Genomic DNA, 57,671 nt, shown 5'->3' on the forward strand with positions numbered 1-57,671 from the left:
TCGCCGCCGCGAAGTCGGTGAGCAGCATCGGGTCCGTACGGTCGATGCGCAGCCCGGCGCCCGCCGTCCCCGCCTGGAGTTGCAGGGGCAGCCCGGAGGCGACGGCGATCCACAGCAGATGCCGCAGGACCACCGGATCGGTCAGCGTGCCGCCGGCCCGGCGCCCTCCCAGCCAGCGCCCCACCGCCCCGCGCACCTCGCCGGGCCCCGGCGGATGCGGCGCGAGGGCGAGTCCGTGCCGTACGCCTGCCACGGAGGTGAAGGCCACGGCAGACCCCGCCGCGCTGTGTACGGCCTCAGCCAGGTTGGCGAGAAAGCTGTCGACGGTGCCGGAGGTGTCGGCGACCTGCTCGGCGAGGAGTTCCAGGCGCACGATCTCGCGGGCCTGGGCCGCGCCGGCGGCGGCGATCTCGACGGGTCCCGTGAGGTCACCCGGCAGTCCGGTGTCCACCAGATAGGTGGAAATCCCGCTGCCCCTGAGCAGCCGCCTGCCGGTTTCCAGTACGCCCAGTTCTCTGCGGCGCGCGAGATAGCGCGCGGGCGGGCAGTGCGGTTCGAGGCCGAGGAGTGGCGGGCACCAGCGGCGTACGGCGAAGCCCGTCTGGGTGTCGAAGAACGTGGTGCCGGGCGCGGGCGGCGCGGGGGTCCTGCCGAGGTAGGTCTCGAAGGTGCCGAGGCCCAGCTCCGTACGGAGCACTCCATGGCAGTACTGGTCCACCAGGGAAGGCGTTTCGATCATCCGGGGCTCCTGTGGTGGACGTACTTCCACAGGCTCTAACGGGTGACCCCCGCGTCAGGTGTTGCTCAAGTGCCGCTAGGCGTTGGACGGGCCGCCGACCTGGATGCCGGCCATCCGGCTCCATTCGTACGGTCCGGTGCGCACCTTGGCCGCGAAGTCCCCGTCGAAGGACTCGTGGAGTGTGATCCCGGCCTTCTCGGCGGCGCTCTGCGCGACGGCGTGGGTGGGGGCCACCAGGTCGCCCCAGCCGCCGTCCTCACCGACGAGCACGATGCGGGTGCCCCTCTGGCCGAGGTACGCGAGCTGTCCCTCGGCGCCGCCGTGCTGCTTGGCGAAGGCGGTGATCTCCTTGGCGAGCTTCGCCACCTTGCGCTCTGCCTGCTTCGTGTCTGCCATGGGAGCGATGCTACCCACCGGTAGGTGAGCGGTCTAGCGCAGGAAGGGGTCCACCGCGACCGCGACGAACAGCAGCGAGACGTAGGTGATGGACCAGTGGAACAGCCGCATCTCCTTGAGCTTGGCGCCGGTCACGCCGGACTTCGCGCGGGACTGGAGCCCGTGCGCCTCCTTGAGCCACCAGCCACCGGCCACGACAGCGACCGTCGTGTAGAACCAGCCGGTGTAACCCAGCGGAGTCAGCAGCAGCGAGACGGCGACCATGACCCAGCTGTACGCGACGATCTGGCGGGCCACGACCGTGTTGGTCGCGATGACGGGAAGCATCGGAACGCCCACGCGCGCGTAGTCCTCCTTCACCTTCATCGACAGCGGCCAGTAGTGCGGCGGCGTCCAGAAGAAGATGACCATGAAGAGGATGACGGCGGCCCAGGACATGGAGTTCGTGACGGCCGACCAGCCGATGAGGACCGGCAGGCAGCCGGCGATGCCGCCCCAGACGATGTTCTGCGCGGTGCGCCGCTTGAGGATCATCGTGTAGACGACGACGTAGAAGAGGAGCGCTCCGAGCGACAGCGCGGCGGACAGCCAGTTGACGAGCAGTCCGAACCAGAGCGTCGAGATCACGGCCAGGCTGATGCCGAAGACGAGGCATTCACGCGGGCTGACCATGCCGGTGACCAGTGGACGCTGCGACGTACGGTCCATGAGCGCGTCGATGTCGCGGTCGATGTACATGTTCAGCGCGTTGGCGCCGCCCGCCGACAGGTAGCCGCCGAGGCAGGTCACCAGGACCAGCCACAGATCGGGCACACCCTGCTCCGCCAGGAACATCACCGGGACGGTGGTGATCAGCAGCAGTTCGATGATCCGAGGCTTGGTCAGTGCCACGAACGCTTTGACCCGGGCTCCGAACGGCCGATGGCCCCCCGGGCTGGGAGTCAAGGCGACCCCTGCGGGTCGGGACTCGACGGCCGTCACGCACACCCCTGACAGAGAAATCCAGCAAGCTCCGGACGTGAAGGCCCGGTAAAGACTTGCGCGTACCACGCCACTCTAGACGTTGCCCAGACGTCGATCTCCGCCGGGGTGGGGTCGTGTTGAGCACCGCCGGGAGCGGGTCCGTACATACGAAGGTGAACGCCAGGAGGCGAACTCCCTCACCCGCCCGCACGCTGGACTGTGTCCGCTTTTATCCAAGGCCGTCCAAGCCCTGGACTCGAAAAGATGCGTGTTCCGGCGGGGGTAGGCTCGACTACGCCCGGTGCGCTACCAGTCGCCGGGATTCGACATGTGGAGAGGAGCCCTGACTCAGGGTGAGCACCAAGCCGACCACCACAGATCTCGAGTGGACCGAATTGGACCAGCGGGCTGTCGATACCGTCCGCGTCCTGGCCATGGATTCCGTACAGAAGGTCGGCAACGGCCACCCTGGTACGGCCATGAGCCTCGCCCCGGCCGCGTATGTGCTGTTCCAGAAGCTGATGCGGCACGACCCCAGTGACGCCAACTGGACCGGCCGCGACCGTTTCGTCCTCTCTCCCGGTCACTCCAGCCTGACGCTCTACATCCAGCTCTACATGGCCGGCTACGGCCTGGAGCTCGATGACTTGAAGGCGTTCCGCACCTGGGGCAGCCTGACGCCCGGCCACCCCGAGCACGGGCACACGACCGGTGTGGAGACCACGACCGGCCCGCTGGGCCAGGGCATCGCCAACGCCGTGGGCATGGCGATGGCCGCGCGCTACGAGCGCGGTCTGTTCGACCCGGAGGCCGCCGAGGGCGCCTCCCCGTTCGACCACACCATCTGGGCGATCGTCTCCGACGGCGACCTGGAGGAGGGCATCTCGGCCGAGGCGTCCTCGCTCGCGGGCCACCAGAAGCTCGGCAGCATCGTCGCCCTGTACGACGACAACCACATCTCGATCGAGGGCGACACCGAGACCGCCTTCTCCGAGGACGTGCTCAAGCGCTACGAGGCGTACGGCTGGCACGTGCAGCGCGTCGAGCAGAACGCCAACGGCGACTTCGACGTCAAGGCGCTGTACGGCGCCCTGAAGGCGGCGCAGGACGAGACCGAGCGCCCGTCGATCATCGCGGCGCGCACGATCATCGCCTGGCCCGCCCCGAACGCCCAGGGCACCGAGGCCTCGCACGGCTCGGCGCTGGGCGAGGAGGAGATCGCGGCCACCAAGCGTGTGCTGGGCTTCGACCCCGAGCAGCACTTCCAGGTCGACGACGACGTCTTCGCGCACGTGCGCGCGGCCGCCGACCGTGGCCGCGAGGCGCACGCCGCCTGGGACAAGCAGTTCCAGGAGTGGCGCAACGCCAACAGTGAGCGCGCCGCCACGTTCGACCGCATCGCCGCGGGCAAGCTGCCCGAGGGCTGGGAGAAGTCGCTTCCCGTCTTCGAGGCCGGCAAGGCCGTCGCGACCCGTGCCGCTTCCGGCAAGGTCCTCCAGGCGCTCGGCGCGGTCATCCCCGAGCTGTGGGGCGGCTCCGCCGACCTCGCCGGCTCGAACAACACGACGATCGACAAGACGTCGTCGTTCCTGCCCGCCGACAACCCGCTGCCCGAGGCGAACCCGTACGGCCGTACGGTCCACTTCGGCATCCGCGAGCACGCCATGGGCTCGACGATGAACGGCATCGCGCTGCACGGCAACACCCGCATCTACGGCGGCACCTTCCTGGTGTTCTCCGACTACATGCGCCCCGCCGTCCGCCTCGCCGCGCTGATGAAGCTGCCCGTGACGTACGTCTGGACGCACGACTCCATCGGTCTGGGCGAGGACGGCCCGACGCACCAGCCGGTCGAGCACATGGCCGCCCTGCGCGCCATCCCCGGCCTGAACATGGTCCGTCCGGCCGACGCCAACGAGACGGCGATCGCCTGGCGCGAGATCCTGCGGCGCAACGACGCTCCGCACGGTCTGGCGCTGACCCGCCAGGGTGTGCCGACGTACGAGGCCAACGAGGACGCCGCGCGCGGCGGTTACGTGCTCGCCGAGGCCGAGGGCGGTCAGCCGCAGGTCGTGCTGATCGGCACCGGCTCCGAGGTCCAGCTCGCCGTCGAGGCGCGCGAGCAGCTCCAGGCGGCCGGTATTCCGACCCGTGTGGTGTCGATGCCTTCGATCGAGTGGTTCGAGGAGCAGGACCAGGGGTACCGCGACAGCGTGCTGCCGCCGTCCGTCAAGGCCCGTGTCGCGGTCGAGGCGGGCATTGCCCTGACCTGGTACCGGTACGTCGGTGAGGCCGGCCGCATCGTCTCGCTGGAGCACTTCGGCGCTTCCGCGGACGCCAAGGTCCTCTTCCGGGAGTTCGGCTTCACCGCGGACGCGGTGACGGCCGCCGCCCGGGAATCCCTGGCTGCCGCAGCGCGCTGACGCCGGTATATACGACAAGTAGGAGATGCAATCTCATGACAGACGCACTCAAGCGCCTCTCCGACGAAGGCGTCGCGATCTGGCTTGACGACCTTTCGCGCCAGCGGATCACGTCCGGCAACCTCGCCGAGCTGATCGACCAGCAGCACGTCGTGGGCGTCACGACCAACCCTTCGATCTTCCAGAAGGCGATCTCCGAGGGCCACGGTTACGACCAGCAGCTCGGCGACCTGGCCGCCCGTGAGGTCACCGTCGAAGAAGCCATCCGCATGATCACGACGGCTGACGTGAGGGACGCCGCCGACATCCTGCGGCCGGTCTTCGACGCGACCGGCGGCCAGGACGGCCGGGTGTCGATCGAGGTCGACCCCCGCCTGGCACACAACACCAGGGCGACGACGGCCGAGGCCCGCCAGCTCGCGTGGCTGGTGGACCGTCCGAACACGCTGATCAAGATCCCGGCCACGCGGGCGGGCATCCCGGCGATCACCGAGACCATCGGTCTCGGCATCAGCGTCAACGTGACGCTGATCTTCTCGCTGGAGCGCTACCGCGAGGTCATGGACGCCTACCTGGCCGGTCTCGAGAAGGCGAAGGCCGCGGGCCTGGACCTGTCCAAGATCCACTCGGTGGCGTCGTTCTTCGTGTCCCGCGTGGACTCCGAGATCGACAAGCGTCTCGACGGCATCGGCACGGACGAGGCCAAGGCCCTCAAGGGCAAGGCCGCGCTGGCCAACGCCCGCCTCGCGTACCAGGCGTACGAGGAGATCTTCTCCTCCGACCGCTGGGCCGCGCTGGACAAGGCCAACGCCAACAAGCAGCGTCCGCTGTGGGCCTCGACCGGCGTCAAGGACCCGTCGTACAAGGACACCCTGTACGTCGACGACCTCGTCGCCCCCGGCACGGTGAACACCATGCCCGAGGCCACGCTGGAAGCGACCGCCGACCACGGGCAGATCACGGGCAACACGATCGCCGGTACGTACGAGCAGGCGCGCGCCGAGCTCGACGCCGTCGAGAAGCTCGGGATCAGTTACGACGACGTGGTGCAGCTGCTCGAGGACGAGGGCGTCGACAAGTTCGAAGCGTCCTGGAACGACCTGCTCAAGTCGACCGAGGCGGAGCTCAAGCGCCTCGCCCCTTCGGAGGGCTAAACATTGTCCAGCAGCAATCCGCTGCGTGACGCTCAGGACCGACGGCTCCCGCGTATCGCGGGGCCGTCGGGCCTGGTCATCTTTGGCGTCACGGGCGATTTGTCACGTAAAAAGTTGATGCCTGCCGTCTACGACCTGGCCAATCGCGGCCTGCTGCCGCCGGGCTTCTCGCTCATCGGCTTCGCCCGCCGCGACTGGGAGCACGAGGACTTCGCGCAGGTCGTCCATGACGCCGTCAAGGAACACGCCCGTACGCCCTTCCGCGAGGAAGTCTGGCAGCAGCTCATCCAGGGCATGCGGTTCGTCCAGGGCGACTTCGACGACGACAACGCGTTCGAGACGCTGAAGTCGACGATCGCGGAGCTCGACAAGGCGCAGGGCACCGGCGGCAACTTCGCCTTCTATCTGTCCGTACCGCCGAAGTTCTTCCCCGCGGTCGTCCAGCAGCTCAAGAAGCACGGGCTGGCCGACCAGCGGGAAGGGTCCTGGCGACGGGCCGTCATCGAGAAGCCCTTCGGGCACGACCTGGCCTCCGCGCAGGAGCTGAACCGGATCGTCCACGAGGTCTTCCCGGCCAACGAGGTCTTCCGGATCGACCACTATCTGGGGAAGGAGACGGTCCAGAACATCATGGCGCTGCGCTTCGCCAACCAGATGTTCGAGCCGCTCTGGAACCGGTCGTACGTCGACCACGTGCAGATCACCATGGCCGAGGACATCGGCATCGGCGGCCGCGCCGGCTACTACGACGGCATCGGCGCCGCCCGTGACGTCATCCAGAACCACCTGCTCCAGCTCCTCGCGCTGACCGCCATGGAGGAGCCCGCCTCCTTCGAGGCGGACGCGCTGGTCGCCGAGAAGACCAAGGTGCTGGGCGCCGTCAAGCTGCCGAAGGACCTGGGCCGGGAGACCGTGCGCGGGCAGTACGCGGCGGGCTGGCAGGGCGGCCAGAAGGCCGTCGGCTACCTCCAGGAAGACGGCATCGACCCCAAGTCGAAGACCGACACCTACGCCGCGGTGAAGCTGGAGATCGACAACCGCCGCTGGGCGGGCGTCCCCTTCTATCTCCGTACGGGCAAGCGCCTCGGCCGTCGCGTCACGGAGATCGCGGTCGTCTTCCAGCGCGCCCCGCACTCCCCCTTCGACCACACGGCCACGGAAGAGCTGGGGCAGAACGCCCTGGTCATCCGCGTCCAGCCGGACGAGGGCGTCACGGTCCGTTTCGGCTCCAAGGTGCCGGGCACGGCGATGGAAGTGCGGGACGTGTCGATGGACTTCGCGTACGGCGAGTCCTTCACCGAGTCCAGCCCCGAGGCGTACGAGCGCCTGATCCTGGACGTCCTGCTCGGCGACGCCAACCTCTTCCCGCGTCTCGAGGAGGTCGAACAGTCCTGGCGGATCCTCGACCCGATCGAGGAGTACTGGGACAAGCACGGCAAGCCCGCGCAGTACCAGGCCGGTACCTGGGGCCCGGGCGAGGCGGACGAAATGCTCGCACGAGACGGACGGAGCTGGCGTCGGCCATGAAAATCGACCTGACGGACACCACGTCCAGCAAGATCAACAAGGCTCTGGTCCAGGGCCGACGCGCCATCGGCACGCCGGCCGTGGGCATGGTCCTGACGCTGGTCATCGTCACCGACGAGGAGAACGCGTACGACGCGCTCAAGGCGGCCAACGAGGCCTCGCACGAGCACCCCTCGCGCACCCTCGTCGTCATCAAGCGGGTCTCGCGCTCGCCGCGCGACCGTGCCACGGCGCGCCTCGACGCCGAAGTGCGGGTGGGCACGGCCGCGGGCACCGGTGAGACGGTCATCCTGCGGCTGTACGGCGAGGCCATCAACCACGCCCAGTCGGTGGTGCTGCCGCTGCTGCTGCCCGACGCGCCCGTCGTGGTGTGGTGGGCGGCCAACGCGCCGCTCGATCCGGCGAACGACCCGCTCGGCGCACTCGCGCAGCGCCGGGTCACGGACACGTACGCCGCCGAGCACCCGGTCCAGGAGCTGTCGGCGCGCGCCGAGGCGTACACCCCCGGCGACACGGACCTCTCCTGGACGCGCATCACGCCGTGGCGCTCGATGCTCGCGGCCGCGCTGGACCAGGTTGAGTGCGAGGTCACCTCGGTCGAGGTCGAGGGCGAGGAGTTCAACCCGAGCGTCGAGCTGCTCGGCATGTGGCTCGCCGACCGGCTGGGCGTACCGGTGAAGCGTTCGGTGTCGTCCGGCCCCGGCCTGACGGGCGTGCGGATGGACACCAACTGCGGGCCGATCAAGCTCGGCCGGGCGGACGGTTCGCTGGCGTCGTTGTCCATCGAGGGGCAGCCGGACCGCGCGGTGGCGCTCAAGCGGCGGGAGACCGCCGAGCTGATCGCCGAGGAACTGCGCAGGCTGGACCCGGACGACACGTACGCCTCCGCACTGAAGTACGGGGTCGACCGGCTCGGTGAGCAGGGCTCCAAGGAGTCGGCGGAGCCGGCGGCGGACAAGTCCGCGGCCACGAGCGGAACCGCGTCCGCTCCGGCGAAGAAGCAGGCATCTGCTGCGGCTGCCAAGAAGGCGGCGTCGAAGTGAGAGCACCGCAGCTTGTCGTCCACCACGACAAGGAGCTGATGGCGCAGGCCGCGGCGGCCCGGCTGATCACGAAGCTCGTGGACGCGCAGGCCACGCGCGGCTCGGCGTCGGTCGTACTGACGGGCGGCCGCAACGGCAACGGTCTGCTGGCCGCGCTGGCCTCGTCGCCGGCGCGGGACGCGGTCGACTGGTCGCGGCTGGACCTGTGGTGGGGCGACGAGCGTTTCCTCCCCGAGGGCGACCCGGAGCGCAACGTCACCCAGGCGCGCGCGGCGCTGCTGGACGCGGTGCCGCTGGACCCGGCCCGGGTCCACGCGATGCCGGCCTCGGACGGAAAGTACGGCGACGACGCTGACGCGGCAGCGGCCGGGTACGCCGAGGAACTGGTCTCTGCGTCGGGGTCCGAGGACCACGGCCCGGTGCCGACGTTCGACGTACTGATGCTGGGCGTGGGCCCTGACACCCATGTCGCTTCGCTGTTCCCGGAGCTGCCGGCCGTCCGCGAGACGGAGCGCACGGTGGTGGGCGTGCACGGCGCCCCCAAGCCCCCGCCCACCCGCGTCACCCTCACGCTGCCCGCGATCCGCGCGGCACGAGAGGTGTGGCTCCTGGCGGCGGGCGAGGACAAGGCGAAGGCCGCGGCCATAGCCCTGTCCGGCGCCGGGGAGATCCAGGCCCCGGCGGCGGGCGCGTACGGCCGCCGTCGCACGCTGTGGCTGCTGGACGACGCGGCGGCTTCCCAGCTCCCGCGCGCGCTGTACCCGCCGGCTTCGGCCTGAGCGGGAGCCGCTTGTCCCATGACGGGGGCCCGGTCCGCCACACGGCGGCCGGGCCCTCGTCATGAGGAGCGGTTACTTCACCGAACCCGCCATGACGCCCTGGACGAAGTGGCGCTGGAAGGCGAAGAAGACGGCCACCGGCACGACCAGTGAGAGGAACGCGCCGGGCGCCAGCACATCGATGTTGCTGCCGAACTGCCGTATCTGGGACTGGAGCGCCACCGTGAGCGGCTGCGAGGCGCTGTCCGCGAAGAGCAGCGCCACCAGCATGTCGTTCCAGACCCACAGGAACTGGAAGATGGCCAGGCTGGCGAGCGCGGGCCGCCCCACGGGCAGGACGAGCTGGACGAAGATCCGCCACTCGCTGCCGCCGTCCATCCGCGCCGCTTCCAGCATCTCGCGCGGTATCTCGGCGAAGTAGTTGCGCAGCAGGAAGATGGCGAACGGAAGCCCGTACGCGACATGGAAGAGCACCACGCCCGGGATGGTGCCGAAGAGCCCGAGCTGCCCGAACAGCTTGGCCACCGGCAGCAGTCCGACCTGGACCGGCACCACGAGCAGCGCCACGACCACCAGGAACAGCGCGTCCCGTCCCGGGAACTCCAGCCAGGCGAAGGCGTACGCCGCCAGTGCGGAGAGTACGACGACCAGGGTGGTGGCGGGCACGGAGATCAGGACGGTGTTCCAGAACGCCTGAGTGATGCCCGTATCGGCGAGCAGCGTGGTGTAGTTGTCGACCGAGAGCTGTCCGGGTCCGGTCAGCGCGGTCCACCAGCCGCTGCCGGCGTTGTCCCGCTCGGAGCGCAGCGAGGACAGGAAGAGCCCCGCCAGCGGTGTGATCCAGATCAGTCCCACAACGATCAGCACCGCCTGGACGACTCCGCTGCTGAGCCTGCGGGTCAGCCGCGCCGGCCAGGCCCGGCGCTTGTCAGTGATGACGGTCATGACTGACTCCTGCGGAAGCGGCGGACATTGAAGAGCATGGCGGGCACGACGAGCACCAGCAGCAGCACGCCGAGCGCGCTGCCGAGCCCCTGGTCCTGACCGCCGCCGAAGGACACCAGCCACATCTGGGTGGCCAGTACGGTGGCTTCCTCCTGCACCGGGCCCGGCGCGATGATGTAGACGAGGTCGAAGACCTTCATCACGTTGATCACGAGGGTCACGAAGACCACGGTCAGCACGGGGGCGAGCAGCGGCACCGTGATCCGGCGGAAGATCTGCCACTCGTTCGCGCCGTCCATCCGGGCGGCTTCCAGGGTCTCCCGGGGCAGGGCGGAGAGCCCGGCGCCGATGAGCACCATCGCGAAGCCGGTCCAGATCCACAGGTAGGCGCCGATGATGGCCGGCGTGACGAGCGCGGGGCCCAGCCAGGAGATGCCCTCGTACGGCGGGGCGAAGTTCTGGGCGGGCAGCCGCAGTTCGTACGAACCGGAAGCCAGGCCGGCGAAGCGGAACGAGCCGTCGGCCGCCGTGGTGGCCCGCGCGGCCACCTTGCCACCCTGGACCGCCTCGACCGTCATCTGCGGCAGTCCGCGCTCCTTCGCGTCGACCTTGCCCTGTTCGCCGCCCCCGCCGGGGGTGAAGTCGAGGTAGACGACGCCGCGCATCTCGTCCGGCGCCGCTTCCGCCGTGGCCGCCCGTTGGGCGGGTGCGGCCCCGGCGGGCAGCTCGTCCGGCCGTACGCCGACGAGTCCGAGCGTGACGGTACGTCCGGTACGCGCTTCCTCGGTCGTACGGAACGAGCCGTCCCCGGCCTTCGCCAGTCCCTGCCCGTCGCGTGCGCGGGCGGTGGGATAGGAGGAGGCGTCCTGGAAGGTGTCGTGGACGCCGACCGCCACCGCGTTGAGCACACCCCGGTCGGGGTCCTCCTCGTACGCGAGCCGGAAGATGATGCCCGCGGCGAGGAAGGAGACCGCCATCGGCAGGAAGAGCAGCAGCTTGAAGGCGGTCGCCCAGCGGACCTTCTCGGTGAGTACGGCGAGGATCAGCCCGAGGCCGGTCAGCAGGGTGGGCGCGACGACCACCCAAAGGGTGCTGTTGCGGATGGCCTTGAGCGTGGCCGGGTCGCGGAACATCTCGGTGTAGTTGTCGCCGCCGACGAAGCGGGTGCCGGTGGCGTCGAAGAAGCTGCGTCCTACGGAGAACAGCATCGGGTAGACGACCAGTACGCCGAGCAGCAGCAGGGCGGGCAGGGCGAACACCACGGCCACGAACCACCGGCGCCGGGTGGCTCTGCGCCGGGGATCGGCGGACGGCTGACCGGCGGGGGACGGGCGGGCCTTGGCCGGTGAGGGACTGGTGAGGGCGGTCATCGCGGTCGCCCTCAGTTCTTCTTGAAGGCCTTGGCCGCCGCGGCTTCGAGCGCGGCCGCGGTGCCCTTCGGGTCGGAGGGGTCGCGCAGGAAGTCCTGGAGGATCTTCCACTCGCCCATGCCCTTGGTCCCGCCGAAGGCGGCCGGGGCCTGGTCGGACATGTCGAAGCGGACGGTGTCACCGGCGTCGACGAGCGACTTGGCGATGCTGCGCGCGGTGTCGTCGCCGTAGGCGGACGGGTCGACCTTCTTGTTGGGCGAGAGGAAGCCGCCCTCGGCCGCCCAGACTTCGGCGGCCTCGGGGCCGGCGAGGTAGTCCATGAGCGCCATGGCGGCCTTGCGGTTGCGGCCGTCCTTCAAAACCACCGCGGCGTCTCCGCCGCTGACCACCGGCGCCTTGCCGCTGTCCACGGCCGGGAAGGGGAAGAAGGTCGCGTCCTCGCCAATCTTCTTGCCATACTCCTCCTTGGCTATGGAGCCGACGAAGTCGCCCTCGAAGACCATCGCGGCCTCGGGGTCGGCGCCGAAGACCTGCCCGACGGAGCTGGGGAAGTCGGTGCTGAGGGCGCCCGAGCGGCCGCCCGCGACGAGGTCCTTGCCGGAGAACAGCTCGCCCAGGGTGGTGAGCGCCTTGACGACACTCGCGTCGGTCCACGGCAGCTTGTGGGCGGCGAGCCGGTCGTACTTCTCGGGGCCCGCCTGGGAGAGGTAGATGTTCTCGAACCAGTCGGTGAGCGTCCAGCCGTCCTCTCCGGCGACCGCGAAGGCGGGCAGTCCGGAGTCGGCGACGGTGGCGGAGCTCTTCAACATCTCGGCGTACGTCTTCGGCGGCTTGACGCCGGCCTGGTCGAGGGCGTCGGGGCTGTACCAGACCGTCGACTTGTGGGCGGCCTTGAAGTAGAGACCGTAGAACTGGCCGTCGACGGTGCCGTAGTTCTTCCAGACCGGGGCGAAGTTGTCGGTGACCGTCTGCTCGGTCTTCTTGCCGAGCGGCTGGAGCCAGCCCTTCTGGGCGAACTGCTTCAGCACGCCCACCTGCGGCACCATCACCACGTCGGGGGCGTTGCCGCCCTCGATCTTGCTGCCGATGACGGTGGAGACGTTGTCGCCGGTGGAGATGAACTCGACCTTGGCGCCGGTCTTTTCGGAGAAGGCGTCGAGGACCTTGCGGAAGTTCTTCTGTTCCGTGCCGGACCAGACACCGGCGACGGCCACCTTGCTGCCGTCGAGGTTCTGACCGCCGCTGCCGGCGGGGGCCACGTCACCGCCGCCGCACGCGGTCGCGCCGAGCGCGAGGGCGAGCGCCGAGGAGCAGGCCGCCACGGTCCGTCGTTCCAGTCTCATCATGGCTGTTCCTTCCGAAGGGGTGGAGAGGGAGGGGTCACAGGGTGGCGCTGTCGCTGATCCACCAGGCGGCGGTGGACCCGGGCAGTACGCCGTTGACGCAGGGGCCGCTGGCCAGCAGCGGGGTGCCGGCGACCGGGGCGGGTACGGGACCGGTGCCGAAGTTGACCGCGCACACCAGCCCGTCGCCCCGGACGAAGGCGAGCACGTGGGGCGGGCTCTCCAGCCAGCGCAGGCCGCCTTCGCCGAACTGCGGCAGCCCGCGCCGCAGTTGCAGCCCGTCGCGGTAGAGGTGCCAGAACGACCGGGTGTCGGCCAGCGCCCGGTCCGTGGCGTGCTCGGCGAACCACTCGGGCTGCGGCAGCCACGGCCTGGCTCCCTCCGCGCCCGAGGTGAAGCCGAACGGTGAGGCGTGCCCGGACCACGGGAGCGGGACCCGGCAGCCGTCACGGATGCGCTTGCGGCTGCCCGTACGGCGGAATATGGGGTCGGTGAGGACGTCGTCGGGCAGGTCCACGACCTCGGGCAGGCCCAGCTCTTCGCCCTGGTAGATGTACGCCGATCCCGGCAGCGCCATCATCAGGAGCGCGGCGGCCCTGGCGCGCGCCGAGCCGAGGCCGCTGCCCCCGGTGCCGGACTCGCCGTAGCGGGTGACCGTACGGACCTGGTCGTGGTTGTTGAGGACCCACGTGACAGTGGAGCCGGTGCCCGCGATGTCCTGCATCGCGCCGGAGATGATCTTCTGGAAGGCGTCGGCGTCCCAGGGGGCGCCGAGCAGGTCGAAGAAGAACGCCTGGTGCAGCTCGTCGGGGCGTACGTACAGCGCGTGTTCGCGCGGGGTGGGCACGGACACCTCGCCCACCAGCAGCCGGTCCCGGCCGTCGCGGGCGGCGTACTCCTCGCAGACCGCGCGCCAGTGGCGCCACACGTCGTGCACCTCGGGCTGGTTCCAGGCGAGCGGGTTGACGGAGTCGCGGGTCCGCTCGTCCGCCTCAGGGTCCGGGGAGTCGGGGAGTTCGGGGTGCTTGAAGAGGCCTGCGGCGACATCGATGCGGAAGCCGTCGACGCCCCGGTCGAGCCAGAAGCGCAGGACGTGGTCGAAGTGGGCGGCGACCTCGGCGTTGCGCCAGTTCAGGTCGGGCTGCTCGGGGGTGAACATGTGGAGGTACCACTGGCCGGGCGTGCCGTCCTCCTCCGTGAGCCGGGTCCAGGCGGGGCCGCCGAACATCGCGCGCCAGTTGTTGGGCGGCTCGTCACCGTCCGGGCCCCTGCCGTCGGCGAAGTGGAAGCGGGCGCGGGCCGCGCTGCCGGGGGCGGCGGCCAGTGCCTCGCGGAACCAGACGTGCTCGCTGGAGCAGTGGTTGGGGACGATGTCGAGGAGCACCTTGATGCCGAGCCGCCGGGCGGCGGTGACCATCAGGTCGAACTCGGCGAGATCACCGAAGACCGGGTCGACGTCGCAGTAGTCGGCGACGTCGTAGCCGTGGTCGTGCTGCGGCGAGGGGTAGAACGGGCTCAGCCAGATGCCGTCGACGCCGAGCTTCTTGAGGTACGGAAGCCCCGCCCGTACGCCGGCCAGGTCGCCGATGCCGTCGCCGGTGCTGTCCAGGAAGCTGCGGACGTACACCTGGTAGATCACCGCGTCCCGCCACCAGTGGTGCGCGACGCGAAGGGGGAGGCCGTTGTCGGCCGGGGCAGTGAGCATCACCCGTTGACCTGTTCCTACTTGTGCGTGCGGGAGCACCCAGAGCAGGCCCCCCGTTATGCATGCATGTTAAGTAGGAGTGACGAGAGAGTGTCAACGATGAGACAGAAAGCTGCCCGGGCTTGCGTATGAATGTCCCAGAAATCGAGGCCGCTCAGTTACCTAACATGTAACTACGAGAGCGGAGAGCGAGACCCTCAGCCCCTGCGGGCCACCGCCCCGAGCTCCCGGGCCAGCCGGTCCACCGCCTGCTCCGGGCTCTGGCGCAGCGCCAGCGCGTCGTACGCCACCGCCTGCACCGCCAGGCTCACCTGGTCGTAGCGAGGACTCTTGGGCCTGGGCTCCGCCGCCAGCACGCTTCGGCGCAGGGTCGGCAGATACGGGTACGCGCGCACCAGCTCCGGATCGGCGTACAGGGCGGCGCGCACCGGCGGCAGCGAGCCTTCGGTGAGCACCTTGCGCTGCACGGGTTCACTGGTCAGGTACGCCATCAGATCGGTGGCCGACTCCTTGTGCCGCGAGTGGGCGTTGACCGCGAGGTTCGATCCGCCCAGCACACTCGCGCCCGGACCGTCGGGCCCCGGCAGCGGCGTCACGCCGAACTTCCCGGCGACCTCGGAGTCCTTGCCGCCGGCGGCGGAATGGACGTACGGCCAGTTGCGCAGGAAGAGCAGCCGGCCGTCCTGGAAGGCCTGCCGCGACTCCTCCTCCTTGAAGCGCAGCGCCTCCTGCGGAATCCAGCCGTCCCGCACTCCCCCTGCGAGGAAACCGAGCCCGGCGCGGGCGGCGGCCGAGTCGACGGTGACCCGCTCGCCCTCGTCGCGCAGGAACGATCCGCCCGCCGAGTGCACCGCCTCGGTGACATTGACGGCGAGTCCTTCGTACGGCAGGAACTGCCCGGCGTACCCGCCGATCCCGTACTTCGGGGCGATCGCCCGCGCCTGCCGCTCAAGGTCCGCCCAGGTGCGCGGCGGCTGCTCGCCCTCGCGCCGCAGGAGATCCTTGCGGTAGTAGAGCAGCCCCGCATTCGTGACATAAGGGACGGCATGCAGCCGCCCGTCGAAAGTCGCCGTGTCCACCACCGGCGGCAGGAAGGTGTCGAGCGGGAAGCGGTCGCGCTCGACCGGGGCGATCCAGCCCGCGGCCGCGAACTCGGACGTCCAGGCGACGTCGATGTTGAGTACGTCGAACCGGTCACTGCCGGCGCGCAGTTCGGTGATCATCTGCGCCCGGGTCTCGTCGGCCGAGTCCGGCAGCTCGACGAGGGTGACCTTTTCAGCGGGATGCGTACGGTTCCAGCCGTCCAGCAGCGGACCGAGATAACCGGTCAGATCACCGGCCGTGGCCAGCGTCATGGGCCCGCGCCCGTCCCCGCCGGGCGGCCCTTCGGCGCGCGCGCCGCCACCCGCGTAACCGGCCATGACCACGGCGACCGCCAGGAGCCCCCTACCGGCGGCACGTATCCACCGCATAGGTTCGCTCCTGTTCGCCCCGGCGTCATTCGTCCTCGAGTGGCGTCAGGGGCCATGTATACCCGTTAGGCATGGGCGATACTAGAGCCCGCCGCACAACACCAGGGCGATACGGGCCACACTCCGACGGCGGTCGGGCCGGCCGCGACGAGCAGGTACGCAAGACGTACGGAACGGGGAGGAGGAGAGCACGCGTGCGCCTGCCCCTTCTCGCCCTCCTCGCCCGGGGACCCGCCCACGGATACGAGCTCAAGCAGGGGCTTGAGCAACTGCTGGGTGCCGCGTACCCTCAGCCGAACGTCGGCCAGATCTATGTCACTCTCGGCCGGCTCGAAAAGTCAGGCCTCATCGAGGGCGAGGAAATCGCCCAGTCGAACCGGCCCAACAAGAAGATCTACCGGCTGACCGACGCCGGGCGGGAAGCGCTGCATGTCTGGTTCGAGGAGCCTGCCGACGAGCCGCGCGTACGGGACGAGTTCTTCATGAAGCTCGCCCTCGCACCGGCGGCCGGCATGGCCGACCAGATCACGCTCATCAACAAACAGCGGCGTCAGTACCTCAACACCCTCCGGGACCTGTCGAAACTCGCCGCGTCCGAAGACCGGGACAACCGGATCTCCCAGCTGCTGATCGAGGGCGCGATGCTGCATCTGCAGGCCGACCTCGAATGGCTGGAACGCTGTCAGGAGGAGCTGGAATGAGCAGTGCGGCACCTCCTCCCCCTCTTCTGCGCGCGGAAGGGCTCGTCAAGACCCACCAGGGCGAAGGCGCCCCCGTCCATGCCGTACGAGGCGTCGATCTCACGATCAACCCGGGCGAGTTCATCGCGGTCACGGGCCCCTCGGGCGCGGGCAAATCGACCCTTCTGCATCTGCTCGGCGGTCTTCAGCGGCCGGACAGCGGCAGCATCTGGCTGGACGGCGAGCGAGTCGACTCGCACAGCGAGGCGCGCTGGGCCGTACTGCGCCGCCGCCGGATCGGCGTCGTCTTCCAGTTCTTCAACCTCGTGTCGAACCTGACCGTCGCCGACAACATCGAGCTGCCGGCGCTGCTCGCCGGGAGCAACGCCCGTCAGGCCCGTACCGAGCGCGAGAAGCTCCTCGCCGAGCTGGGCCTCCAGGGCAAGGAACGCAGCATGCCGGGCGAGCTGTCCGGCGGCGAACAGCAGCGCGTCGCCCTCGCGCGCGCCCTGGTCAATCACCCCGGTCTGCTGCTGGCCGACGAGCCGACCGGCAGCCTGGACAGCAAGGGAACCCGCGAGGTGATGCGGCTGCTGTCCGGCTTCCACCGGCGCGGCCAGACCATCCTGCTGGTCACCCACGACCACCGGCTGGCCAGCGCGGCGGACCGGGTCGTCAGCTTCTTCGACGGCCGCGTGGCCGACGACGCGACACTCGACAGCGCCGGGTCCGGCGGCCGGGGCGTGTCCAGCGTCCTCGAACTGAAGGACTGACAGCGGTGCGGGCCACTCTGCGCTGGGCACATGCCGATCTGCGCACGCACCGTGGTGAGGCGCTCTTCATCGTTCTCGCGACCGCCGGGATCATCGTCTCGCTGCTCCTGGCCGGCGCGCTCCTCAGTTACGCCGCCAACCCCTGGCAGCGTGTGTTCCACGAGTCGCGCGGCGCGCATGTGTGGATCCACACCAGCCCTTCCGCCGACGCGGCCGGACTGGCGGGGCTCGACGGTGTCGACGCGCTCTCGGGCCCCTACCCCACAGCCCGTACGACCGTACGGTCCCAGGGCGCCGAGGCGGCGGTGGAACTGCGCGGCGCCACCTCCGACCGCTCGGAGACGGGCCGCCCCCTGATCACCTCGGGACGCTGGCTCGACGCGGGCGCGGGCGGCGGCATCGTCCTGGAGGGCAGCCTGGCCCGCGCCCTGTGGGCGGCCCCCGGCGACACCCTTTCGGTACCGGACGCCGACGGATCATCGGTACGCCGGCTCACCGTCCTCGGGGTCGCGGACAGCGCCGAGTCGCCGTACCGGCCGGGCGACCGGCCCGGCACCGGCTGGGTGCTGCCCGGCGAACCCGCCCTCACCGACGCGCCCGACGAGCGCACCGGGCAGGTCGTGGGGGTGCGGCTCGAGCACCCCGACGACACGGACTTCGCCGTACAGCGGGCGGTCACCGCGCTCGGAGCCGACGAGGTCACCGAGGTCTCCAACTGGCATCAGGCGCGCGCGGAGGCACAGAGCGACAGCCGGCTGCTCGGCCTGCTCCTGGGCGTCTTCGGCCTGGGCGCCCTGCTGGCGGCGGCGCTGGCGGTGAGCGGCGCGATCAGCGGCCGGATCCGGGGCCACCTCCGGGACATCGCGGTCCTGAAGGCGATCGGCTTCACTCCGGGCCAAGTGGTACGTATCTTCCTGACCCAGCACCTGGCCTTCGCGCTGACCGGTGTGGTCCTCGGGACGGCGCTCGTGGAGACGCTGGGTGCCCGGACGCCTGGCCGTATCGGCGAAGCGGTCGGAGTGTGGCAGGACCTCCCCGCCCACACGGCCGAACTCCTGTCCCTCCCCCTCGCCACCGTCCTGTTCATCGGTGCGGCGACCGGCCTCGCCGCGTGGCGGGCGGGCCGCGTCCCGCCCGTACCCGCGCTGCGGGCGGCGGACCCGGTGCGCGGCCGGATGCCGGCGTTGGCGCGGGGCGCGCTCGGGCTGAAGGTCCCGCCCGCTCTGGTACTCGGCTGGCACAACGCGTTCGGGCGCCGGACCCGCTCCCTGTCCTCGATCGCCCGCTTGGCGCTGCCGGTCCTGCTGATCACGGTCGCGCTGAGTGCGTGGTCGACGCTGGACAGCTTCCAGAGCCGGGCGGGCGCGAACGGTTCGGCGGGTGAGCTGACCGCTCGCGCGGCGGACGGCCTGAAGGACCGCGAGGTACGGACCGTACTGGACGCGAACCCGCAGGTCGCCGCGGTCCACCCGGGCGTGGAGGTCGCGGCGCTGGTCCCCGGCCAGACGGGCACGATAGCCCTGCGCGGCCTCGGCACCCGGGCGGACCCGTACCCCTTCGCACCTGCCGATGGCCGGGCGCCGCAGGGCCCGGACGAGGCGGTGGCGGGCCAGGGCCTGCTCGATCTCATGAACATCGAGATCGGCGACTGGGTACGGATGACGGTCGGCGGCCGTCCGCAGATCCTGCACATCGTCGGCCGCGTCGTCGAACCGGAGAACGCCGGCCGGGTCGTCACCACGGACCTCGACACGCTCCGCGAGCGCGACCCGTCTCTGGAACCGGCCTTCTACCAGCTGCGGTTGCGCGCGGGCGCGGATGCCGACGCGGTGAGCGGCGAACTGGCGCGCGCCGTGGATGTCCGGCTGGCGGCCGGCAACACAACGGGTCCGGCCGACGGACTGACCGCCGCGCGTGGGGTCGGCATAGGCCTGATCGCGGTGCTGGCCCTGATCGGCCTGACGGAGCTACTGACCACGATCGGCGCGAGCGTGCGAGAGCGGGCGCGGGATCTGCTGGCGCTGAAGGCGATGGGCCTGACCCCGCGCCAGGTCACGTCGATGATCGTGACGTCCGCGGCCCTCACGGCGTTGGCCGCCGCGGTGGCCGGTACAGCGCTCGGGGTGCTCCTGGGCCGCAGTCTGATCGACGCGCAGGGCCGGTCGAGCGGAATCGGCGCGGGCATCGCCCAGACCCCGCACGCGCTCGTCCTGCTGACGGTCGTAGCGGCCGCACTCCTGGGAGCGATAGCGGCCTCGGCCCTCCCCGCCACCCGGGCAACCCACCGCCGCCCGACAGACACCTTGAGCACAGCAGCCTGACCCCCAACGCCCCACCCGCCCGCCGCCCTCCACCTGCCCAGGCTTCCCGCTGCGACAACCATCCAGCCCGTCCGGCGCTTGAAGACGAACCGGGCCCGGGACAGAACCCCAGCCACCCATCCCCGCGACATCAGCCCGTCCAACGTCTGAAGACAAACCCGGCCCGGAACAGACCCCCAGCCACCCACCCCGGCGACTTCAGCCCGTCCGGCGTTTGAGGACCGGGGGTCTGGGGCGGAGCCCCCACGCGGCGGAGCCGCAAATGTCACAGCGGGGAGGGGCGGGTCGGGGAAAGCACCCCGCAGCGGCACCCCGCAGCAGCACCCCGCACCTGCACCCCGCACCTGCACACGCACTCCGCACCCGCGAGCCCCTACTCCACCCGCTCCAGGAACGGCGCCAGCAGCCCCGGCACCGCCTCCTCCCCGAAGCCCAGCCCCTCGCTCTCCGCGGCGTCGTACACCGAGTACGCCCCGTCCCCCGCGGCGGTGGTGGCCGTAAGGGTGATCAGCCCGGCCCGTCGCTGGAAGACGGACTGCTTGACCGTCCACCCGATCACCCCGCCCCGCTGCAACGCGACCGTCGTACGCCGCACCGTCCCCGACCGCGCCACCAGATAGTCACCACTGATCCCGTGCCCGAGGCTTCGGTACGCGTCCCGCCCCAGGAACACCGCCACCGGCACCAGCACCACCGCGCACGCCCCGGCGGCGTACAGCAAGGCGAGCAGGGCGTCGGTCAGCAGCGCGCCGAGGACGGTGAGAACGAGCACCGGGAGCAGCGCCGCCCCCAACGCCCAGCGCATCCGGCGCGCGCGGGCGGCGGGCGGATGCGGCGTGAGGCGGGCCGTGCTCGTCGGTGACGCGGCCTCGCGCAGGACGTCCGCCGCCACCCCCTCCGCCGTGGCCCGCGGCGCGGCCGGCAGCAGCGTCTTGTGATCCGCGTGCCGGCTGTCCTCCCCCGCAGCCAGCCCGGTGGCGACCGCGTCCACCCGCGCCGCGCCCAGTGTCCGTACGCCGAGCGGCTCGACAAGCTCCACCCCCCGCAGCCTGCGCTCCTCGATGGAGATCGACCGCGTGGTGAACAGCCCGCGGCGGACCCGCAACGTGCCCCCCGGCTCCCGTTCCAGCCGGTAGTTCCACCACATCTCGATCCACAGACCGAGCGCTCCCACGACCCCCGCCGTACACGCGCCCACGACGAGCACCACCACGATCCATACGACCGGCGTGTCCTGGAACCGGTCCCCCACCCAGCCGATCAGCTTCCCCTGCGCACCGAACCACTCGCTGACCTGCATCAGACCGCCCGCCGCGGCGCCGCCCAGCGCCGGGGCGACGAACGACACCGGCGCGTACCGGATCCAGGCGGGGTCGAGTACCGCCAGTTCGCCCTCGCGGTGAGGGCCCGGCTCGGCAGTGGCCGGCCCGCGGTCCAGCAGCTCCCGGCGAAGCCGTTCGCCCTCCTCGCGCGTAACGGGGTCGAGTTCGAGGGTGGACTCGCCGCCTCCGGTGTTCTCGCCCGTACCGATACGGACCTTCACCAGCCCGAGCACCCGCAGCAGCACGTTCGCGGTCAGGTCGACGCTGCGGATGCGCTCGCGCGCCAGCGAACGGCGCTTGACCAGCAGCAGTCCCGTGTGGAGTTCGGCGCGCTCGGCGCCGATGCGGTACCGCGTCCTTCGCCACCGCACGTAGTCGAGCGCGGAGCCGCCCGCGATCAGCAGCACGGCTCCGCCAAGCACCCAGGTGAACGCCTGCCACACCGGTCTGCCGCCCGCGAGCCCGATGAAGGCCGGCACCCCCGCGCCCGCCGCGACGCCCGCCATGACGAGCGCCGCGACCAGGACGGTACGCGGGGCGAGCCGCCGCCAGCCGCCGCTCTCCGGTGGCGTCCCGCTCCCCGGGACACTCACGTCGCGTCCCCGGGCGTGGCCCGCGTGATCAGGGTCAGCCGCTCGGCGAGTTCCGCGGCGAGTTCGTGGTCGAGCCCCTCGATCTTCACCGCGCCCTTGGAGGACGCGGTCGTGACTATGACCGTGGCGAGCCTGAACGCCTGTTCCAGCGGTCCGCGCACGGTGTCCACGGTCTGGATCCGCGACATCGGCGCGATCCGCCACTCCTGCCAGAAGAAGCCGGTACGCACGTACACCGCGTCCTCCGTGACCTCCCAGCGGTGCACGCGGAACCACCACAGCGGCAGGAACACCGTGATGGCCGCGCCGAGCACCGCGACCACCCCGGCGGACAGCAGCAGCCACGGCCGTGCGGGCGCGACGAGCACGCCCACCACCGCCAGTACGGCCACCAGGACCACGGTCAGCAGCAGCCACTGGGTCCGCCACCAGCCGATGACGCGCCGGTCCAGCGTGTTGTTCGGCGGCCTGAGCCGCACGGTCCCCCCGGTCATCGGCCCGCCTCCCCGTCCCTCGGTCAGCGACCGCGCAGTGTGCGGTACTTGCCGGCAAGGGTCGCCGTCGAGCTGTCCAGCTGCCCGCCGCCCCTGCCCTCGGTGAGCACCGGCTCGATCTTCTTGGCGAGTACCTTGCCGAGCTCCACGCCCCACTGGTCGAACGAGTCGATGTTCCAGACGGCGCCCTGGACGAACACCTTGTGCTCGTACAGCGCGATCAACTGCCCCAGCACCGACGGGCTGAGCTCGTCCGCGAGGATCGTCGTCGTCGGGTGGTTGCCACGGAACGTCTTGTGCGGCACCAGTTCCTCCGCCGCTCCTTCCGCTCGCACCTCGTCGGGCGTCTTACCGAAGGCCAGCGCCTGCGTCTGGGCGAAGAAGTTCGCCATGAGCAGGTCGTGCTGGGCCTCCAGCCCCGGCAGCAGATCCCCGACCGGCCTGGCGAAGCCGATGAAGTCCGCCGGGATCATCTTCGTGCCCTGGTGCAGCAACTGGTAGTACGCGTGCTGCCCGTTGGTGCCCGGCGTGCCCCACACCACGGGCCCCGTCTGCCAGTCGACCGGGTTGCCGTCGCGGTCCACGGACTTGCCGTTGGACTCCATGTCCAGCTGCTGGAGGTACGCCGTGAACTTGCCCAGGTAGTGCGAGTACGGGAGCACCGCGTGCGCCTGCGCGTCGAAGAACGCCCCGTACCAGACGCCCAGCAGCCCGAGCAGCAGCGGCGCGTTCTCGGCGGCGGGCGCGGTGCGGAAGTGCTCGTCGACGAGGTGGAAGCCGTCGAGCATCTCGCGGAAGCGGGCGGGGCCGACGGCGATCATCAGCGACAGGCCGATGGCCGAGTCGAACGAGTAGCGCCCGCCGACCCAGTCCCAGAACTCGAACATGTTGGCCGTGTCGATGCCGAAGTCCGCGACCTTCTCGGCATTGGTGGAGAGCGCCACGAAGTGCTTGGCGACGGCGTCGCTGTCGGCCCGCAGGTTCGTCAGCAGCCAGTCGCGCGCCGACGTGGCGTTGGTGATGGTCTCGATCGTGGTGAAGGTCTTGGACGCGATGATGAACAGCGTCTCGGCGGCGTCCAAGTCCCGCACGGCCTCGTGCAGATCGGCCCCGTCGACGTTCGACACGAAGCGGACAGTGAGGTCCCGGTCGGTGAACGAGCGCAGCGCCTCGTACGCCATGGCGGGTCCGAGGTCGGAGCCGCCGATTCCGACGTTGACGATGTTCTTGATGCGCTTTCCGGTGTGCCCGGTCCACTCCCCCGACCTGATCCGGTCGGCGAAGGCGCCCATCCTGTCGAGAACGGCATGCACGGCGGGAACGACGTTGTCCCCGTCGACCTCGATCACCGCGTCGCGCGGCGCGCGCAGGGCGGTGTGCAGCACCGCGCGGTCCTCGGTGGTGTTGATCTTCTCGCCGCGGAACATCGCGTCCCGCAGCTGCGCGACCCCGGCCGCGCCGGCGAGTTCCCGCAGCAGCCCCAGCGTCTCGTCCGTCACCAGATGCTTCGAATAGTCGAGATAGAGATCGCCGACCTTGAGCGTGTACCCGGTGCCCCGCTCGGCATCGGCGGCGAACAGCTCTCGCAGATGCGTCTGGCCCAGCTGCTCACGGTGCTTGGCGAGAGCGGCCCACTCGGGCATCTGGTTGAGCCTCGTACGGCTTTCTGCGTTCATCCGGACATCAGCCCACTTCTTCTCGTACCTGCGTGCATGCCCCCTGGCAGCTCCAACCTAATTGATCAGAGCGGCCGGCGATGCTATGGCGGCCGCGAAGAGCGCCGCAGGGAGCGAGCCGCCGGGCTTCGAGACGGCAGCCGCGCTCGTCGTCACAACTCCCCCTTCCGGTCCCGTGCTTCAAGAACCGTAGAGGGCGCCACTGACAATCGGGCTGAGAGCGGCCCGGGAAACGGTTCGGCCGGACACCCGAAGGCGTCCGGCCGGACCACGATTCCTAGATTTCGCCCCGCAGTTTCGCGAGCGCCTCGGCGAGAATCGCCTCGCCGTCCGCGTCGCTGCGCCGTTCCCGTACGTACGCGAGATGCGTTTTGTACGGCTCGGTGCGCGGCGGAGCCGGCGGATTGTCCCGGTTCTGTCCGGCCGGGAACCCGCAGCGCGGGCAGTCCCACGTATCCGGAACCTGAGCGTCATGGGCGAAGCTCGGCTGCGTCTCGTGCCCGTTCGAGCACCAGAAGGAGATGCGGAGGCGGGGTGCGGACTCGCCGCGCTCAGCCTCACCCATCGGCCCCGCTCCGACCCGGCTTCCCCGGATCGCGTTGCCACTTGCCACGGTCGTAACTCCCTGCGTGATGGTGCTGCACTGCATCAATCAGCGGCTACGGCCGCGGAGTCGTCGAACAGCTCAGCCGCGAGCGCCCCAGTCTACGTAGGGCCCAACGCGTGTCCAGTGGCCGGAGTTACGACCCCTGCCCCGTGAACGCGAGCCGCCGGCCCCCATGATAGGCCGCGTACCCGCCTCAGTACCGGACGACGGGTCAGCTGTCCAGCTTCATCAGCAGACCGAGCACGATAATGCAGGCGAACCACATCAGACCGACCACCACGGTGATGCGGTCAAGGTTGCGTTCGGCGACCGAGGACCCACCGACCGACGACTGCATGCCGCCACCGAACATGTCGGAGAGACCGCCGCCCTTCCCCTTGTGCATCAGAACCAGCAGCATCAACAGCAGGCTGAAGACGATCAGGGTGATTGAGAACCCCATAACCACGGCTGGACCAACTTCCTCGGACTTCGGACTTCGGAGACGGACAACGGGGGCCGGACGGCTGTCGCACAGCCACCACGGCCCCCGCCAGGGTACGACGGATCGGCCCTACGGCCTACTCACTGGTCGCGGAACCGGACGATCTTGACGAACTCGTCGGAGTCCAGCGCCGCGCCGCCCACCAGGGCCCCGTCGACATCGGGCTGCGCCATGATCGCCGCGACGTTCCCGGACTTGACCGAGCCGCCGTACTGGATGCGGACCTTGTCGGCCAGCTCCTGCGAGTACAGCTCCGCGAGACGCCCGCGGATCGCTCCGCAGACCTCCTGCGCGTCCTCGGGGGTGGCGACCTCGCCGGTGCCGATGGCCCACACCGGCTCGTACGCGATCACGATGGACTCGGCCTGCTCGGCCGGGATGTCCTTCAGGCCGCCGTCGAGCTGCGCGAGCGTGTACTCGACCTGGTTGCCGGCCTTGCGGATGTCCAGGCCCTCGCCGACGCACAGGATCGGGGTCAGGCCGTGCTGGTACGCGGCCTTCACCTTGGCGTTGCAGAGCTCGTCGCTCTCGTTGTGGTACTGCCGGCGCTCGGAGTGCCCGACGGCGACGTACGCGCACTTGAGCTTGGACAGCATCGCGCCCGAGATCTCGCCGGTGTACGCACCGGACTCGTGCGCCGAGATGTCCTGGGCGCCGTACTTGATCTTGAGCTTGTCTCCGTCCACCAGCGTCTGTACGGACCGCAGGTCGGTGAACGGGGGCAGGACGGCGACCTCTACGAAGTCGTAGTCCTTGTCGGCGAGCGCGAAGGAGAGCTTCTGGACGTGCGCGATGGCCTCGAGGTGGTTGAGGTTCATCTTCCAGTTGCCCGCCATCAGCGGGGTGCGCTCTTGCGTAGGGGCAGTCATTGAGGGTCAGTCCTCCAGTGCGGCGAGGCCGGGAAGCGTCTTGCCCTCGAGGTATTCGAGGCTGGCGCCGCCACCGGTCGAGATGTGGCCGAATGCGTTCTCGTCGAAGCCCAGGGTGCGGACGGCGGCGGCGGAGTCGCCACCACCGACCACCGTGAAGGCGGGGCTGTCGACGAGGGCCTGGGCGACCGCCTTGGTGCCCTCGGCGTAATCGGGGTGCTCGAAGACGCCCATCGGACCGTTCCAGAAGACGGTGGCCGCGTCGGCGAGCTTCGATGCGTACAGCTTGCGGGTCTCGGGACCGATGTCCAGACCCTCCTGGTCGGCCGGGATGGCGTCCGCGGCGACCGTCGTGGGGTTGGCCGGAGCCTTCGTCCTGAGGTCGGGGAATTCCGACGACACCAGTACGTCGACGGGGAGCACGAACTCCACGCCCTTGGCCTCGGCGCGCTCCAGGTACTCCAGGACCGTGGGGACCTGGTCCTCCTGGAGCAGCGAGATGCCGACCTCGTGGCCCTGGGCCTTGAGGAAGGTGTACGCCATGCCGCCGCCGACCAGGATGCGGTCGGCCTTCTCCAGCAGGTGGTCGATCACGCCGAGCTTGTCGGAGACCTTGGCGCCGCCGAGGACCACGACGTACGGCCGCTCGACTTCCTCGGTGAGCTTCTTCAGGACGCCGACCTCGGTGGCGATGAGGCCGCCGGCCACGTGCGGGAGGCGGGCCGGGAGGTCGAAGACCGAGGCGTGCTTGCGGTGCACCGCGCCGAAGCCGTCACCCACGTACACGTCGGCGAGCTCGGCCAGCTGGTCCGCGAAGGCGCCGCGCTCGGCGTCGTCCTTCGAGGTCTCGCCGGCGTTGAAGCGGAGGTTCTCGATGACGGCGACGTCGCCGTCGGCCAGGCCCGCGACGACGGCCTTGGCGGACTCGCCGACCGTGTCGGTCGCGAAGGCGACGTCGGTCTTGAGGAGTTCACCGAGCCGCGTGGCGGCGGGGGCCAGCGAGAAGGCCGGGTCCGGGGCGCCCTTCGGGCGGCCCAGGTGCGAGGCCACGACGACCCGGGCGCCCGCGGCGGCGAGCTTCTCGATCGTCGGCTGGACGGCGCGGATGCGGCCGTCGTCGGTGATGGTGGTGCCTTCGAGCGGCACGTTGAGGTCGGCGCGGACGAATACCCGCTTGCCCGCGACCCCTTCGGCGAGAAGTTCGTCGATCGTCTTCATCTGTTACTGGACTCCTTGGGAGACAAGACACGCGACAAGGCCCGGGCAGCGCCGCGTTGCGCTGCCCGAGCCCTGTCACTCACATCGAGGTGCCTGCCGTACGGATCAGAGCTGGCTGCCGACGAAGACCGTGAGGTCGACGAGTCGGTTGGAGTAGCCCCACTCATTGTCGTACCAGCCGATGACCTTGACCTGGTTGCCCTCGGCCATGGTCAGCGACGAGTCGAACGTGCAGGAAGCCGGCTCGTTGACGATGTCGGAGGACACGATCGGGTCGGCCGTGTACTCGACGATGCCCTTGAGCTCGCCCTCGGCGGCCTTCTGGAAGGCCGCGTTGATCTCGTCCTTGGTGACCTCGCGCTCCAGCGTGATGACCAGGTCGGTGACCGAGCCGGTCGGTACCGGGACGCGCATCGCGATGCCGTCGAGCTTGCCCTTGAGCTGCGGAAGGACCAGCGCGGTGGCCTTGGCGGCGCCCGTGGTGGTCGGGATGATGTTCTCCGCGGCGGCGCGAGCGCGACGCAGGTCGGAGTGCGGGAAGTCCAGGATGCGCTGGTCGTTGGTGTACGCGTGCACCGTCGTCATCAGGCCCTTGACGATGCCGAAGTTCTCGTCGAGAACCTTGGCCATCGGCGCCACACAGTTGGTGGTGCAGGAGGCGTTGGAGATGACGTGGTGGTTGGCCGCGTCGTACTTGTCCTGGTTGACGCCCATCACGATGGTGATGTCCTCGTCCTTGGCCGGAGCCGAGATGAGGACCTTCTTCGCACCACCTGCGATGTGCTTCTCGGCATCGGCCTTCTTGGTGAAGATGCCGGTCGACTCGATCACGACGTCGACGCCCAGCTCGCCCCACGGAATGTCCGCCGGGTTGCGCTCGGACAGCACCTTGATGGTGCGGTCGTCGACAGTGATGGTGTTCGCCGTGTGCGACACCTCGGCCTTGAGGCGGCCGAGAATGGTGTCGTACTTCAGAAGGTGTGCCGTGGTCGCAGTGTCACCCAGGTCGTTGACAGCCACGATCTCGATGTCCGCACCCTGCTCCAGCAGCGCCCGGAAGTAGTTGCGCCCGATGCGGCCGAAGCCGTTGATGCCTACGCGGATCGTCACGAAACCGATCTCCTCGTTGGTACGCCGGGTTTCGACGCCGGCGAGATGTATGGGATGTCCCCGACCGCTTCCGACCCTACCTCTACGTGGCGCTGTGGGTGACATCGAGCGGGGCCGGAAACGGCCCGGCGGCCCCTACTCCCCAGTAGGGAATACGGGCCGCCGGACCCGCCCGTCCCGGGGACCGGGACCTGCGGTGTCAGTCGTGCGGGACGCCGGGCACGTCAGTCGTGCAGTACGCCGAGCACCCTGCCCAGCAGCTCCGCCCGCTTCACCGCGTCGGGGACCTGCTCCAGGCCGAAGCCGAGGAGCACGGTGTCGCCGGTCGTGATCGCGCCGTACGGGACGAAGAGCTCTCCCGTGCGGGTCCAGTCGCCCGCCACGGCGGGGCTGCCGGCCGGTGCGCCGGGCGCCGTCCAGGTGCCGAGCAAGGTCTCGAAGCCCTCCGTCTCCTTCTCCGCGCCGCCCACGACGAGCCGTGCGTCGTCCGCGAAGACACCGCGGCCGCCGGAGCCCGGGTCGGTGATGCTGCTGAGCGAGAGCTCGACCTTCTTGCCCGCGTAGGCGCTCAGGTCGAAGGAGACCTGCTTCCAGCCGCCGGAGGACCCGGTGAAGCTGTTCCAGGCCCCGGAGCTACCGGCGGCCTTGCAGGAGTCGGACTCCTGGGTCAGGTAGTGCCTCAGGAACGGGTGACCGTTGAGCAGGTAGCCCTGCTCGCACTCCGCCGGGACGGTGGCGGTGGTGGCGCCGCCCGTCTCCGGCAGCGTCGTCCAGTCCTCGCCGCCGTCGGTGCGGGCCTCCAGGACGGCGTGGTCGTAACCGGCCTCGGTGTTCCAGTTGAGGGCGAGGCGCAGCTCCGGCTTGTCGGCGGCGTTCACCCCGGTGAGGTCGAAGGTCCTGGTGAGCCGCTTCCAGTCGTTGTCCTCGTGGGTCGCGGCGGCCATGCCCTGACCCGCGTACGGGGCGTACGGATTGACGGCGCCGGTGTAGCGGCCCGCCTGCTCACTGGCGAACTGGGGGAACTGCGCGGCCGGCAGCACCGAGGAGGTGGAGATGTACGCTCCCGGGGCGTCCAGCGGGTTGCCGGGCGCGCCGGCCAGCGGACTGGCCGTACCGGCCATCGGGCCGAGACCGCTGAACGCGGTGGCTCCCGGCGCGCTGCTCCGTCCGTAGGCACCGAGGTAGTACTGACTGAAGTCGTTCGTCGAGGCGCGGCCCACCACCGCGTTGCCGCCCGTGAGTTCACCGGCTTCCAGGAGTTTGCCGCCCTCGTTGAGGAAGGCGCGCAGGGCGAGCTGGGTGGGACCGGTGGGTGCCTTGGCGCCGGTGTAGTGCACAACCGTACGGAAGTGGGACAGCACGCCGAGCGCGTGCGGGGCTCCCTGGGTGGCGACGTCCCACACGGCGGCCTGGTGTCCGGTGGTCGCGAGCGTGTCGGTGTACGTCCGGGTGTGCTGTTCGGGGGCCCCTTCCTCGGCGATCACCAGGACGTCCGCCCTGGGGCGGTCGGCGAGGGTGTACGTGAAGTGCTCGCTGGAGACGCGTTTGCCGGACTTGGTGCGCCCAGTGAACCAGACCTCGACCTTGTCGCCGACGTCGCCGTCCTGGACCTTGGCGCGGTACTCGTCGAAGTGCAGGTTGTCCTCGCCGCCGAAGGTCTCGCCGCCCCTCCACGGGCGCAGCTTCTGGTCGTGGACGCGGCCGCCGTTGACGCGGTACCTGAGCTCCTTGTCGCGCACCGACTTGCGGGCGGTTACGGAGATTTCCTGGTCGGCCCACCGGGCGTACGACGTGGTGAAGGGGTCGACGGTGAAGTCGAGGGCCTCCATGCCGACGGCCGAGGACGGCCGGTCGGGGTGGGCGGCGGTCTCCGCGACGGAGAGCGCGAAGGGGATGTTCTTGGCGAACTCCGCCTGGATCAGCTTCTCGTCGTCGGGGAAGTTGAATCCGGACTGGCAGTCCTCGGGCTTCCACTGGTCATTGGGGTCGATGTTCGACGCCGTCTGGCAGGTGGTCATCTCGGGGGTGAACATCATGATGCCGTTGACGTTCGCCGCGTGTCCGTCGGCCTCACCGTTGGTGGTGTAGAGCTCGGAGGAGACCTGCGGGTAGTACCCGGGAACAGCAGGCTTTTCGGGCGTTCCCGCGAGCGCTTTGTAGAGCACGTCGTCGGGTGTCGGAGTGGCGACCTGCCAGCCGACTCCGTAAAGGATCAGTTCGGCGGCGGAGTGGTAGTTGATGCCGTACTCGAAGCCGATGCGCTTCTGGAAGCGGTCGAGCGCCTGCGTCTCGGGCTCGGACATGGGGGACGCGCCGCGGTAGGTGGAGCTGGCGGGGTTGGGCGAGGAACCCTCGTTGTCGTAGCCCCACTTGTAGCCGAAGTTACGGTTGAGGTCGACGCCGTCACCGGGGGTGTACTTGCCGTCGGCGTCGATGTCGCGCATGTTCTTACGCCACAGACGGTCGCCCGCCGGGTCGTGGGTCCAGTCGTAACCGTCCGGGTTGGCGGAGAGGACGAACCACAGCTCGGTCGAGTCCACGATCTTGGTGATGCGGCGGTCCTTGCCGTACCGGTCCAGGTAGTGGTGCATCAGCCGCCGGGTCATCTCCGGGGTGATCCACTCACGGGCGTGCTGGTTGGACAGGTACAGCACGGAGGGCCTGGCGCCGTCCTTGACCTTTTTCGCGCCCTTGGTGAGCTTGAGGGCGAGGATGTCCTTGCCCTGGACGGTCTTGCCGATGGAGACGACCTTGGTGAGGTCCGGGTGCGCCTGGCCCGTCTTGACGATCTCCTCCTGGAGATTGCCCTTGCCGCTGTACGGGCGGTAGACGCCGTCCCCGGCGGCGGCGAGGCGGGACTCGGTCTTCGCCGAGACCTTGCGCTCCGTGAGGTTCCTGACGCCCTTGTCGGCCAGGACCTTGGCCTGGGCGTCGGTAAGGAACAGCTCGACGCGCGCCGTGCCCTTCTCCGGTGCGCGCTCGCCCATCTCGTGGGCGTCCTGGCCGGCCGCCAGGAGCAGGGGTACCTGCTCCTTGGTGACGTCCGCGTTGAACACCTTGACGGCGTCGGCGCCCGTGTCGGCCCCGGCCGCTCCCGCTCCGTCGGCCTGGGCGGCCGGTGCCACCGTCACGCCGCCGATCAGCAATGCGCCCGCTGCGAGGATCGATCTCGCTCTGCGTCTCATGTGCCCCCCTTGCGTTTGCGTGCCACGTAAGTGAACAGACGACAGGCTCATGACTGTCCATGGTCATGTCAATAGCGCGGACGGAGTACGGAAAACCGCCGCCGGCACCCTCTTAGGGGCACCGACGGCGGCGGACCTGGCCGAGGCGACCGGATCAGCCGACCAGGCCGTCGGCCATCTCTTCGGTGATCGTGGACTCCGTACCGGGGATGCCCAGGTCCTGGGCCCGCTTGTCGGCCATGGCCAGCAGACGGCGGATGCGACCGGCGACCGCGTCCTTCGTCAGCGGCGGGTCGGCCAGCGCGCCCAGCTCCTCCAGGGAGGCCTGCTTGTGGTCCATACGCAGCCGCCCGGCGGCGGCGAGGTGCTCGGGCACCTCCTCGCCGAGGATTTCCAGCGCGCGCCCCACCCGGGCGCCCGCGGCGACGGCCGCGCGCGCCGAGCGGCGCAGGTTGGCGTCGTCGAAGTTGGCCAGGCGGTTGGCGGTCGCGCGGACCTCGCGGCGCATTCGCCGCTCCTCCCAGGCCAGCACCGACTCGTGCGCGCCGAGGCGGGTCAGCAGCGCGCCGATCGCGTCCCCGTCCCGTACGACGACACGGTCCACGCCGCGCACCTCGCGCGCCTTGGCACCGATGGAGAGCCGGCGGGCGGCGCCGACCAGGGCGAGGGCGGCCTCGGGTCCCGGGCAGGTGACTTCCAGCGAGGACGAACGGCCCGGCTCGGTGAGCGAGCCGTGCGCCAGGAACGCCCCGCGCCACGCGGCCTCGGCGTCACACGTGGCGCCGGAGACGACCTGCGGGGGCAGTCCGCGGATGGGGCGGCCGCGGCCGTCGACCAGCCCGGTCTGGCGCGCCAGCTGATCACCGCCCGCCACCACCCGTACGAGGTAACGGGAGCCGCGCCGCAGACCGCTCGGAGCCATCACCACCAACTCGGAGTGGTGCCCGAAGATCTCCAGGATGTCCTTCTTGAGCCTGCGGGCCGCGAAGCTCACGTCCAGCTCCGCCTCGATCACAATCCGGCCGCTCACCAGGTGCAGCCCGCCCGCGAACCGAAGAATCGCCGAGACCTCCGCCTTCCTGCAGCAGGTCCGGGTGACGGGAAGCCGGGAGATTTCGTCCTTCACCGCTGCCGTCATCGCCATGGGCCGATCCTTCCATGCATCCGAAAAATACGGTCGTACGCGGCGGCCAACAGCTCCGGGTCGTGCTTCGGGGAGCCGTCGGGCGCGGCGACCGGCGCCAGCTCGACCGCCGCGCCGAACCGCTTGGCGGCATCGGAAAGAGACTCGCGATCGGGCACGGCAGCCTCGTCGGCCAACACCACGTCCAGGGCGAGTTTAGGGGCGTGTCGTCCCAAAACCTCCAAATGACGCTGCGGAGAGAACCCATCGGTTTCTCCGGGTTGCGGCGCGAGGTTCAGCGACAGGACCCGGCGGGCCTTCGTCTCGACGAGCGCGTCGAGCAGCTCGGGCACCAGAAGGTGCGGGATCACCGAGGAGAACCAGGAGCCGGGTCCGAGCACCACCCAGTCGGCGTCCAGGACGGCGGCAACGGCCTCGGGGACGGCCGGCGGGCCATGCGGGACGAGGTGTACGGACTGCACCTCGCCGGGGGTGAGCGCCACGGTCGCCTGGCCGCGGACCGTGTCCACGTCGTCGGGCCGCCGGGGATCGTGCCCGCGTACGAGCGCCTGGAGCTCCAGCGGCACGGCGGACATGGGCAGCACCCGGCCGTGCGCGCCGAGGAGCTTGCCGACCAGGTCCAGGGCCTGGACATGGTCGCCGAGCTGCTCCCACAGGGCGACGATCAGCAGATTGCCCACTGCGTGGTCGTGCAGGTCGCCGCGGCTGGAGAAGCGGTGCTGGATGACGCGCGACCAGGTCTGACCCCAGTCGTCGTCCCCGCACAGCGCGGCCAGCGCCTTGCGCAGGTCGCCCGGCGGCAGTACGCCGAGCTCGTCGCGCAGCCGGCCGCTGGAGCCGCCGTCGTCGGCGACGGTGACCACGGCGGTCAGATCGCCGGTGATGCGGCGCAGCGCCGTGAGCGACGCGGACAGACCCATGCCGCCGCCGAGGGCGACGACCTTGGGCTGGGCGCCGCGCTTGCGCTGCGGCCGCGCGGCGTCGTTGCCGCGCAGCCGGCGCAGGCGGAAGTTGCGTCCGGTCACTCGCGCCCCATGTCCCGGTGGACGAGGACGGTCTCCACGCCTTCGGAGGACAGGCGCGCGGCCAGCTTCTCCGACATGGCGACGCTGCGGTGCTTGCCGCCCGTACAGCCGACGGCGATGGTCACATAGCGCTTGCCCTCACGGCGGTAGCCGGCCGCGATGAGCTGGAGCAGCTCGGTGTACTGGTCGAGGAACTCCTTGGCACCGGGCTGGTTGAAGACGTAACCGGAGACCTCTTCGTTGAGGCCGGTGAAGGGGCGCAGCTCCGGGACCCAGTGGGGGTTCGGCAGGAAGCGGCAGTCGACGACGAGGTCGGCGTCGACCGGCAGGCCGTACTTGTAGCCGAACGACATGACCGTGGCGCGCAGATGCGGCTCGTCGTCGCCCGCGAACTGGGCGTCCATCTTGGCGCGCAGCTCGTGGACGTTGAGGCTGGAGGTGTCGATGACCAGGTCTGCGTCGCCTCGCAGCTCGCGCAGCAGGTCGCGCTCGGCCGCGATGCCGTCGGTGATCCGGCCGTCGCCCTGGAGCGGGTGGGGGCGGCGTACGGACTCGAAACGGCGCACCAGGGCGTCGTCCGACGACTCCAGGAAGACGATCCGCCGGGTGACCTCCTTGGCGTCCAGGTCGGCCAGGGATTCACGGAGGTTGTCGAAGAAGCGCCGGCCGCGGACGTCCACGACGACAGCGATACGGGCGACGTTGCCCTGCGAGCGGGCGCCCAGCTCCACCATGGTCGGGATCAGCGCGGGCGGCAGGTTGTCGACGACGAACCAGCCGAGGTCCTCCAGGCACTTGGCAGCGGTACTGCGGCCGGCTCCCGACATGCCCGAGATGATCACCAGCTCGGGGATGGCCGGCTCGGCCGCCTCGCCGTTGCTCCCGTTGTTGCCGTTGCTCCCGTTGTTGCCGTTGTGCCCGGTCTCGCCGGTCTCCCCGGTCGTGCCCGTACTCACGTCTGCTCCGTCTCGGTCGTACTCAGTCATTCCTGCTGCCCCCGTTCCGGCGGGGAGACCGCGGGTACTGCGGTCGCGGTGTCCTCGTCGTCATCAATGATCTCTCCTGTCGCCGTGTTCACGGCGGGTGCGGCCGGTGCCGCCTGTGCGAGGAACGCGGCGACGGTCTCGGCCGTCTTGCGGCCTATCCCCGGCACCTCGCAGATCTGGTCGATTGTGGCGGACCGGAGCTTCTTCACCGAACCGAAGTGCTTGACCAGTGCGTGCTTGCGCGTCTCGCCGAGGCCGGGGACCTCGTCGAGCGGGCCTGCCCTGAAGCGCTTGGCGCGCTTGGTGCGCTGGTAGCGGATGGCGAAATCGTGAGCCGTGTCACGGATCCGCTGAAGAAGGTAGAGGCCCTCACTCGTGCGGGGCAGGACGACCGGGTCGTCCTCGCCGGGCACCCAGACCTCTTCGAGGCGCTTGGCGAGACCGCAGACGGCTACGTCGTCGATGCCGAGCTCGTCGAGGGCGCGCTGGGCGGCCGCCACCTGGGGCTGTCCGCCGTCGACGACGACGAGCTGCGGCGGGTACGCGAAACGCTTGGGCCTGCCGTCGTCCTCCGTGCCCGGATCCGGCTCGGCGGGTACCTCCGTGGCCCCGTTTCCCTCGATCCACTCCCCCGTCTTCTCCTTCTCCTGGAGATAGCGCCTGAAGCGGCGGGTGAGCACCTCGTGCATGGACCGGACGTCGTCCTGGCCCTCGAAGGTCTTGATCTGGAAGCGGCGGTACTCGCTCTTGCGCGGCAGGCCGTCCTCGAAGACCACCATCGAGGCCACCACGTCGTCGCCCTGCAGGTGGGAGATGTCGAAGCACTCGATGCGCAGCGGGGCGGAGTCCAGACCGAGCGCCTCCGCGATCTCCTCCAGTGCGCGGGAGCGGGTGGTGAGGTCGGAGGCGCGCTTGGTCTTGTGCAGGACGAGGGTCTGCTGGGCGTTGCGCTGGACCGTCGCCATCAGGTCCTTCTTGTCACCGCGCTGCGGGATGCGCAGCGACACGTTGGAGCCGCGCCGCTCCGCGAGCCACTGGGACACCGCCGGGGCGTCCTCGGGCATCGCGGGGACGAGGACCTCCTTGGGCACCGCGTCGCCGCGCTCCTCGCCGTACAGCTGCTGGAGGGCGTGCTCGACGAGGCCTGCCGTGTCGACGGCCTCGACCTTGTCGGTGACCCAGCCGCGCTGGCCGCGGACCCGCCCGCCGCGTACGTGGAAGATCTGGACGGCGGCTTCCAGCTCGTCCTCGGCGACGGCGATCAGATCGGCGTCGGTGGCGTCGTTGAACACCACCGCGTTCTTCTCGAGAGCGCGGCGCAGCGCGCCTATGTCGTCGCGCAGACGGGCGGCCTTCTCGTACTCCATGTCCTCGGCGGCCTCGTGCATCTGCTGCTCGATGCGCTTGAGGTACTGGCCCGTGCGGCCCGCCATGAAGTCGCAGAACTCGTCTGCCAATTCGCGGTGCTCCTCGGGGGTGACGCGGCCCACACAGGGTGCGGAGCACTTGCCGATGTAGCCGAGGAGGCAGGGGCGGCCGGTCCTGGTGGCGTTCTTGAAGACACCGGCCGAGCAGGTGCGTACGGGGAAGACGCGGAGCATTAGGTCGACGGTCTCGCGGATGGCCCAGGCGTGCCCGTACGGACCGAAGTAGCGCACGCCCTTCTTCTTGGGGCCGCGCATGACCTGGACCCTCGGGAACTCCTCATTGAGGGTCACCGCGAGGGACGGGTAGCTCTTGTCGTCGCGGTACTTGACGTTGAAACGGGGGTCGTACTCCTTGATCCAGGAGTACTCCAGCTGGAGCGCCTCGACCTCGGTGGACACGACCGTCCACTCGACGGACGCGGCCGTGGTGACCATGGTGCGGGTGCGCGGGTGGAGATTGGCCAGGTCCTGGAAGTACGAGGACAGGCGCGGGCGCAGGCTCTTGGCCTTCCCGACGTAGATCACCCGGCGGTGCTCGTCGCGGAATTTGTAGACCCCCGGCGAGTCGGGGATCTGTCCCGGCTTGGGGCGGTAACTGGAGGGGTCTGCCATGCCACACACCCTACTTGCGGGCAGTGACAGTGCGGGTGCGGCCGAAGCCGCGGGTGCGACCGGGGGCGACCCGGGGGTGGGAGGTGCGCGTGGGCCTCCCACCCCCTCGTCGCTAGCCGCCCCGGGCCGTGCGGCGGCGCTTCCGGAGCGCCGTCGACGCCAGGGCCAAGGCAGCGAGGCCCCCGGCGCCCGCGGCCAGCGGTGCGACCAGGGACGGTTCACGGGGCTGCTCGGCGAGGGCGGTGCCGGTGGCCGTCGCCGCCGGCTCGGCCCCGTAACCGCCGGCCTTGCCCTTCTTCGCGTACGCCGAGCCCGGGAGCTTGTCGCCGTACGCCTTGTGTACGCGGTCCCGGTAGGCGGTGAGAGTGGTGCCGGCGGCGCCCACGGCCCGTACCGCGTCCTCGTCCAGGGGCAGCACGCGCGCGTGGCGCTGCACGAACCAGGCGTCGAGCTGCGGTTCGCGGAAAACGGTCCCTCCCGGGAGCGTTCGGGCGCCCTTCGCGGCGAAGCGTGCCTCGTCGTCACCGGTGGCGATGTTCACCACCTGCCAGGGGCCGCTCTCGCCGTTCCCGGGAACCATCCACAGGGATGCCCTGCGGCCGTCCGAAGAGACGGCTGTTCCCGCGAGGTACTCCAGCTTCGCTATGGGTACGCCCTCCCGGCCCGCCACGAAGTCCGGGGCGAGCGTGTAGACGGGCACTGTGGCGTCCGCGACACGGGGGTCGGCCGCCTCTGCCGTGACGGCGCCCTCGCGGGCGAAGAAGCGGGCCAGGGTGTCACGGGTGGCGGGCGCGGCAGCCGCCTTGTGCGCGGCGGCCCGGTGCTCGGCGGAGGGGGCAGCCGGGGCGGGCGGCGCCGGGTTCTCGTCGGCGCCGGCCCGCGGGGCGAGGCCCAGCAGGAGGGTCGCGGCCGCGGCGGCGACGGCGGCCCGGGTGACGTGTCCGGTCATCGCGATCACGCCCCTATCCGGTAGAGCGAGTGGGTCCAGGAGAAGGAGTTGTTGTCGACGTACCAGCTGTGGGAGGCCCAGTTGTAGCGGTCGCTGCTGGCCCAGGGGTCGCCCCAGTAGACCCAGCTGTTGGCGGTGTCGTAGCCGTAGATGACGTGCATGTGACCGCCACCGCTCTGCCACTGGATGCGGGTCTCTATGGGGCGGTCCGCGTTGACCTCGGTCTGTACGGTCGGGTAGCGCAGCCAGCCGGTGACGTACGAACCGGGATTGACGCCCGCCCAGTCGAGACCCTTCTGGACGTTTCCGAGGGTGGCCTGGCTGTTGGGGCATTCGGTGCCCTGCTGGCGTCCGAAGGCGGCGTTGCAGAACTGGTTCTGGGTGTGGTTCCTGCCGAACCAGGCGGCGATGGTGTTGCCGCCGGCGGCCCAGCACCAGTTCGTCTTCTGCTGGGCCTGCATGGTGATGCCGAGGCGCTTGGCGGCGAGCGCCGCCGACGGGTCGGCGGTGGTGGCGGTGGTGGCGGCCGCGGCGGTGGCCGTGGTGGCGGGGATGCTGAGCAGGACTGCGGCGATCACGACGGCCGGGGAGAGCCGTCTCTTTCGGTTGCGCATCGCGTTCCTCCCGAGGCGGGGGGTGAATGGAGGAGCGCGTCCGGACGCTGTTGTGGAGCATCAAGTGTTGTCGGGGGCAGGTCAACACGCTTCAATGCGGGTGGCTCGGCGCTGTGAACGGTGTGGCCCGGGAGTGAACGTTCCCGCTTCGCCCACCTGGCCACCGGCCCCCGCAGGCGCACCGTCGCGCCCGTCACGTCGTGAACGTTCACTGGAGGATCCCGATGCCGCAGATCACGGGCAAGGGGGCGCGAGACCGCGGACAGCGGGCGCCGGGAAGCACGGACGACGCCGCGCAGGCGGATCTGGAGCAGGCGCTGCACACCGGCCCCTTCCACCTGGCGCTGCGTGCCGCGCTCGCCGCGCGCGGGCTGCCGTTGCAGCGCGTACAGCACCATCTGGCCGCCCGCGGGATCAAGGTCGGCGTCACGAGCCTCAGTTACTGGCAGCAGGGCGCGCGGCGCCCACAGCGTCCCGAGTCGCTGCGCGCCGTACGCGCGCTGGAGGAGCTGTTGCGGCTGCCCGGCGACTCACTGATCCGGCTGCTCGGCGCCGGGGATGTGCGCAGTGATGCGGAGCGCCCCGCCGCGCGCTCGTACCGCGCTCTCGTCGAGGCGTCCGACGCGCTGGAGGGGCTGCTCGCCGAGCTGGAGTTTCCGGCGGACGGCGGGCTGCACACGGTGGGCCTCCACGAGCGCGTACGGATCGGAGCCGCGCGGGAGCTGATCGCCCGCGACTCGCAGCACGTCGTACGGGCCCACCGCGACGGCATCGACCGCTACCTGGCCATCCACCACGGAGACCCGGGGTGCGACCCCGCGCGGGTGGTGGTGCGGGCGCGCGAGAACTGCCGGACGGGCCGCGTGCGGTGGGACGCGGACTCGGGGGTCGTCGTGGCCGAGCTGCTCTTCGACGCGCGGCTGCGGGCCGGTGAGACGTACCTCTTCGGTTACTCCGTCGAGGACGGCACCGGCGGCCCGAGCAGCGAGTACGTACGCGGCTTCAGCTTCACGGGCGGGCAGTACGTGCTCCAGGTGCGCTTCGACGAGCGGGCGCTGCCCGTACGGTGCCGGCGCTTCACCCAGACCTCGGCGGGCGCGGCGCGCGGCGCCCGCACAGACCTCACGCTGAGCGGCCGGCACGGGACGGTGCACCTGGTCGAGCAGGGGGTGCGGGCGGGCATCCTGGGGATCGACTGGGACTGGGAGTGACCTGCGGGGTCAGGCGTCCGGGCCGGTGGCCGGTCCGGTGGCCGCGCCGGCGTCCTGGCCCGCGACGAGCTTGCCGCCTTCGACCTTGACCGGGATCGCGGGCAGCGGCACGGTCGCCGGGCCCTGGAGCACGTCACCCGTCGTCACGTCGAAACGGCTGCCGTGGCAGGGGCAGTTGCCTTCGCCCTTCTCGACCTTGTCCAGGACACAGCCCGCGTGCGTGCACTGCGCGCTGAACGCCTTGTACTTCCCCTCGGCCTGGCAGCTGACGATGATCCGCTGCTCGCGGTAGAGCTTCGCGCCACCGACCGGGACCTCGTCCGCCGCACCGAGGCTCACGGGTGTGGAGGGCAGCGGCTTGGCGTGGCCGAGCTTCGACTCGGTGGAGCAGGCCGCCACACCCAGTCCCGCCGCGCCGGCGAGTACGGCGCCCTTCAGCACGGTGCGGCGGGGGGCTGACTGGCCGGACATGCGGTCTCCACTGGTCAAGGGATGTATGACATTCGTACGACAGACCCGACGATACCGGCGGAGATCGGCGGCTCTCGCGCGGGCTGTCCCGGCGGGCGGCGATGGGTTACGTTCGGGCCTGTGATCGTCGTCGCCGGAGAGTCCCTGATCGACCTGGTGCCGCAGGGGACGGGCGCGCTGGCGCCCCTGTCGCCGCGGCTGGGCGGCGGGCCGTACAACACCGCCGTGGCCCTGGGGCGACTGGGCTCCCGCACCTCCTTCTGCTCCCGGATCTCGACGGACGGCTTCGGCGAAGCCCTCGTCGAAGGGCTGCGAACGGCCGGCGTGGACACCTCGCTCGTCCAGCGCGGTGCGGAGCCGACGACGCTGGCGGTGGCGGCGCTGGACGCGGACGGATCGGCCGGTTACGGCTTCTACACGGAGGGCAGCGCGGACCGTCTCTTCGAACTGCCGGCCGCGGCTCTCCCTGCGGACGTACGGGCGCTGGCTCTCGGCACCTGCTCGCTGGTCCTGGAGCCGGGGGCGAGCGCGTACGAGGCGCTGTTGCGGCGTGAGGCGGGGCGCGGGCTGTTCACCCTGCTCGACCCGAACATCCGGGCCGGCCTGATCCCGGACGCGAACGCCTACCGTGCGCGCTTCAGGAGCTGGCTGCCGTACGTCTGTCTGCTGAAGCTGTCGCAGGAGGACGCGGCGTGGCTGGGCGGGTCGGTGGAGGAGTGGCTGGCGGCGGGGCCCGCGGCGGTGGTGCTGACGCGGGGCGCGGAGGGGATGACGGTACGGACGAGATGCGGCGGGGCGGACGTGAGTGTCCCGGCGGTACGGGTGGAGGTGGCCGACACGATCGGTGCGGGCGACACGGTGAACGCGGCACTGCTGCACCGGCTTTCGGCGCACGGGGTGCTCTCGGCGGAGGCAGCGGCGGCGGAGGCGGTGGCGGCGCTGGACACCGCCGCCTGGAGCGACACCCTGACGTTCGCGGCCCGCGCGGCCGCGATCACCTGCTCCCGCCCGGGCGCCAACCCGCCGTACGCGACAGAGCTGGCGTCGTAAGGCCGACGCGTCCGGCTTGGTTTCGTCCGAACCGCCCCACGCGAACGGCCCCTCACCCGGGCACGGGTGAGGGGCCGCACAGGAAGCGCGAGCGTCACGCCTTGCGGGAGCGTGCCGCCTTTGCCGGAGCGGTCGCGCCCGGGGCCTTCTTCGCGGTGGCCGCCCTCGCCGTCGCCGTCTTCCTGGCCGGGGCCGACTTCGCCGCTGCCACCGCCTTCTTCGCCGGCGCCTTCTTGGCGGACTTCTTCACCGGGGTCGCGTCGCTCACCCGGTCGCCCAGGATGTCCCTGAGGAACTTGCCCGTGTGGCTCGTCGGCACGGCGGCCACCTGCTCGGGGGTGCCCTCGGCGACGACCAGGCCGCCGCCGTTGCCGCCCTCGGGGCCCATGTCGATGACCCAGTCGGCCGTCTTGATGACGTCCATGTTGTGCTCGATGACGATCACCGAGTTGCCCTTGTCGACCAGGCCGGACAGCACCGTGATGAGCTTCGAGATGTCCTCGAAGTGCAGACCCGTGGTCGGCTCGTCCAGGACGTACACCGTGCGTCCCGTGGACCGCTTCTGCAGCTCGGAAGCGAGCTTCACGCGCTGCGCCTCACCGCCCGACAGCGTCGGCGCGGACTGGCCGAGGCGGACGTACCCGAGACCCACCTCATTGAGCGTCCTGAGGTGACGGGCGATCGTCGGGACGGCCTCGAAGAAGTCCAGGGCCTCCTCGATCGGCATGTCCAGCACCTCGGCGATGGACTTGCCCTTGTAGTGGACCTCCAGGGTCTCCCGGTTGTAGCGCGCCCCGTGGCAGACCTCGCACGGGACGTACACGTCCGGCAGGAAGTTCATCTCGATCTTGATGGTGCCGTCGCCCGAGCAGTTCTCGCAGCGGCCGCCCTTGACGTTGAAGGAGAAGCGGCCCGGCAGATAGCCGCGCACCTTCGCCTCCATCGTCTCCGCGAACAGCTTGCGCACGTTGTCGAAGACACCGGTGTACGTCGCCGGGTTGGACCGGGGCGTACGGCCGATCGGTGACTGGTCGACGTGGACCACCTTGTCGACGAGGTCGTCGCCCTCCACGCGCGTGTGGCGGCCCGGCACCGTACGGGCGCCGTTCAGTTCACGCGCCAGGTGCGTGTAGAGGATGTCGTTGACCAGGGTCGACTTTCCGGATCCGGAGACGCCGGTGACGGCCGTCAGTACGCCGAGCGGGAAGGACACGGCGATGTCACGCAGGTTGTTCTCGCGGGCGCCGTGGACGGTGAGCTGACGCGTCGGGTCCGCGGGTCGGCGGATGTCCGGCATGGCGATGGACCGCTTGCCGGCCAGGTACTGACCGGTGACGGACGCCTTGTTGTCCAGCAGCTCCTTGAGCGAGCCGCTGTGGACGACCTTGCCGCCGTGCTCACCCGCGCCCGGGCCGATGTCGACGATCCAGTCGGCCACCTTGATGGTGTCCTCGTCGTGCTCGACGACGATCAGGGTGTTGCCCATGTCGCGCAGGCGGACCAGCGTCTCGATCAGGCGGTGGTTGTCGCGCTGGTGCAGACCGATGGACGGCTCGTCCAGGACGTACAGCACTCCGACGAGGCCGGAGCCGATCTGGGTGGCGAGCCGGATGCGCTGCGCCTCGCCGCCGGACAGCGTGCCGGCCGCCCGGTTGAGCGACAGGTAGTCGAGGCCGACGTCGACCAGGAACCTCAGCCGCTCGTTGACCTCCTTGAGCACGCGCTCGGCGATCTTCTTGTCACGGGCGTTCAGCGTCAGCCGGCCCAGGAACTCCGCGCAGTCGCTGATGGACATGGCGGCGACCTCGGCGATGGACTTCTCCATGACCGTGACCGCGAGGACCAGCGGCTTGAGGCGCGTGCCGTTGCAGGTCGGGCAGTGCACCTCGCGCATGTAGCCCTCGAAGCGCTCCCTGCTGGAGTCGCTCTCGGCCTCGGAGTGCCGCCGCTTGACGAACGGCACCGCGCCCTCGAAGGACGTGGTGTAAGCCCGCTCGCGGCCGTACCTGTTGCGGTAGCGGACCTCGATCTGCGTCTTGTGGCCGTGCAGCAGGGCCTTCTTGGCACGCTGCGGCAGCCCGGCCCACGGGATGTCCGTACGGAAGCCGAGTGCGTCGGAGAGCGCGCCGACGAGGCGCGCGAAGTAGTCCTTGGTGTGCCCGTGGGACCAGGGGTTGATCGCGCCCTCGTCGAGGGACTTGTCCTCGTCCGGGACGATCAGCTCCGGGTCGACCTCCATGCGCGTGCCGATGCCGGTGCAGTCCGGGCAGGCGCCGAAGGGCGAGTTGAAGGAGAAGGACCGGGGCTCCAGCTCCTCGAACGACAGATCGTCGTACGTGCAGTAGAGGTGCTCGGAGTACATCCGCTCACGGTCGGGGTCGTCCGCGGGGAGGTCGACGAAGTCGAGGATGACCATGCCGCCGGCCAGCCCGAGGGCGGTCTCCACCGAGTCGGTGAGCCGGCGCTTGGCGCTGTCCTTCACCGTCAGGCGGTCGATGACCACCTCGATGGTGTGCTTCTCCTGCTTCTTCAGCTTGGGCGGCTCGCTCAGCTGGATGGTCTCGCCGTTGACCCGGGCGCGGCTGTAGCCCTTGGTCTGGAGGTCGGCGAAGAGGTCGACGAACTCGCCCTTGCGCTCGCGCACGAGCGGCGACAAAACCTGGAAGCGGCTGCCCTCGGGCAGCTCGAGCACCTTGTCGACGATGGCCTGCGGCGACTGGCGGGCGATCGGCCGGCCGCACTCGGGACAGTGCGGCTTGCCGATACGGGCGAACAGCAGGCGGAGGTAGTCGTAGACCTCGGTGATGGTGCCGACCGTCGAGCGCGGGTTGCGCGAGGTCGACTTCTGGTCGATGGACACCGCGGGCGACAGGCCCTCGATGAAGTCCACGTCGGGCTTGTCCATCTGGCCCAGGAACTGACGGGCGTAGGAGGAGAGCGACTCGACGTACCGGCGCTGCCCCTCGGCGAAGATCGTGTCGAACGCGAGGGAGGACTTGCCCGACCCCGAGAGCCCGGTGAACACGATGAGGGAGTCACGCGGGAGGTCGAGCGAGACGTTTTTGAGGTTGTGCTCGCGAGCGCCACGAACGATGAGACGGTCGGCCACGCCGGTCCGCACCTTTCTTGAGAGAGGCAGAGAGGACTGAGCCCCCCGGTTCTCAGACTATGGGGGTAACCACAGCGATGTTGTAAGGATTCCTGATGCCTCCGACGAGCGTATAGCACGTGCATTCGAATTAGAGCCACGGCCGGACGGCTTCACTCGATCGTGTGACCGGACTATCGTCGGCGCCATGAACGATCACGTGCGCGACCTGGCCTCTGTACGCGAAGCGACCGACCGGCTCCTCGCCGCGACCGGCAAGCTGGACAACGCCGACGTGACGCAACCGTCACGGCTGCCGGGCTGGACGCGCGGGCACGTACTGGCTCACCTGGCCCGTAACGCGGACGCTCTGGTGAACGTCCTGGCAGGCCGGCCCATGTACGCGAGCGCCGAAGCGCGCGACGCCGACATCGAGCGCGGCGCCCCGCGCCCGCTCGTCGTACAGCTGGAGGACGTGCGCGAAAGCGCGGCCCGCTTCGACGACGCGGGCGCCGCTCCCGCCGACTGGTCCCGTACGGTCGCCCTGCGCAACGGCGTCACGGACTCCGCCTCCCGCATCCCCTTCCGCCGCCTCGTCGAGGTCGAGCTGCACCACGTCGATCTGGGCGTCGGATACGAGCTGGAGGACCTGCCGGAGGAGTTCACGGGACGCGAGATCGCGTTCCTCGCGGACCGCTTCGCGGGGAACCCCGGCGTACCCGCGATCACGCTGACGGCCACCGGCGGACGGCAGTGGCGTACGGGAAGCACCGAAGGCGTTCCCGTGAACGTCACCGGCAGCGCCCCCGACCTCCTGGGCTGGCTCGCGGGCCGCCGCGACGGCGCCGGGCTCGACACCGCCGGCGCCCCGCTGCCCGCGCTGCCGCCGCTATAGGCTGGCTCCATGACGTACAGCGGAGCGGTCAAGGTCGGCGGTCCTGCGCACGTGCACGAGCTCACGGACCTGTTGATCTCCAAGGTCGCGGTCGGGTCCATGAACAACAACGCGTACCTGCTGCGCTGCCGGGACACCGGAGAGCAACTGCTGATCGACGCGGCCGCCGAGCCGCGCACCCTCCTGAGGCTGATCGGTGACGACGGCATCGGGTCCGTCGTCACCACCCACCGCCACGGCGATCACTGGCAGGCCCTTGCCGAGGTCGTGGCGGCTACAGGGGCGCGCACGTACGCGGGCCGGTACGACGCGGAAGGCATCCCCGTCGCGACCGACGTACTGCTCGAGGACGGCGACACCTTCCGGGTCGGGCGCATCGAGCTGACCGCCCGTCACCTGGCAGGCCACACGCCGGGCTCCGTCGCCCTGGTCTACGACGACCCTCACGGGCACCCGCACGTCTTCACTGGGGACTGCCTCTTCCCGGGTGGCGTGGGCAACACCTGGAAGGACCCTGAGGCCTTCGCGAGCCTCATCGGTGACGTCGAGGAGAAGCTCTTCGGCCGGCTCCCCGACGAAACCTGGGTCTATCCCGGGCACGGCAACGACACCACGCTCGGGAACGAGCGCCCGCACCTGCCCGAGTGGCGCGAGCGCGGCTGGTAGAGCGCGGGACCCGCAGCAGCCGGTACGACTGCTTCCGTGCGCCCCGTAACCGCTGTTCGGGTCGGGTAGTTGTGGGCGCATGCGCGAAGAACGACCTCCCTCCATGATCCGCCTGGCCACCGCGTCGCTCGCCGGAACAGCCATCGAGTTCTACGACTTCTTTGTCTACGGAACAGCCGCCGCGCTCGTTCTCGGGCCGCTCTTCTTCCCGACGTTTTCGCCGCTCGCGGGAACGCTCGCAGCGTTCGGCACCTTCGCGGTCGGTTTCATTTCACGACCGCTCGGATCTGTCGTCTTCGGGCACATCGGCGACCGTTACGGGCGCCGTCCTGTCCTGTTCGCCTCACTGTTGCTCACGGGAATCGCGACCGTCGCCGTCGGCTGCGTACCGACGTACGGGTCGATCGGAGCAGCGGCGCCCGTACTCCTTCTGGTGTTGCGCTTTCTGCAGGGCCTCGGGCTCGGCGGCGAGTGGGGCGGTGCGGTTCTGCTGACCGCCGAGCACGCCCCCGCGAACCGGCGCGGACTGTGGGCGAGTTTCCCGCAGATCGGCCCCCCGGTCGGCTTCCTGCTGGCCAACGGCGTCATGCTCGCCCTCTCGGCGTCACTGACCGACGCGCAGTTCGCGGCGTGGGGTTGGCGCGTGCCGTTCTGGGCGGCGGGCCTGCTGGCCGCGGCCGGTCTCCTGCTGCGTACGTCCCTGTCGGAGACCCCGCAGTTCAAGCAGCTCGCCGAGACCGGCGAGCGGGCGACCGTCCCCCTCGCCGAGGTCGTACGCGACCACTGGCGGCTCGTCATGCTCACGGCCGGCGCGCTCGCCGTCGGATACGCGGTCTTCTACGCCGTGACGACCTGGTCCCTCGCGTACGCGACGGAACAACTCGGTGTCAGCCGTACGGTGATCCTCGCCTGCATCATGGGGGCCGTGGCGATCACGGGCGTGGTCACGCCGTTCGTCGCGATGCTGGGCGACCGTCACGGGCGCAAGCCGCTGTGCCTGCTGGGCTGCGCGGCGGCAGCGCTGTCGATGTTCCCGATGGTCGCGCTGCTGCACACCGCCGAGCCCCTGTTGATGTTTCTCGGCTTCCTCGGAGCGCTGCTGTCGTTCGTCACCATGTTCGCGGTGGTCGCCGCCTACCTGCCGGAGCTGTACGAGCCGAGGGTGCGCTGCACGGGCGCGGCCGTCGGCTACAACCTGGCGGGGGTACTCGGCGGCGCGCTGACCCCGATCGTCGCGACGGCGGTGGCGCACGGCGAAGGGCCGCCCTGGGGTGTCGCCGTGTATCTGACCGTCATCGCGCTGCTGAGCCTGGGGTGCTTCGCGCTGCTGCCGGAGACCAGGCCCGCGCGCACCCCTGTGGCGGAAGCGGCCCCTGCCTGAAACCGACCCGTACGAACGCGAACCGGCCGGTGCGAGCGGTACTGCTCCGCTCGCACCGGCCGGTGAGTCCCTGACGCGGTCAGGACTCGACGCTCTCCTTGTCGCCGGCCTCGACGGCCTCCGCCGCCTCGGCCGCCGCGCGCTGTTCCGTCTTCTTGTTGGCGATGAGGCTGGTGATCGTGGTGATGATCAGCACGCCGCAGATGACCGTCAGCGAGAAGGGGATGGAAATCTCGGGCACGTGCACCCCGGACTCGTGCAGGGCGTGGAGCACCAGCTTGACGCCGATGAAGCCCAGGATGACCGACAGGCCGTAACTCAGGTGGACCAGCTTCTTGAGCAGTCCGCCGATGAGGAAGTACAGCTGCCGCAGACCCATGAGGGCGAAGGCGTTGGCGGTGAAGACGATGTACGGGTCCTGGGTGAGACCGAAGATCGCCGGGATCGAGTCCAGCGCGAACAGCACATCGGTGGTGCCGATGGCGAGCATGACGACCATCAGGGGTGTCAGGACGCGCTTGCCGTTGTTCCGGATGAAGAGCTTGGTGCCGTGGTACTTGTCCGCGACGCCGAAGCGGTTCTCGATCGACTTGAGGAGACGGTTCTCCTCGAACGCCTCTTCCTCGTCGTCGGCCCGCGCCTCCTGGATGAGCTTCCAGGCGGTGTAGATGAGGAACGCGCCGAAGATGTAGAAGACCCACGAGAAGTTGGCGATGACCGCGGCACCGGCCGCGATGAATATCGCGCGCAGGACCAGGGCGATCAGCACGCCGATCAGCAGTACACGCTGCTGGAGGTGGGACGGCACCGAGAACTTCGCCATGATCAGCACGAAGACGAAGAGATTGTCCACGCTGAGCGATTTCTCGGTGATGAAGCCGGCGAAGAACTCACCGGATGCCTGCGCGGTGCCGAATATCAGCAGTCCCAGGCCGAACAGCACGGCCAGGGCGATCCAGACGCCCGTCCAGATTCCGGCTTCCTTGATCGACACGTCATGCGGCTTGCGGCCGATGAGGAAATCCACACCGATCAGGGCGACCAGACCGAGAATGGTCAGCACCCAAAGAGTCATTGAAACGTCCACTGCGCCTCCGGCAGATAGCTACGGCAACTCACTCAGCGTCGTCGCTGCCGGAGGTCTCTTCCACCCGAGCGCGTCCACGCGCTCGGGCCGACGCCCCGGGACCGATGGCGGTCCGTATTGACGGGTACGTCGCAGCCGGGAGTACTCCCCTCCGCTCCACGAAGAGTACAGGAACTACCAAGAGGAGGTAAAGGGATGGGTAAAGCACTCCCAAAAGCGCCGGTCAGCGGGGCAGTGACCGCCTCGCGGCCGCCACTTGTGCGAGTGCCTGCCGCAAAACCTGGCTGCCCGGTGGCGGCAGCAGCGGCTCGTACGTCCACGTATGACCGACCCAGGGGTCGATCAGATGGTCGTCGGGCACCGGTGTGACCCGCAGCAGCGCCCGCCACAGTGGATCGAGCACCGGACCGTACGCGCTCGCGTCCTCGCGGTCCGCGACCATCATCAGGTGCACGCCGACCGGCGGGCCCTCGTCGGCCAGATAGCGGAGCTGGGTGACGGCGCGGTCGTCGAAACCGTGCGGGAAGTCGTTGACGATCAGGAGCTGCTCGGCCGTGTCCAGGTCGGGCGGGAGCGAGTCCGTCACCCCGCCCCGGACCGCCATCTGCACCAGTTCCACCCGCTGCGTGAGCTTGGCCAGCACCGCGGCCACGCCCTGAGCGCCGGACGCGGGCGGCGCGTCGAGCACCCCGGACTCGGTCAGCGGGGCGAGCGCGGGCGCGCCTGTGCCCGCCGGGTCGATGACATGAACGGTGAACTCGCCCGCGGGGTAGACCGCCAGCAGGCGTGCCGCGTGCGCTGCGGCGGTCTCCATGGCCGCCGCACGCAGCTGGTCGGACTCCATCATCAGCGCGGCCTCGGAGCCGGAACGGCCACTGTCGATCCACAGGCCGCGCTCCAGCGGCAGGCGGACCAGCATGGGGATGCGCAGGTCCGGGCGCTCGGGCAGACGCAGGTCGCCGACGCGCAGGGCCATCGGGATCTCCATGGGGACCCGGTAGCCGTGCCAGACCGGGCTGGCCCAGGAGGCGAAGGCGGGCGGCAGAGCGGGCTCGACGACGTCGGCCTCGGCGGCGAGCTGTGCCAGGTCGCGGTCCAGTACGTCGCGGGCCTGGCCGACGAGCTTGTCGTGCTTGGCCTGGGCCGCCGCGCGGGCGGTGTCGCCCGCGGTCCCGATCCGGCTGCGCGGGTCGGAGAGTGCTTTGTCGAGCTCCTGGTCCATCCGGGATTCGGCGAAGTCGACCGCGCTGCGGTACGCCGCGGTGGTGCGGGCCAGGTCTTCGAACATCCCCCACACCTGGTTGTACAGGCGCTCCTCCATGGACCAGCCGGTCGCGTCACCGGCGACGGGCTGGGGGTACTGGCCGGGCGGTGCGGGCGGCGCGGTGGGCGGCGGGGGCGACGGCGCGGTGTTCTGGCGGCGTGGGTGCGCGTAGTCGATCGGGCCGCCCGGCGGTGTGGGCACGAGTGGTGGGGCGGGTGTGGATGCGGGTGTGGCTGCCGGTGCCGACGCGGGCGGCGGCGGAGCGTCGGTCTGCGCGTCGCGTCCGAGGTTCGTGGCGTGGGACGTCGTACGCCGGGCCCGGTCGTCGTCCTGGCTGCGGGGCGGGGGCGGCGCGACAGAGCGGGCCATGCCGCTGCTGACCGCGTCCTGGATGGCGGCGGCGAGTTCGTGTGCCTGCGTAAGGCCCTGGTCGCCGAGCATCTCGGCGAGGCCGCCGGCGTAACCCTGGCCGACGGCACGTACCTTCCAGATGCCCTGCCGGCGGTAGAGCTCCAGGGCGACGACGGCGGACTCGCTGTCCAGGCCGGTCACGGTGTAGTTGGCGACCTCGGAGCCGTCGAGCCCGGTGACGGAGACGAAGGGGGCCGCGACGGCGCCGAAGCGGACCGGGCCTCCGACGCCCATGGGCAGGGCGAGCAGGACGTTCACCCGGTGCACGGTCTCGGGCAGGGCCTCGAGGTCCACGGCGAGCCGGTGGTCGGCCGCGGCCTGCTTGGACACTTCGAGCCCGGGAAGGTTCGGCGAGCCGGGGTGGGCGACCCACTCCGTACCGCGTACGGTGCCGTGCTCGTCGCCAAGGGTGGCACCGGCCACGACCGGCTTGCCGGCCGAAACCCGGATCTCCAAACGGGCCTGGGACAAGGGGTGGTTCTGCCCCCGGACCAGCTCGGCCGTCATCGCCTGTCTCCCCCGCGTCGCAATGGTGGATGTGGTGCAGCTCCCGACGGCACGATGCCTCCGGGAGCTGCGCGTACTTCAGCGGTCGCCTGCTACAGGTGCGGCAGGATCGACGGCATCAGGTCCTGGAAGGTACGGCCGTTGGCAGGGGTGCCGATGGCCGTCATCTTCCAGCCGGCGCCGTCGCGGTGCACCTTGGCCATGATCTGGGCGGTGTACTGGCCGCCGCCGTCGAGCGTGTAGCGGGCCATCTCCTGGCCGTTGGTCTCGTCGACGATGCGGCAGAACGCGTTCTGCACTTCCTGGAACGTCTGGCCGGTGAAGGAGTTCACCGTGAAGACGATCTGGTCGATGTGCACCGGCACGCGCTGGAGGTCGACGAGGATCGCCTCGTCGTCCCCGCCCTGGCCGGCGCCGCCGACCAGATTGTCACCGGTGTGCTTCACGGAGCCGTCGTCGCTGACGAGGTGACGGAAGAAGACGACGTCGACCGGCTGCTTGTCGGCGAACAGAACCGCCGAGGCATCGAGGTCGACCTCCCGGGTGCGCGAACCGAACAGACCGCGCCGCGGCGCCGCCTGCCAGCCGAGCCCCATCCGGACGGCGGTGAGCGAACCGCCGCCCTTCTTCTCCAGGCTGATGGCCTGACCCTTGGTCAGATTGACGCCAGGTCCCCCGGGCGCGCTGCCCTTGGATACATCCACCACGCGCTGTCCCCTCTCCATGCTTACCCCGCGGCCCGCCCGTGTGCGTGCGGCTGCCCAGAACCCTACGCAGTCACGCCCGGGCCGCCACAGCCGCGTCGCACTTTGTGTCGGTCTTGCAACACACCAGGTGCCGGGCGGGCGCCGGGGCCGTCAGGCCTGCCCCGCCTCCCTCATCTGCCTCAGTTCCTTCTTCAGCTCCCCCACCTCGTCGCGGAGCCGCGCGGCCACCTCGAACTGCAGCTCGGCGGCCGCCGCACGCATCTGCTCCGTCATCTCCTCGATGAGCGCGGCCAGTTCGGCGGCGGGGCGGTCGGTGAGCACATCACCCTTCTTGCCCGCCCTGGCGCCCTTGGCCGCCTTGCCGCCGAGCACGGGCACCGGGGCCTTGGCCCCCTTGCCTTCCTTCGCCTGACGGAAGCCGGAGCCGAGGAGCTCTTCGGTGTCGACCTGCTCGCGCGCGATCGACGCGACGATGTCGTTGATCTTCTTGCGCAGCGGCTGCGGATCGACCCCGTGCGCCGTGTTGTACGCGATCTGCTTCTCGCGGCGGCGGTTCGTCTCGTCGATGGCCTTCTCCATCGCCGGGGTGATCTTGTCGGCGTACATATGGACCTGTCCGGAGACATTGCGCGCCGCGCGGCCGATGGTCTGGATCAGGGAGGTGCCCGAGCGCAGGAAGCCCTGTTTGTCGGCATCGAGGATGGCCACCAGCGAGACCTCGGGCAGGTCGAGACCCTCACGCAGCAGGTTGATGCCGACCAGTACGTCGTACTCACCGGACCGCAGTTCGCGCAGCAGCTCGACGCGGCGCAGTGTGTCGACGTCGCTGTGCAGATAGCGGACCTGGATGCCGAGTTCGAGGAAGTACTCGGTGAGGTCCTCGGACATCTTCTTGGTGAGGGTGGTGACCAGGACGCGCTCGTCCCGCTCCGTGCGCTTCCTGATCTCGTGCACCAGGTCGTCGATCTGGCCCTCGGTGGGCTTGACGACGACCTCGGGGTCGATGAGGCCGGTGGGGCGGATGATCTGCTCCACGAAGCCGTCGGAGCGCGAGAGTTCGTACGCACCGGGGGTGGCGGAGAGGTAGACCGCCTGGCCCACGCGCTGCTGGAACTCCTCCCACTTCAGGGGGCGGTTGTCCAGGGCGGACGGCAGCCGGAAGCCGTGGTCGACGAGGGTGCGCTTGCGGGACGCGTCGCCCTCGTACATCGCGCCGATCTGCGGCACGGTGACGTGCGACTCGTCGATGACCAGCAGGAAGTCTTCGGGGAAGTAGTCGATGAGGGTGTGCGGCGCGGTGCCGGGGGCGCGGTCGTCCATGTGCATCGAGTAGTTCTCGATGCCGGAGCAGCTGCCGATCTGGCGCATCATCTCGAGGTCGTACGTGGTGCGCATGCGCAGACGCTGGGCCTCCAGCATCTTGCCCTGCTTCTCCATCTCGGCGAGCCGGTCCTCCAGCTCCTTCTCGATGCCCCTGACGGCCTTTTCCATCCGCTCGGGTCCGGCGACGTAGTGGCTGGCCGGGAAGACGTACAGCTGCTCGTCCTCGCTGATGATCTCGCCGGTGAGCGGATGGAGCGTGGAGAGCGCCTCGATCTCGTCGCCGAACATCTCGATGCGGACGGCCAGCTCCTCGTAGACCGGGAAGATCTCGATGGTGTCGCCGCGGACCCGGAAGGTGCCACGCGCGAAGGCCACGTCGTTGCGCGTGTACTGGATGTCGACGAAGCGGCGCAGCAACTGGTCGCGGTCGAATTCCTCGCCGACCTTGAGCGGCACCATGCGGTCCACGTACTCCTGCGGCGTACCGAGGCCGTAGATGCAGGAGACGGAGGCGACCACGATGACGTCGCGGCGGGTGAGCAGCGAGTTCGTCGCGGAGTGGCGCAGCCGCTCGACCTCCTCGTTGATCGAGGAGTCCTTTTCGATGTACGTGTCCGACTGCGGGACATACGCCTCGGGCTGGTAGTAGTCGTAGTACGAGACGAAGTACTCGACGGCGTTGTTCGGCAGGAGCTCGCGGAACTCGTTCGCCAGCTGGGCCGCCAGGGTCTTGTTCGGCGCCATGACGAGCGTCGGGCGCTGGAGCTTCTCGATCATCCAGGCAGTGGTCGCCGACTTGCCGGTGCCGGTCGCGCCGAGCAGGACGACATCCTTCTCACCTGCGCGAACGCGCCGCTCCAGCTCGGCGATGGCCGCCGGCTGGTCACCGCTGGGCTGGTAGGAACTGACGACCTCGAAGGGCGCCACCGTACGTTCGATGCTTGAAACGGGCCGCATGCATCAACCGTACGGCCAGGCACTGACACTCACGTGGTGATCCCGCCGGGTCAGCGGCGCCACGAGGTTTCCGGGGCCGGGCGCGGGACGCCGGGTCCGCCGTGCCGCTGCCCGTCGGCCCGGCCCGTGATCAGCAGCGGATCGAACAGCACGATCACGCCCGCAAGGAACAGGAAGATCACCGGGCCGATCAGCATCGGCATGAGTACCAGGGCGGACGTCTCGCCGCCGCCGGCGCCGGTCGCGGACCCGTGGAGATGGACGCTGAGCGCGGCCATGCCGGTGTAGTGCATGCCGCTCACCGCGACGCCCATGATCAGGCTCGCCCCCAGGGTCGGCAGGAAGCCACGGATCGACACGGCCGCCCAGAGCGCGACGGTCGCGGCCACCACCGCGATCAGCACGGACAGGGCGACGGTGACCGTGTCGTACTGGAGCTGGCCGCGCAGTCGCATTCCGGCCATGCCGAGGTAGTGCATGGTGGCGACCCCCAGACCGGTTATCGTGCCGCCCGTGACCAGCGCCATTGGGGTGACTCCCCGGTGTCCCACGATGAAGACGCCGATGCCCACCATGACGATGGCGACGCCGAGGCTGGCGTACGTCAGGGTCGCGTCGTAACGGACCGGGGTCTCCTTCACCGCGAAACCCATCATTGCGATGAAGTGCATGGTCCAGATCCCCGACCCGATCGCGGTCGCCCCGAGCGCGAGCCAGCCGGTCTTCCAGCGCTGCTCGTTCTTGAGTGACCTCGCGGTGCAGCGCAGTCCGAGCGCGCCGCCGAGACAAGCCATGACGTACGCCGCGACCGGGGTGAGGAGGCCGTAGCTGAATCCGTCGACAGTGCCCTGCATGCCCTTTTGCGCCCTTCAGCTTCCGTCGCCGGCGGGTGGGGCCCCACTGGTGGTACGGAGGCCCGTTTCGGGCGAGAGTAGGCCGAGCCGGGTGATCAGTACACGCTTTCCCGGCAATTGGGCGGCAGGGAAATTGACACGTGACGCGGCCAGGTCGGTTTCGTTCACTTCGTGGCCATCCTTCACCTGTCCATCGTTGACTATTCGCTGTCACTCTCGGACCGTCCGTGATCACTCCATGCGAGGAGTCCTTGTGTACGCACGCACCGTCTCGGCCACGGCCGCCGCGCTCCTGGGCGCCGCCGCACTGCTGCTGCCCGCCTCGGCCACCCAGGCGGCCGACTCCACCGGTCCGCACGACGAGCCCGCCGTCATCGCCCACCGGGGCGCGTCCGCATACGCGCCCGAGAACACCCTGGCGGCGATCGACCTGGCCGACCGGATGGGGTTCGACTGGGTGGAGAACGACGTCCAGCGCACCAAGGACGGCGAGCTGGTGGTCGTCCACGACGACAGCCTCGCCAGGACCACGAACGTGGAGCAGGCCTTCCCCGGCCGGTCGCCGTGGAAGATCAAGGACTTCACCGCGGCCGAGATCGCCACGCTGGACGCGGGCAGTTGGTTCGGCCCCGAGTTCACGGGCGCGCGCGTGCCGACCCTGAAGCAGTACGTGAACCGGGTCGAGCGCAACCACCAGAAGCTGCTCCTGGAGATCAAGAAGCCCGAGCTCTACCCCGGCATCGAGAGGGACACCCTGCGCGTACTGCGCGAGGAGGGCTGGCTGAACCGCCACCACGTCAAGCACAAGCTCGTCATCCAGAGTTTCGGCGCGGACAGCGTGAAGGCCGTGCACGAGCAGCGGCCCGACCTCACGACCGGCTTCCTGGGGACGCCCGCGGTCGCCGACCTGCCGAAGTACGCGCAGTTCACCGACCAGATCAATCCGACGCACACCTCGCTCACGGCCGACTATGTCGCGGCGGTCCACAAGCTGAAGGGCGCGCACGGCAAGCAGCTGCGGGTCAACACCTGGACGGTGAACACGGCGGCGGCCGCGACGCGCGTGAACGACTTCGGCGTGGACGGGATCATCACCAACAACCCCGACATCGTCCGGGACGCCGTCAGCGAGTAACGCTCGCCCCGTTGTCAGTGCCCGGTCGTACCCTGGTGCGCATGAACAGCGACGGGCAGTTCGTGGAGTGGGCGGTCATCGACAGCGGCGACAGCGGCATCGGGCCGCTGCTCGTCGCCGCGACCGATGCGGGCCTGGTGTGCGTGGTGTTCCACGCCGGTCCCGCGGTACGGGAGAAGACGCTCGCCCGGCTGCGGACGCGGCTGGGCGCCGAGGTCGCCGAGGCGCCCGGCTCCGTGCGGCTGGCCGAGCCGATACGGCAGTTCGCGGCGTACTTCGCGGGCGGGCTGCGCGACTTCGCTCTGCCGCTGGACTGGTCGCTGAGCTCCGGGTTCAACCGGCAGGTGCTGCGCGAGCTGGCGACCGGCGTTCCGTACGGCACGGTCGTCGGGTACGGCGATCTGGCGGGGCGCGTCGGGCAGCCCGGGGCGGCGCAGGCGGTCGGTGCGGCGATGGGGTCGAATCCGCTGCCCGTGGTGGTGCCGTGCCACCGGGTCGTGGAGAGCGACGGCGGACTCGGCGGGTTCGGCGGCGGCCTGGAGACCAAGCGGGCGCTGCTGGCGCTCGAAGGGGTGCTGCCCCAGCCGCTGTTCTGAGCCCGCCGGGCCGGTCGGCCGGGGCCGAACAATCTCAGTTCCGTACCTTCGTAAGGACTGGCACACTGCGGCGGTGACTACCACCATCGCCGCGCACGACCCCGGACCCGGCTCCTTCGTCGCCCCTCCGCCGATCGCTGCGAGCCTGCCGATACCCGACGGTTCCCTCGTAACCCTGTACGGGCAGCCTGTGCCGGCCCGCGACCCGGGAAAGGCCTACGCGCTGTGACCACGATCGACAAGTCCGCTGCGGCGGCGGCCGTACCCGGGCCCGACGCGCTACGCGCCCTCCAGCGGCGTACGTCCGTCGTGCTCGTCGTGAGCCAGATCCTCGGCGGGCTCGGCGTACCCATCGGCATCGCTCTCGCGCCCGTCCTCGCGGTCGAAGTCAGCGGCACCGAGGCCCTGTCGGGGCTGGCCCCGACCGCCTCCGTCGCCGGTACGGCCCTGCTGTCGATCCCCCTGGCCTCCCTGATGACCTCGCGCGGCCGGCGCCCGGGACTCGTCCTCGCCTACCTGATCGGCGCGGTCGGTGCGGCACTCGTGGTTGTCGCCGCCGTCATCGGGAACTTCCCGCTGCTGCTGCTCGGCATGGCCGGATTCGGCGCCGCGTCCTCGGCCAACCTCCAGGCGCGTTTCGCCGCCGCCGACCTGGCCGAGCCGGACCGGCGCGCCCGGGCGATCTCGACGGTCGTCTGGGCCACGACGATCGGCGCGGTCTTCGGCCCCAACATCGCGGCGCCGGCGGGACGCGCCTTCACCGGCACCTCCATACCCGAGACGGCGGGCCCGTTCCTGTGGGCCGCCGGAATCTTCCTCGTCACCGGTCTGATCGTCGCCGTACTGCTGCGCCCCGATCCGCTCCTCACCGCCAGGGCCCTGGCCCCGGCGGAATCGCAGTCCCCCCAGAGCCGCTCGCTGCGTGCCGGAGTCGCGGCGGTGGCCGCCTCGTCGCGGGCCAGGCTCGCCCTGGTGACGGTGGCCGTCAGTCACACCGTCATGGTCTCGATCATGGTGATGACCCCCGTCGACCTGGGCCACCACGGCGCCAGTCTGGAGCTTGTCGGCCTGGTCATCAGCGGTCACATCGCCGGCATGTACGCCTTCTCACCGGTCATGGGCTGGCTGTCCGACCGGGTCGGCCGTCTCGCGGTCATCGGCCTGGCGGCCGGCCTGCTCAGCCTCGCCGCCCTGCTGGCCGGTACGGCGGGTTCCAGCCACGCCCAGACCGCCGCCGGTCTCTTCGTGCTCGGCCTCGGCTGGTCTGCGGGCCTGGTGTCGGGCTCCGCCCTGCTCACCGACTCGGTGCCGCAGCCCGCCCGCGCCGCGGTCCAGGGCCTGTCCGACCTGACCATGAACTCGGCGGCGGGCATCGGCGGCGCCGCCGCCGGCCTGATCGTGTCGCAGGCGGGCTACGGCTGGCTCAACGCGATCGGCGCCTGCCTGCTGCTGCCGATGGCCGCGCTCGCCCTGCTTGCCGCCCGCAGCCGCCCCGCCGAAGCGGCTGCGGCAGCTGAACCGACTGCGGCGACCGGACCGGCCGGCCCTGCCGACGCGACCGAACCGACAGAACCGACCGCTAAAGGCTGATGTGGTAGGCCTTGCGCAGCGTCTCGTGCACGGTCCAGGTCGTACGGTCCCCCTCGCGCAGCACACACGCGTCACCCGGACCGATCTCCAGGGTGTCGCCGCCCTCCACCTCGACCGTGGCGCGCCCGCTGACCACCACGAAGAGCTCGTTGGCCTCGGTGTCGGTGACCACGCCGGGGGTGATCTGCCAGATGCCGCGCAGCTGCTTGCCGTCGGGTGACTCCCACAGCACCTTGCCCGTCACCACCGGTTCGCCGGACACGATCTGGTCCGGATCGAGCGGCTCCGGTTCCAGGTCGGCGTCCGGGATGTGCACGGAGAAGGATGCGGGCGGCTGATCGATTGTTGTCATGGCGCGTCACCTTAGCGGGGGCGTACGAAGTGCCTCACCGAGGGGCGTTGTCTCATTCGTCATAGTGGCGGGCCTCGATGATGTTGCCGTCGGGATCGCGGAAGTAGAAAGAGCGAGGAGCCGCGCCGCGGGCCCCGAAGCTGTTGTGGGAGTACGGCGAGACGGCGACGCCGCTGTC

At 70.2% G+C, this 57,671-nt stretch carries 49 protein-coding genes (2 of these 49 running past the window's edge); 17 read left to right on the top strand and 32 right to left on the bottom strand.

What is annotated here, in order from left to right; all coding sequences use genetic code 11:
* The 3 genes from AC1P0E_RS07150 to AC1P0E_RS07160 all read right to left on the bottom strand — a co-directional run.
* Positions 1-739: the 5' portion of an amidohydrolase family protein gene (locus AC1P0E_RS07150; RefSeq protein WP_482741304.1), read on the bottom strand. The gene continues 398 nt to the left of window position 1, outside the view; only the first 739 of its 1,137 coding nucleotides appear in the window; it begins with the start codon at positions 737-739; the stop codon falls past the left edge of the window.
* Between the two features lie 75 nt (positions 740-814).
* Positions 815-1,135, bottom strand: a complete 321-nt coding sequence (locus AC1P0E_RS07155; protein WP_482741305.1) for a hypothetical protein — start codon at positions 1,133-1,135, stop codon at positions 815-817.
* Between the two features lie 33 nt (positions 1,136-1,168).
* The gene (locus AC1P0E_RS07160; protein ID WP_482741306.1) at positions 1,169-2,122 is read right to left on the bottom strand and encodes a heme o synthase; all 954 of its coding nucleotides are present in this window, start codon (positions 2,120-2,122) and stop codon (positions 1,169-1,171) included.
* A gap of 329 nt (positions 2,123-2,451) precedes the next feature.
* On the opposite strand from AC1P0E_RS07160, the gene tkt reads away from it, so the two are divergent.
* The 5 genes from tkt to pgl are packed head-to-tail and all read left to right on the top strand — an operon-like array spanning position 2,452 to position 9,024.
* Positions 2,452-4,521, top strand: a complete 2,070-nt coding sequence (tkt, locus tag AC1P0E_RS07165; RefSeq protein ID WP_482741307.1) for a transketolase — start codon at positions 2,452-2,454, stop codon at positions 4,519-4,521.
* A gap of 35 nt (positions 4,522-4,556) precedes the next feature.
* Positions 4,557-5,675 (top strand): transaldolase, encoded by a 1,119-nt coding sequence (gene tal / locus AC1P0E_RS07170; RefSeq protein ID WP_482741308.1) that lies wholly within the window; start codon positions 4,557-4,559, stop codon positions 5,673-5,675.
* Positions 5,676-5,678: 3 nt separating this feature from the next.
* Complete coding sequence (gene zwf, locus AC1P0E_RS07175; protein ID WP_482741309.1) at positions 5,679-7,202, top strand: glucose-6-phosphate dehydrogenase; 1,524 nt, start codon at positions 5,679-5,681, stop codon at positions 7,200-7,202.
* Positions 7,199-8,245, top strand: coding sequence for a glucose-6-phosphate dehydrogenase assembly protein OpcA (gene opcA / locus AC1P0E_RS07180; protein ID WP_482741310.1), 1,047 nt, complete (start codon positions 7,199-7,201; stop codon positions 8,243-8,245). Before zwf ends, opcA begins: the two co-directional genes overlap by 4 nt.
* Positions 8,242-9,024: a 6-phosphogluconolactonase gene (gene pgl, locus AC1P0E_RS07185; RefSeq protein WP_482741311.1), complete on the top strand. Its 783-nt coding sequence runs from the start codon at positions 8,242-8,244 to the stop codon at positions 9,022-9,024. Before opcA ends, pgl begins: the two co-directional genes overlap by 4 nt.
* 72 nt (positions 9,025-9,096) lie before the next feature.
* Here pgl and AC1P0E_RS07190 read toward each other — a convergent pair whose 3' ends face one another.
* The 5 genes from AC1P0E_RS07190 to AC1P0E_RS07210 form a co-directional block, all read right to left on the bottom strand.
* Entirely contained in the window at positions 9,097-9,969 is an 873-nt protein-coding gene (locus AC1P0E_RS07190; RefSeq protein ID WP_482741312.1) for a carbohydrate ABC transporter permease, read from the bottom strand.
* On the bottom strand, positions 9,966-11,339 hold the full coding sequence (locus AC1P0E_RS07195; RefSeq protein WP_482741313.1) for an ABC transporter permease subunit: 1,374 nt from the start codon (positions 11,337-11,339) through the stop codon (positions 9,966-9,968). The genes AC1P0E_RS07190 and AC1P0E_RS07195 overlap by 4 nt, the downstream gene beginning before the upstream one ends.
* 11 nt (positions 11,340-11,350) lie before the next feature.
* On the bottom strand, positions 11,351-12,682 hold the full coding sequence (locus tag AC1P0E_RS07200) for an ABC transporter substrate-binding protein (RefSeq protein ID WP_482741314.1): 1,332 nt from the start codon (positions 12,680-12,682) through the stop codon (positions 11,351-11,353).
* 37 nt (positions 12,683-12,719) lie between these two features.
* Entirely contained in the window at positions 12,720-14,387 is a 1,668-nt protein-coding gene (locus tag AC1P0E_RS07205) for a glycoside hydrolase family 13 protein (protein ID WP_482741315.1), read from the bottom strand.
* A 197-nt stretch (positions 14,388-14,584) separates the two neighbouring features.
* On the bottom strand, positions 14,585-15,859 hold the full coding sequence (locus AC1P0E_RS07210; protein ID WP_482741316.1) for an ABC transporter substrate-binding protein: 1,275 nt from the start codon (positions 15,857-15,859) through the stop codon (positions 14,585-14,587).
* Positions 15,860-16,053: 194 nt separating this feature from the next.
* On the opposite strand from AC1P0E_RS07210, the gene AC1P0E_RS07215 reads away from it, so the two are divergent.
* Genes AC1P0E_RS07215 through AC1P0E_RS07225 form a run of 3 tightly spaced genes read left to right on the top strand, consistent with a single transcriptional unit; the run spans position 16,054 to position 19,633 of the window.
* Positions 16,054-16,560: a PadR family transcriptional regulator gene (locus AC1P0E_RS07215; protein WP_482741317.1), complete on the top strand. Its 507-nt coding sequence runs from the start codon at positions 16,054-16,056 to the stop codon at positions 16,558-16,560.
* Complete coding sequence (locus AC1P0E_RS07220; protein ID WP_482741318.1) at positions 16,557-17,312, top strand: ABC transporter ATP-binding protein; 756 nt, start codon at positions 16,557-16,559, stop codon at positions 17,310-17,312. Before AC1P0E_RS07215 ends, AC1P0E_RS07220 begins: the two co-directional genes overlap by 4 nt.
* Before the next feature lie 5 nt (positions 17,313-17,317).
* Positions 17,318-19,633: an ABC transporter permease gene (locus AC1P0E_RS07225; RefSeq protein ID WP_482741319.1), complete on the top strand. Its 2,316-nt coding sequence runs from the start codon at positions 17,318-17,320 to the stop codon at positions 19,631-19,633.
* A gap of 373 nt (positions 19,634-20,006) precedes the next feature.
* Here the strand turns inward: AC1P0E_RS07225 and AC1P0E_RS07230 are convergent, their stop codons facing one another.
* The 15 genes from AC1P0E_RS07230 to AC1P0E_RS07300 form a co-directional block, all read right to left on the bottom strand.
* Positions 20,007-21,548 (bottom strand): PH domain-containing protein, encoded by a 1,542-nt coding sequence (locus tag AC1P0E_RS07230; RefSeq protein WP_482741320.1) that lies wholly within the window; start codon positions 21,546-21,548, stop codon positions 20,007-20,009.
* Positions 21,545-22,042 carry a PH domain-containing protein gene (locus AC1P0E_RS07235; RefSeq protein ID WP_482741321.1) on the bottom strand — a complete coding sequence of 166 codons (498 nt, stop codon included), beginning with the start codon at positions 22,040-22,042 and terminating at the stop codon, positions 21,545-21,547. The genes AC1P0E_RS07230 and AC1P0E_RS07235 overlap by 4 nt, the downstream gene beginning before the upstream one ends.
* Positions 22,043-22,065: 23 nt before the next feature.
* Positions 22,066-23,718, bottom strand: coding sequence for a glucose-6-phosphate isomerase (gene pgi, locus AC1P0E_RS07240; RefSeq protein ID WP_482741322.1), 1,653 nt, complete (start codon positions 23,716-23,718; stop codon positions 22,066-22,068).
* Positions 23,719-23,995: 277 nt separating this feature from the next.
* The gene (locus AC1P0E_RS07245; RefSeq protein WP_482741323.1) at positions 23,996-24,331 is read right to left on the bottom strand and encodes an RNA polymerase-binding protein RbpA; all 336 of its coding nucleotides are present in this window, start codon (positions 24,329-24,331) and stop codon (positions 23,996-23,998) included.
* A 205-nt stretch (positions 24,332-24,536) separates the two neighbouring features.
* Positions 24,537-24,767, bottom strand: a complete 231-nt coding sequence (secG, locus tag AC1P0E_RS07250) for a preprotein translocase subunit SecG (protein WP_482741324.1) — start codon at positions 24,765-24,767, stop codon at positions 24,537-24,539.
* Between the two features lie 122 nt (positions 24,768-24,889).
* Positions 24,890-25,678: a triose-phosphate isomerase gene (gene tpiA, locus AC1P0E_RS07255; RefSeq protein ID WP_482741325.1), complete on the bottom strand. Its 789-nt coding sequence runs from the start codon at positions 25,676-25,678 to the stop codon at positions 24,890-24,892.
* Between the two features lie 6 nt (positions 25,679-25,684).
* Positions 25,685-26,896: a phosphoglycerate kinase gene (locus AC1P0E_RS07260; protein WP_482741326.1), complete on the bottom strand. Its 1,212-nt coding sequence runs from the start codon at positions 26,894-26,896 to the stop codon at positions 25,685-25,687.
* 105 nt (positions 26,897-27,001) lie between these two features.
* A complete protein-coding gene (gene gap, locus AC1P0E_RS07265; RefSeq protein WP_482741327.1) occupies positions 27,002-28,006 on the bottom strand; it encodes a type I glyceraldehyde-3-phosphate dehydrogenase in 1,005 nt (334 codons plus the stop codon).
* A 224-nt stretch (positions 28,007-28,230) separates the two neighbouring features.
* Positions 28,231-31,191: a M14 family metallopeptidase gene (locus AC1P0E_RS07270; RefSeq protein ID WP_482741328.1), complete on the bottom strand. Its 2,961-nt coding sequence runs from the start codon at positions 31,189-31,191 to the stop codon at positions 28,231-28,233.
* A 154-nt stretch (positions 31,192-31,345) separates the two neighbouring features.
* Positions 31,346-32,335 carry a DNA-binding protein WhiA gene (gene whiA / locus AC1P0E_RS07275; protein WP_028813910.1) on the bottom strand — a complete coding sequence of 330 codons (990 nt, stop codon included), beginning with the start codon at positions 32,333-32,335 and terminating at the stop codon, positions 31,346-31,348.
* The gene (locus tag AC1P0E_RS07280; protein WP_482741329.1) at positions 32,326-33,360 is read right to left on the bottom strand and encodes a gluconeogenesis factor YvcK family protein; all 1,035 of its coding nucleotides are present in this window, start codon (positions 33,358-33,360) and stop codon (positions 32,326-32,328) included. The genes whiA and AC1P0E_RS07280 overlap by 10 nt, the downstream gene beginning before the upstream one ends.
* Positions 33,357-34,346 carry an RNase adapter RapZ gene (rapZ, locus tag AC1P0E_RS07285; protein WP_482741330.1) on the bottom strand — a complete coding sequence of 330 codons (990 nt, stop codon included), beginning with the start codon at positions 34,344-34,346 and terminating at the stop codon, positions 33,357-33,359. The genes AC1P0E_RS07280 and rapZ overlap by 4 nt, the downstream gene beginning before the upstream one ends.
* Positions 34,343-36,385, bottom strand: a complete 2,043-nt coding sequence (gene uvrC / locus AC1P0E_RS07290) for an excinuclease ABC subunit UvrC (protein WP_482741331.1) — start codon at positions 36,383-36,385, stop codon at positions 34,343-34,345. The genes rapZ and uvrC overlap by 4 nt, the downstream gene beginning before the upstream one ends.
* A gap of 112 nt (positions 36,386-36,497) precedes the next feature.
* Positions 36,498-37,334: a hypothetical protein gene (locus AC1P0E_RS07295; RefSeq protein WP_482741332.1), complete on the bottom strand. Its 837-nt coding sequence runs from the start codon at positions 37,332-37,334 to the stop codon at positions 36,498-36,500.
* Positions 37,335-37,339: 5 nt separating this feature from the next.
* Positions 37,340-37,948: a papain-like cysteine protease family protein gene (locus AC1P0E_RS07300; protein ID WP_482741333.1), complete on the bottom strand. Its 609-nt coding sequence runs from the start codon at positions 37,946-37,948 to the stop codon at positions 37,340-37,342.
* Between the two features lie 224 nt (positions 37,949-38,172).
* Here AC1P0E_RS07300 and AC1P0E_RS07305 point away from each other — a divergent pair, with 224 nt between their 5' ends.
* The gene (locus AC1P0E_RS07305; RefSeq protein ID WP_482741334.1) at positions 38,173-39,159 is read left to right on the top strand and encodes a hypothetical protein; all 987 of its coding nucleotides are present in this window, start codon (positions 38,173-38,175) and stop codon (positions 39,157-39,159) included.
* Between the two features lie 9 nt (positions 39,160-39,168).
* Here AC1P0E_RS07305 and AC1P0E_RS07310 read toward each other — a convergent pair whose 3' ends face one another.
* Positions 39,169-39,630 (bottom strand): Rieske (2Fe-2S) protein, encoded by a 462-nt coding sequence (locus AC1P0E_RS07310; protein WP_482741335.1) that lies wholly within the window; start codon positions 39,628-39,630, stop codon positions 39,169-39,171.
* 120 nt (positions 39,631-39,750) lie between these two features.
* Between AC1P0E_RS07310 and AC1P0E_RS07315 the strand changes: the two genes are divergently transcribed.
* Positions 39,751-40,680, top strand: coding sequence for a carbohydrate kinase family protein (locus AC1P0E_RS07315; protein WP_482741336.1), 930 nt, complete (start codon positions 39,751-39,753; stop codon positions 40,678-40,680).
* 94 nt (positions 40,681-40,774) lie between these two features.
* On the opposite strand, the gene uvrA is transcribed toward AC1P0E_RS07315, so the two are convergent.
* Positions 40,775-43,789 carry an excinuclease ABC subunit UvrA gene (uvrA, locus tag AC1P0E_RS07320; protein ID WP_482741337.1) on the bottom strand — a complete coding sequence of 1,005 codons (3,015 nt, stop codon included), beginning with the start codon at positions 43,787-43,789 and terminating at the stop codon, positions 40,775-40,777.
* 187 nt (positions 43,790-43,976) lie between these two features.
* On the opposite strand from uvrA, the gene AC1P0E_RS07325 reads away from it, so the two are divergent.
* From AC1P0E_RS07325 to AC1P0E_RS07335, 3 genes are all read left to right on the top strand, one after another.
* Positions 43,977-44,663: a maleylpyruvate isomerase family mycothiol-dependent enzyme gene (locus AC1P0E_RS07325; protein WP_482741338.1), complete on the top strand. Its 687-nt coding sequence runs from the start codon at positions 43,977-43,979 to the stop codon at positions 44,661-44,663.
* Positions 44,664-44,672: 9 nt separating this feature from the next.
* Positions 44,673-45,329, top strand: a complete 657-nt coding sequence (locus AC1P0E_RS07330; protein WP_482741339.1) for an MBL fold metallo-hydrolase — start codon at positions 44,673-44,675, stop codon at positions 45,327-45,329.
* Between the two features lie 103 nt (positions 45,330-45,432).
* Entirely contained in the window at positions 45,433-46,710 is a 1,278-nt protein-coding gene (locus AC1P0E_RS07335; protein ID WP_482745676.1) for an MFS transporter, read from the top strand.
* Positions 46,711-46,789: 79 nt separating this feature from the next.
* Here the strand turns inward: AC1P0E_RS07335 and AC1P0E_RS07340 are convergent, their stop codons facing one another.
* From AC1P0E_RS07340 to AC1P0E_RS07360, 5 genes are all read right to left on the bottom strand, one after another.
* Complete coding sequence (locus AC1P0E_RS07340; protein ID WP_482741340.1) at positions 46,790-47,797, bottom strand: TerC family protein; 1,008 nt, start codon at positions 47,795-47,797, stop codon at positions 46,790-46,792.
* Positions 47,798-48,020: 223 nt separating this feature from the next.
* Positions 48,021-49,979 (bottom strand): TerD family protein, encoded by a 1,959-nt coding sequence (locus tag AC1P0E_RS07345; RefSeq protein WP_482741341.1) that lies wholly within the window; start codon positions 49,977-49,979, stop codon positions 48,021-48,023.
* A 92-nt stretch (positions 49,980-50,071) separates the two neighbouring features.
* The gene (locus AC1P0E_RS07350) at positions 50,072-50,638 is read right to left on the bottom strand and encodes a TerD family protein (protein ID WP_482745677.1); all 567 of its coding nucleotides are present in this window, start codon (positions 50,636-50,638) and stop codon (positions 50,072-50,074) included.
* Between the two features lie 198 nt (positions 50,639-50,836).
* Entirely contained in the window at positions 50,837-52,966 is a 2,130-nt protein-coding gene (uvrB, locus tag AC1P0E_RS07355; protein WP_482741342.1) for an excinuclease ABC subunit UvrB, read from the bottom strand.
* Positions 52,967-53,016: 50 nt separating this feature from the next.
* Positions 53,017-53,820 carry an MHYT domain-containing protein gene (locus AC1P0E_RS07360; RefSeq protein ID WP_482741343.1) on the bottom strand — a complete coding sequence of 268 codons (804 nt, stop codon included), beginning with the start codon at positions 53,818-53,820 and terminating at the stop codon, positions 53,017-53,019.
* A gap of 238 nt (positions 53,821-54,058) precedes the next feature.
* Between AC1P0E_RS07360 and AC1P0E_RS07365 the strand changes: the two genes are divergently transcribed.
* From AC1P0E_RS07365 to AC1P0E_RS07380, 4 genes are all read left to right on the top strand, one after another.
* A complete protein-coding gene (locus tag AC1P0E_RS07365) occupies positions 54,059-54,955 on the top strand; it encodes a glycerophosphodiester phosphodiesterase (RefSeq protein ID WP_482741344.1) in 897 nt (298 codons plus the stop codon).
* 41 nt (positions 54,956-54,996) lie between these two features.
* Positions 54,997-55,551 carry a methylated-DNA--[protein]-cysteine S-methyltransferase gene (locus AC1P0E_RS07370; RefSeq protein WP_482741345.1) on the top strand — a complete coding sequence of 185 codons (555 nt, stop codon included), beginning with the start codon at positions 54,997-54,999 and terminating at the stop codon, positions 55,549-55,551.
* A 73-nt stretch (positions 55,552-55,624) separates the two neighbouring features.
* Positions 55,625-55,780: a hypothetical protein gene (locus AC1P0E_RS07375; RefSeq protein WP_482741346.1), complete on the top strand. Its 156-nt coding sequence runs from the start codon at positions 55,625-55,627 to the stop codon at positions 55,778-55,780.
* A complete protein-coding gene (locus AC1P0E_RS07380; protein ID WP_482741347.1) occupies positions 55,777-57,141 on the top strand; it encodes an MFS transporter in 1,365 nt (454 codons plus the stop codon). Before AC1P0E_RS07375 ends, AC1P0E_RS07380 begins: the two co-directional genes overlap by 4 nt.
* Here AC1P0E_RS07380 and AC1P0E_RS07385 read toward each other — a convergent pair.
* Complete coding sequence (locus AC1P0E_RS07385) at positions 57,131-57,493, bottom strand: cupin domain-containing protein (RefSeq protein WP_482741348.1); 363 nt, start codon at positions 57,491-57,493, stop codon at positions 57,131-57,133. The genes AC1P0E_RS07380 and AC1P0E_RS07385 overlap by 11 nt on opposite strands.
* Before the next feature lie 52 nt (positions 57,494-57,545).
* A protein-coding gene (locus AC1P0E_RS07390) for a VOC family protein (RefSeq protein ID WP_482741349.1) crosses the window boundary here: on the bottom strand, positions 57,546-57,671 show its 3' end. Its footprint extends 300 nt past the window's final position; only the last 126 of its 426 coding nucleotides appear in the window; its start codon lies off the right edge, out of view — the gene reads right to left on this strand; the stop codon is at positions 57,546-57,548.

Source organism: Streptomyces sp. TRD_SC_5, assembly GCF_056836825.1.

Coding starts and splice junctions, on each gene's coding strand:
- AC1P0E_RS07155 (WP_482741305.1), bottom strand. CDS start 1,135: ATGGCAGACACGAAGCAGGCAGAGCGCAAGGTGGCGAAGCTCGCCAAG.
- tal (WP_482741308.1), top strand. CDS start 4,557: ATGACAGACGCACTCAAGCGCCTCTCCGACGAAGGCGTCGCGATCTGG.
- opcA (WP_482741310.1), top strand. CDS start 7,199: ATGAAAATCGACCTGACGGACACCACGTCCAGCAAGATCAACAAGGCT.
- AC1P0E_RS07190 (WP_482741312.1), bottom strand. CDS start 9,969: ATGACCGTCATCACTGACAAGCGCCGGGCCTGGCCGGCGCGGCTGACC.
- AC1P0E_RS07195 (WP_482741313.1), bottom strand. CDS start 11,339: ATGACCGCCCTCACCAGTCCCTCACCGGCCAAGGCCCGCCCGTCCCCC.
- AC1P0E_RS07200 (WP_482741314.1), bottom strand. CDS start 12,682: ATGAGACTGGAACGACGGACCGTGGCGGCCTGCTCCTCGGCGCTCGCC.
- AC1P0E_RS07205 (WP_482741315.1), bottom strand. CDS start 14,387: ATGCTCACTGCCCCGGCCGACAACGGCCTCCCCCTTCGCGTCGCGCAC.
- AC1P0E_RS07210 (WP_482741316.1), bottom strand. CDS start 15,859: ATGCGGTGGATACGTGCCGCCGGTAGGGGGCTCCTGGCGGTCGCCGTG.
- AC1P0E_RS07220 (WP_482741318.1), top strand. CDS start 16,557: ATGAGCAGTGCGGCACCTCCTCCCCCTCTTCTGCGCGCGGAAGGGCTC.
- AC1P0E_RS07235 (WP_482741321.1), bottom strand. CDS start 22,042: ATGACCGGGGGGACCGTGCGGCTCAGGCCGCCGAACAACACGCTGGAC.
- pgi (WP_482741322.1), bottom strand. CDS start 23,718: ATGAACGCAGAAAGCCGTACGAGGCTCAACCAGATGCCCGAGTGGGCC.
- secG (WP_482741324.1), bottom strand. CDS start 24,767: ATGGGGTTCTCAATCACCCTGATCGTCTTCAGCCTGCTGTTGATGCTG.
- tpiA (WP_482741325.1), bottom strand. CDS start 25,678: ATGACTGCCCCTACGCAAGAGCGCACCCCGCTGATGGCGGGCAACTGG.
- AC1P0E_RS07260 (WP_482741326.1), bottom strand. CDS start 26,896: ATGAAGACGATCGACGAACTTCTCGCCGAAGGGGTCGCGGGCAAGCGG.
- AC1P0E_RS07270 (WP_482741328.1), bottom strand. CDS start 31,191: ATGAGACGCAGAGCGAGATCGATCCTCGCAGCGGGCGCATTGCTGATC.
- whiA (WP_028813910.1), bottom strand. CDS start 32,335: ATGGCGATGACGGCAGCGGTGAAGGACGAAATCTCCCGGCTTCCCGTC.
- rapZ (WP_482741330.1), bottom strand. CDS start 34,346: ATGACTGAGTACGACCGAGACGGAGCAGACGTGAGTACGGGCACGACC.
- uvrC (WP_482741331.1), bottom strand. CDS start 36,385: ATGGCAGACCCCTCCAGTTACCGCCCCAAGCCGGGACAGATCCCCGAC.
- AC1P0E_RS07295 (WP_482741332.1), bottom strand. CDS start 37,334: ATGACCGGACACGTCACCCGGGCCGCCGTCGCCGCCGCGGCCGCGACC.
- AC1P0E_RS07300 (WP_482741333.1), bottom strand. CDS start 37,948: ATGCGCAACCGAAAGAGACGGCTCTCCCCGGCCGTCGTGATCGCCGCA.
- AC1P0E_RS07305 (WP_482741334.1), top strand. CDS start 38,173: ATGCCGCAGATCACGGGCAAGGGGGCGCGAGACCGCGGACAGCGGGCG.
- AC1P0E_RS07310 (WP_482741335.1), bottom strand. CDS start 39,630: ATGTCCGGCCAGTCAGCCCCCCGCCGCACCGTGCTGAAGGGCGCCGTA.
- AC1P0E_RS07325 (WP_482741338.1), top strand. CDS start 43,977: ATGAACGATCACGTGCGCGACCTGGCCTCTGTACGCGAAGCGACCGAC.
- AC1P0E_RS07330 (WP_482741339.1), top strand. CDS start 44,673: ATGACGTACAGCGGAGCGGTCAAGGTCGGCGGTCCTGCGCACGTGCAC.
- AC1P0E_RS07335 (WP_482745676.1), top strand. CDS start 45,433: ATGATCCGCCTGGCCACCGCGTCGCTCGCCGGAACAGCCATCGAGTTC.
- AC1P0E_RS07345 (WP_482741341.1), bottom strand. CDS start 49,979: ATGACGGCCGAGCTGGTCCGGGGGCAGAACCACCCCTTGTCCCAGGCC.
- uvrB (WP_482741342.1), bottom strand. CDS start 52,966: ATGCGGCCCGTTTCAAGCATCGAACGTACGGTGGCGCCCTTCGAGGTC.
- AC1P0E_RS07360 (WP_482741343.1), bottom strand. CDS start 53,820: ATGCAGGGCACTGTCGACGGATTCAGCTACGGCCTCCTCACCCCGGTC.
- AC1P0E_RS07365 (WP_482741344.1), top strand. CDS start 54,059: ATGCGAGGAGTCCTTGTGTACGCACGCACCGTCTCGGCCACGGCCGCC.
- AC1P0E_RS07370 (WP_482741345.1), top strand. CDS start 54,997: ATGAACAGCGACGGGCAGTTCGTGGAGTGGGCGGTCATCGACAGCGGC.
- AC1P0E_RS07385 (WP_482741348.1), bottom strand. CDS start 57,493: ATGACAACAATCGATCAGCCGCCCGCATCCTTCTCCGTGCACATCCCG.